Raw genomic sequence first — 55,593 nt, 5'->3', positions numbered from 1 at the left:
CAAGGATGTCCATCACATCTGGATAAAAGCCGGCTTCCAGCATTTGATCCGCTTCATCAATGACAAGGTACTCAACCTGGGTAAGGTCGACGGTTTCCCGGCGCAGATGATCAAGCAGCCGACCAGGAGTCGCTACAATAATATGAACCGTCCCTTCCAGCTTATGCAGCTGTTTGATCGTATCCTGCCCGCCATAAACCGGCAGAACATGAATCCCCTCCGGGGCAAGGCGCTTCGTCTCCTCCGTAATCTGCAGTGCCAATTCCCTTGTCGGTGATATGATGAGCGCCTGCACATGAGGCTTGGATGGATCGATTTTTTCTAATATCGGTACAGCAAAAGCAAACGTTTTTCCCGTGCCTGTCTGTGCCTGTCCCATGACATCCTGTCCGTCCATGATTACAGGGACCGCCTGCTCCTGAATAGGAGTGGGTACGGTAATTCCCTGTTTCTTCAATCGATCAATCATTTCCCGGGACATACCCAGTTGTTCAAAAGTTTTTTTCACTACTTATCCTTCTTCCTTCAATAAGATCTTCCTGTATATATACCTTCCCGTAGTATACCTGAAAATACACCGTTCCACCTCCTTCTTCAAGAAAAACTATAAAAATTCTGTGCTCATTCGACAGGGCAGACTTTTGATTCATTCTTTCCCCAAAAAGATTAAGCGCTCTCATTTGTGGTAAGAGACATACAGAAACGAAATTCCTATCAAGGAGGAGAAATAATGGCTCAGTTTGATACAGAAGTTTCTCAAGTCACAATGCCGAGAATCGGGGACCGTGCTCCTTATTTTGAAGCACCCACCAACCACGGAAATATCAGCCTGAAGGATTACAAAGGAAAATGGCTCGTGTTATTTTCCCATCCTTCCGATTTCACACCGGTCTGTACGACAGAGTTTGTCGGCTTTCAGGAGATTTATCCTGAACTGCATCAGCTTAACACCGAGCTGCTTGGCTTAAGCGTTGATTCCGTAAACTCCCACATTGCCTGGATCCGCAGCATTGAAGAAAATTTCAACACGTCCATCGAATTTCCCGTCATTGCCGATCTGGATAAGGAAGTCTCAATGAAATACGGCATGATTATGCCTGGAGAAAGTCAGGTAGAGACGAGCCGGGCTGTCTTTGTTATTGATGATCAGCAGAAGATTCGCTCGATCATCTATTATCCACTTACGACAGGACGGAATATGCAGGAAATTCTACGTCTCGTCAAAGCTTTACAGACGACCGATGAGCACGGAGTCTCCACCCCTGCGAACTGGCAGGAAGGAGACAAGGCCGTCGTTTCTCCACCAAAATCCCAGGAGGAAGCCGCCAAACGTTCTGAACAGGAGGATATTGACTATATCGACTGGTACATTTCCAAAAAAGACATTACGTAAGGATTAAGCTGCCCACGCCGGGCAGTTTTTTTCTTGAGAGCGTCCTTTTTCATGCCGGACGGGGACAATCCATATACATAAGATAAAGATGTATCGGTAAGGGGGAATTGTGTTGGACGTACAAGTAAGAAAAGGGGATTCGCTCTGGTACTATGCCGGACTTTTCAATCTTCCCCTCCCACTGCTCATGGATTCCAATCCCAGCCTCGCGCCTGAAGCTCTTCAGATTGGTCAGACCATCAAAATTCCCGGCTGGCGTACTTCTACGTATACGATAGCGCAGGGGGACACGTTGTGGAAGCTGGCCGGTGAACACCGTCTCTCATTAGATGCACTGTTTCTTTTAAACCCGGACGCAGATCCCGACGCGCTCCAGATCGGCGGCTCCCTGCTCATCCCGGCACGTGTATCGATCCGGATTGTTAATGGAAACCGCCCCTACACGTCTGCTGTATTATCAGAGGACCTTCGTGCCCTGTTTGACCTTTATCCGTTCATACAACGGTCCGGCATCGGACAGTCGGTCATGGGAAAAGAGCTTCAGGAACTGCGGATCGGCCGAGGGAACGAGTACGTGCACTGGAACGGATCCTTTCATGCCAATGAGTGGATTACAACCGGAGTCATCATGCAGTTTCTGAATGATTATTTACTTGCGCTCACCAACAAAGAACCGATCCGCGGCATGGATGTCCAGCCATTTTACAACCGGATTACCCTGTCTATCGTACCGATGGTGGATCCGGATGGCGTAGATCTTGTCCTGAACGGTCCTCCTGAAGGAGAGTTTGGAGAAGCAGCGCTTGCTATTAATGAAGGAAGCCGGGACTTTTCCGGATGGAAAGCGAATATCCGTGGTGTGGATTTGAATAATCAATTCCCCGCCAAATGGGAAGTTGAAGCAGAGCGTAAACCTGAAGAACCTGCGTTCAGGGATTTTCCAGGCTATCAACCTTTAAGTGAACCGGAGGCTGTGGCAATGGCGGAGCTTGCCAGGCAGAGAAAGTTTTCTAAAATGCTCGCTTTTCATACGCAGGGAGAGGTCATTTACTGGGGATATGAAGGGCTTGAACCTCCTCGGTCCATGTCCATAGTTAAAGAATTCAGCCGGGTGAGCGGCTACGAACCGATTCGTTTCGTGGACAGTTATGCCGGCTACAAAGACTGGTTCATCCAGGATTTCCGCCAGCCGGGATTCACCGTGGAACTCGGTCAGGGGGTCAATCCGCTCCCTCTGGAGCAATTTGATGAAATCTATCAGGAAACCATCGGTATCTTTCTTGCCAGTCTCTATATGTAAAAATCCCGTGCGGGGAAAGCCCCGCACGGGATTTATTGATCATCCAGTTCGTTTCGATCCATATGGCCATCATGATCTTTAATCACCGCAACCGCCCGTTCATACTCTTCTTCCTTCACGGAAAAATGGAGCACATGAGTCAAATGCCTTTTATCGGATAAGGCTTCCTCACGGTCGTGCTTTGGAGTGATGACCTCTGTAAAATTAAATGTCCCGCCGCCCGTATTGGCAGAACCCGCTACAGGAACGACCGGGGTCAAGTCCGCATCTTCCGGGATGGCCTCCACCATTTCCTGTTGAATGGACAACGACTGCAGATCGGCTTTAGCGCTTTCGGCATCATTTTCTGTCTGGAAATAGGCTTGAACAGTTTTAGGCATTGTTTTCTTCCTTTCTCAATAGAGTTGGTATGGGTATAGTATCCTTAAGCAAACCCTTTCAAACCTCCATACAAAAAGAGCACCTGTCATCTCGACAAGCGGCCCTATGTCGTTGTGAAAGGTCACGAGCCGTTTATCGGTGGATGCTTGCCGCGGGCACGGCTTCAGCTAACTTGGTCAAGAAAACCATTGGACCAAGTGGATCTTCAGCCCGTGCTGTTCCCGCAGGCGTCACCACCGAACACTCTTCGTAACCTGATCGAATGATGAACAGAAAACCCTCTATACATCATGCATCATCACAGGAGAAAAAAACTGGAGCCCTGAAGTCCGTCAAAAAAGGCTGCCGAAAAAGTCTTCGACAGCTTTTTTCAATAGGATTCAAAAATGTGCACAAGTACAACACTTTGAAAACAAAAATGTTCTCTACAGGCTGAGCACCTCTTACTCGTAGAGATGCTCTTTTGCTGTTTTAATCTGAACATGAACCTGTTCAAAGCCGGTGCCGCCTTCACTGTTCCTTGCAGCGACCACGTGTTCCGGAGCGAGCTTGTCATAAATATCCGCTTCGAACAACTCGGAAAACTGCTGGTATTCTTCCAGAGAAAGATCAAGCAGATAGCGCCCTTCCTGAATGGCGTACAGCACGATCTTTCCGATCACTTCATGCGCCTGACGGAAAGGCATGCCTTTCACAGCCAGATAGTCGGCAATGTCGGTGGCGTTGGAGTAATCTTCCTTCACCGCTTTTTTCATTTCGCCTGCCTTCACTTCCATGGAATCCAGCATCGGGGCAAGCAGAGCGAGCGCCCCTTCGAGAGTATCCACAGTGTCGAACATGCCTTCCTTATCCTCCTGCATATCCTTGTTGTAGGCGAGCGGCAGCCCTTTCAAGAGGGTCAGCAGTCCCATCAGGTTTCCATAAATACGTCCTGTTTTCCCACGAAGCAGCTCCGGCACATCCGGATTTTTCTTCTGTGGCATGATGCTTGATCCTGTACAGAATTCATCATCAAGCTCAACAAAGTTGAATTCTTCACTGCTCCATAAAATCAATTCCTCAGAAAGGCGGGAAATGTGGGTAATCATAATTGATGCGATCGACAGAAACTCAAGAATAAAGTCACGATCGCTCACCGCATCCAGAGAGTTTGGATATACCTTTTCAAATCCAAGGAGATCCGCACTCATCTGCCGGTCGATCGGGTAAGGCGTTCCGGCAAGCGCTGCAGCTCCAAGCGGAGACCAGTTGATCCGTTTCAAGCTGTCCTGCAGCCGGTCTTTGTCACGTTCAAACATCCAAAAGTAAGCGAGCACATGGTGGGCGAAGGAAATTGGCTGGGCCCTCTGCAGATGGGTATAGCCCGGCAGGATCGTCTCTACGTTCCCTTCCGCCTGCCCAAGCAGAGCCGTCTGGACATTTTCCACAAGCTCAATGATGGCCTCCGTTTTCTCACGGAGGTACAGGTGCATATCGGTGGCGACCTGATCATTCCGGCTTCTTCCGGTGTGGAGCTTTCCCCCGACAGGACCGATTTCTTCTATTAAAAGCTTTTCGATATTCATATGAATGTCTTCATCCGCTACGGAATATTCCACATCATCGTTTTCAATTTTCCCTTGGATGGTGTGGAGCCCGCGGATGATCTGATTTTTCTCTTCATTGGAAAGAATGTCACAGTGGGCGAGCATCTCCACGTGAGCAAGACTTCCTTTGATATCCTGGAGGGCCAGCTTTTGATCAAAGCCGATCGAAGAGGTATACTCTTCGACCAGCTGATTGGTTGGTTTTGTAAAGCGTCCGCCCCACAGCTTACTCATTGACCTTCACCGCTGCCTGATCGATCAACTTCTTTTTATGCACATCCGCGTGGACTTTTGTCGGAAGTCCCCATAGCTTGATGAAACCGACGGCTGCGTTGTGATCAAACGCGTCTTCCTTGGAATACGTAGACAATTCTTCATTGTAAAGGCTGACCGGAGATTTCTTCCCGATGACAATCGCATGGCCTTTAAACAATTTCACCTTCACCGTTCCTGTGACAACCTGCTGGGTTGTTTCCACAAAGGCGGACAAGGCCGGCTGAAGCGGAGAATACCAAAGCCCGTCATAAATCATCTTGGACAACTGCTGATCCACGTTCGTTTTATATTGGGATACTTCACGAGTCAATGTAAGGAATTCCAGTTCTTTATGGGCGTTGATCAAAATCATTGCGGCCGGGTTTTCATACACTTCTCTTGATTTGATCCCGACTAAGCGGTTTTCGGTATGGTCGATTCTTCCGACACCATGCAGACCGCCGAGATCATTCAGCTTTTCAATCAATGGCACAATGTCCATCGCTTCCCCGTTCAAGGCGACCGGCTTCCCTTCTTTGAAATCGATATCAAGGATTTCCGGTGTATCCGGTGTTTTTTCAAGCGGGTTGGTCCAGGCGTAAGCCGCTTCCGGTGCTTCCTGCCAAGGATCCTCCAGGACGCCGGCTTCGCAGGCACGCCCCCAGATGTTGGCATCGATGGAAAACGGATTCTCCAGATTCACAGGAACCGGAATCCCTTTTTCCTCTGCGTAAACGATCTGCTCATCACGGGTCATCCCCCACTCTCTGACAGGAGCAATGACTTCAAGCTCTGGATTCAGAGCCTGGATGGAAACTTCAAAACGAACCTGATCGTTCCCTTTGCCTGTGCAACCGTGAGCGACTGCCACTGCCCCTTCCTGTTCCGCAACCTCTACGAGAAGCTTGGAAATAAGTGGACGGGACAAGGCAGAAGATAACGGATATTTACCTTCATACAAGGCATTGGCTTTCAAGGCAGGCATCAAATATTCTTCTGCAAGGATTTCTTTGGCATTGACCATGATGGCCTTGATTGCTCCGACATCCAGCGCTTTCTGACGAATGGCCTCAAGGTCCTTCCCTTCTCCAACATCCAGCCCAAGTGCAATCACATCATATCCATATTTCTCCTGGATCCATTTCACAGAAATCGAAGTATCCAATCCACCAGAATAAGCTAATACAACCTTTGGTTTTGTCATTATAACGTCCTCCTCCATATTTTTGTCCATAAAAAAACCCGTCTCCTACTAATCGTAAGAGACGGATTTTATCGTTCACATCCGCGGTGCCACTCTCATTGTCTATGAAACATAGACCAGCTCAATACTGATAACGGGGGATCCCGGTTCCGGCTACTCGCGTTCACCAAACTTCTCGGAAGTGCGTTTCCCTATGAATGGCCATCAGGCTTCCACCAACCCCGACTCGCTGTAAGACCAGCATCCATACGTACTTTCTTCGTCTTCGAATGTATTTTTATTATTTATTGTTTATAATTATACAAAATATACAGAGGAAGTCAATAAGCAAATCTTAAAAACTTTACTTTTATTCTTTGAAAACGGCCCGCTTTCCGGCGGACCGTTTTCACAACCACACACGAATTAAAAGAGATAAACAGCGGCCATTCCAAGCATCCCCGCCATTGCTACATAGAGGAGCATCGGAATCATCGTCAGGCGTATAATCGTCCCTTCCTCGCCGACGAGGTTTACGACAGAAGCCGCGGCAACGACATTAAGGATACAAACCATATTCCCCGCATTGGAACCGAGCACTTGAAGAGCTGTCACCTGCTGCGGAGCCACTTGGATCTGATCCGCTACGCTGAATTGGAATAAAGAAAACATCATATTGCTGAATGTCGCACTGCCGGATATGAAGGAACCGAGCGCACCAATTACAGGCGCGGCCAGCGGCCAGGCTTCTCCGACAGAAGCAGAAACAATCTCGGCAAGCTCCATCGGCATACTGGCAAGCCCCGCATCGTTCACGCCGGAATTGATGAAGATCCGCACCATCGGAACAGCTGTGCCCAGTGCTACAGCACTCCCAACCATGGTATGCGCAGACGTTTTCAATGTTTCCAGCACTTCCTGTTTTCTCATCCTGTGATAAAAAATAGTGAACAGGACAGCAGCGGCAAAAATCGTTCCGGGCAGATAGAATGGCTGGAAGGATGTCGTAATGCCTGTCCCTAAAATATCGTTCCACGTAACAGATACAGAGGTCAGCCAGCTTTTCAGAGGAAGAACATTCACACGAGTCAGAACGAGCAGGACAGCAACAACGATATAAGGAACCCATGCTTTGTATAAAGGCATTGTTACAGCGTTGGCGCTGATTTCCTCCACCGCTTCATCTTCCTCTCTTTTTCCGAAATCCCATGGTTCATCCGGGAGAAGAAATCCTTTTTTAGCCGCCGGGACGACGACCGCTAAACCGACAAGGCCGCCGATGATGGACGGAAATTCCGGTCCAAGCAGATGAACGACAAGTAAAGCAGGAAGCGTAAAGCTTACCCCGGCGAAAAGGGCAAACTTCCAAATCTGAAGACCTTCTCTTAAGGAGCGGTTTTCACCGAAAAGCTTCGTAAGAATCAATACGAGCACAAGGGGGATAAAACTCCCGATAAACAAGTCCATCAGAACGGCAGATTGAGCGACCTCATATACAAATTGTGTTAACGTCTGACTCCCAAGGGCCTGCTGGACTGGTTCGGCCACCGCTTCTCCCTGTCTCAACCCTTGATCCACTCCTACAATTAACGGTGTCCCTACGGCTCCAAAGGATACTGCACTGCTGTCCGCAATCAAAGCAAGAGAAACTGCAGCGAGTGCCGGAAATCCGAGTGTCAGAAGCAAAGGCGCAGCAATCGCGGCAGGCGTTCCAAATCCGGCCGCTCCTTCAATGAAGGACCCGAACAGCCAGGCAATGATAATCAGCTGGACCCTGCGGTCACTCGTAATCCCGGAAAAACCGGTACGAATCACTCCGAGAGCGCCGCTGTTTTTCAAAGTATTCAAAAGAAGCACCGCGCCAAATACAATCCATAATATAGACACAGCGATCATAATTCCTTCAAGGGACGCCGCAGCTGCCCTGATCAAAGGCACCTTCCAAATGAAGACGGCGGATAAAGCAACGACAAGGAGACTGACCGGCATGGCACGCACCGCCGGAAAACGGAATAAGACCAATAGAATAAAGACGGCAGCCACCGGCATCAGCGCCGTAAGTAATTGAAGAATTGTCATCATACCCACACCCTTACCTCTTGATACTTTTATTATAAAGGAAAAGACTGGGAAAGAGAGTGACTACTTTGTGAAACATTTCACAATATACATCTTTATGAATCTCAGAAATTTCTGTAACCCTGCTTTCAGATGTGATACAATGGCAGGTAGTTTCATAAAATCTGCTGAATAAGCAGGAGAGGTTCTAGCGACACCCTCTATAAAAAACTAAGGATGGAACTGTACCTTGCCTTAGGTGCGGTTTTTTTATGGTTTTGGGTGTGTAGAATTCTCTTTTTCATGATTGAAAGGAGAATTTTTTTATGGAAAAAAATAAGAAAGCCGTCGTCGTGTTCAGCGGCGGACAGGACAGTACGACCTGCCTTTTCTGGGCTTTAGAACAGTTTGATCACGTGGAAGTGGTCACTTTTGACTATAATCAACGTCATAAACAGGAAATCGAAGTGGCAGAGGAGATTGCTGGAGACCTGGGCGTCCGCCAGCACGTCCTCGACATGTCGCTGTTGAATCAGCTTGCACCAAACGCGCTGACCCGGGACGATATCGAAGTGAAGGACGGAGAAGACGGAGAGCTCCCTTCCACGTTCGTACCAGGAAGAAATCTCTTATTCCTATCCTTCGCTACGATTCTCGCCCGTCAGATTGGTGCCAAGCACATTATTACTGGTGTATGCGAAACGGACTTCAGCGGGTATCCCGACTGCCGCGATGTGTTTGTTAAATCGTTGAACGTTTCCCTTAACCTGTCGATGGACGATGAATTCGTAATCCATACCCCGCTCATGTGGCTGGATAAAGCGCAGACGTGGAAAATGGCCGATGACCTGGACGCCTTTTCCTACGTACGCGAAAAAACACTCACCTGCTATAACGGTGTCCGTGGTGACGGATGCGGAGAGTGCCCGGCCTGCCAGCTGCGCAGACAGGGACTTGAAAATTACCTCGGTGAGCGGAAGGAGGCGTAACGATGTACGGATTTACGATTGTGGAAAACCTGCAGAAAATCGATGAAGATATTAAGCGCCATGAGTTGAAATATCACCAGAAGCGGGTGATGGTCAGCAAGGAATTCACCTTTGATGCCGCCCACCACCTCCACTGTTATGAAGGCAAGTGTAAAAACCTGCATGGGCATACGTACAAAGTCATTTTCGGCATCAGCGGCTATACGGATGAGATCGGCCTTGTGATCGACTTCGGTGATATCAAGAAAATCTGGAAGGACGAAATCGAAGTCCACCTCGACCACAGGTACTTGAACGATACACTTCCGCAGATGAATACAACGGCAGAAAACATGGTCGTCTGGATTTATGAAAAAATGCAGAAGTCGCTTCGTTCCTACCCCAATGATTACCGCGTCGAATTTGTAAAGCTGTATGAAACACCGACAAGCTACGCGGAAGCCCGACGGGAGTGGATGAATGATGCATAAGTTCCCTGTGCTCGAAATCTTCGGACCGACCATCCAGGGCGAAGGGATGGTCGTCGGCCGTAAAACGATGTTTGTCCGGACAGCCGGCTGCGATTACAGCTGCGCCTGGTGCGACTCTGCCTTCACGTGGGATGGCAGTGCCAAAGAGGATATCGAACGCCTGACAGCTGATGACATCATCGACAGACTTGTAGAAGCAGGCGGTGACCGCTTCGATCACGTCACCGTCTCCGGCGGAAACCCTGCCCTTTTGAAAAACCTGCATGAGCTTATTGAGCCGCTCCACGAACGCGGCATTGAAGTGGCCCTTGAAACACAGGGAAGTCGCTGGCAGGACTGGTTTGTGGACATCGATGATTTAACCATTTCACCAAAACCGCCGAGCTCGCTGATGACAACAAATTGGGACATATTGGATGACATCATCCATCGGCTGGAGCAAAACAAACGCTCCTCCCACGTAAGTTTGAAAATCGTCATTTTTAACGACGAGGATCTGACGTATGCGGAAACCGTGCATCAGCGGTACCCGGACGTTCCTTTCTTTTTACAGGTCGGCAATGATGACCTTGTAGAAGAGAAGCCGGGGAACCTTGCCTCCCACCTGCTTGACCAGTATGAATGGCTGATCGACAAAGTGACGGCTTCGAAAAACTTGAATCATGTCCGCGTGCTGCCACAGGTACACGCCCTTGTCTGGGGAAACAAACGAGGCGTATAAAACAAGCGTCCGCTATTGAAGCGGGCGCTTTTTTCCGTATTTCTGATGCCGGATATCGGTCAATCAGATCGATATATCGGTCTTTTCTTGAATATAACGATCCATATTAGTGAGATATCAACTTTTTTCCGGATATATCAGCCAAATCTGCATGATATCGATTAACCGGCCTCTTTTACCCGTACAGCCCGCTTTTCGAAAAATTTCCCGGCAAACGAAGCGAGCACCTGCTGAAACAGCATTCCGACGATGACCGGCACAGCGGCCGCTGCAGGAAAGTATGTAATCGCGATAACGGCTCCTCCACTTATGTTGCGCATACCACTGTTGAACGTAAGCGATAGGACACTCTCGTTTTCCAGCTTCGCAAGCTTTGCCGCCCAGAAACCGAGTGTGTAGGCCGCTACTGCGAGAAGGAAGACGGTCAGCGCTGTCGCTGCCAGCTTGCCGTTCATTTCTTTCAAGTAAGGAGCGACCGCTGAACTGTTGATCATCACGACAGAAGCAATGCCAAGTTTGGTTGTGGGAGCCAGGCTCCTCTCCAAACGCTCTGTCCACTCCCTTTTTCCCCACTGGTTCACACACATCCCGGCTATGGACGGGATCACAATCATCCAGAGCAGCCCCATCATAATCGCCAGAGCATCCATTTCCACCGCATTCCCGACAAGCAGTTTCATGACGATCGGAACGATAAATGGAGCAAGCATCGTGTCGACCAGAATAATCGACAGCGTCAGCACGACATTTCCTTTATAGATCGATACCCAGATCAGCGACGTGATCCCGGTTGGAATGACAAAGGATAAAACAAGCCCGATGGTTGTGTTCACATCCCCGCTGAAAAATAACGTTCCTGTTCCAAGGGCAATGACAGGCATGAGAATATGTAAAACGAAGAGACAGATGATTAACCCTAAAGGGTGACGCAGCACCTTTTTCAAATCTGTAAAATTGGAACCAAGACTGCCGGCAAAGGTCATGACAGCAAAGATCAATGGTACAAGAAAAACAAGCGGTTCAAGCCACCTGGCGAAGATCACACCGAAAACGACAGCTGCAGGTGTGATGTAGGGCATCAGCTTCTGCAGCAGCCGGTTCAACCTTTGAATCATCCCGCTCTCCTCCCCTTATCTATCTATATATGAATCCCATTCTACGCCTCCCTCTAAAAAAAGGAAACCCAGAGGATGAGACCCGGGTTTCCTCTCTATTACGCTGTGCGCGATTCTTCCTTCAGCGCTTGGCGTTTCTGTTTTTCGTCACGCTTCGTTAGGATGGAAACGACGAGGGCGATCACAAACAACCCGGCAAAGTAGATCAAGCTGTTCTCATAACTGCCTGTCGTATCCTTCATCCATGCTGCAAACACAGGACCGGCAAGTCCCGCAGCTGCCCACGCGGTCAAAATATACCCGTGAATGGCGCCAAGCTCCTTCGTTCCGAACAAGTCGCCGATAAAGGCCGGCATCGCTGCAAATCCTCCACCGTAACAGGTGTAAATGACCGAAAACGCCACGACGAACACCCATGTAATGGATGTATAAGGCACAATCAGGAAAAGACCAATCTGCAGAACGAAAAATGCTAAGTACGTATTTCCGCGGCCGATATAGTCCGACGCACTCGCCCAGCCGATCCGACCGAGACCGTTAAAGATCCCCATCACGCCCACAAGTGTCGCTGCTGTCCCAGCCGCTACACCGACACTTTCCTCAAGCAGCGGCTTGGCGGCGGAGATGACGGCGATCCCGCACGTCACATTAATGAAGAGCATCACCCATAAGTAATAAAAACGCTTCGTCTTGACCGCTTCCTTCGCCCGCATATTGGCGAGGTCCTGTTTATCCGAAGACTCCTGTTCCTCCGGGTCGTAGCCTTCCGGAACCCAGTCCTCCGGCGGACGGGACAGATACAGGGAAGAACCAATCATAACGACAAAATAAGAGATACCTAGAATGTAGAAGGTTGCGGCAATGCCTGTTTGATTGATAAAAAAGTTCATCAGCGGACTGGCAATCGCAGCGGCGAAGCCAAAGCCCATAATCGCCATGCCGGTCGCCAGTCCACGACGGTCCGGGAACCATTTAACAAGCGTGGATACCGGTGCGATATAGCCCACTCCAAGACCGATCCCACCAAGAACCCCATAAAAAAAGTACAGCAGCCAGAGCGATCCGGCCTGTACCGCAATCCCTGAACCTGCGACACCGATTCCGAAGAAAATCGCTGCCGTTATACCGGCCACCCGCGGACCGTATTTTTCTACAAACCAGCCAAGAAAAGCAGCAGATAAACCTAAAAATAAGATTGCGACACTGAACGTAAACTGCACCTGGCTGGCCGACCAGCCGAATTCTTCACTCAACGGCCCCGTAAAGTTACTCCACGCATACACCGATCCGATGGAAATATGGATGCCGACGGCACATAAAGCGATGAGCCATCTGTTTTTCACTTTCCTTTTCCCCATGCTGTCACCCCAATTTGTTAGATTAAAGGTCTTTTTCCTAAATTCTACATATTCAAACAAAAAAACCCTTCTTACTACTGTAAGAAGGGTTTTAATCGTACTGTATAAGTGGAGCATAGCGGGCTCGAACCGCTGACCTCTACACTGCCAGTGTAGCGCTCTCCCAGCTGAGCTAATGCCCCGTATTTAATGAAGACAAGTATGATAATAGCATGTCCGTATTTCTTTATCAATACTTTTTGACAAAAAAATTCAAAAAAGACCTTCTGATTAAGATCAGAAGGTCTTTCCGTTCGCATATAGTGTATCGTTGTCACGAGGAGCGTTCGGTGGTGACGCCTGCGGGAACAGCGCGAGCCGAAGATCCACTTGGGCAGGTGATCTTCCTGCCTAAGTTATCTGAGGCCGTGCCCGCGGCAAGCATCCACCGATAAGCGGAACGTGACCACGTGAGCTACGAAAAGCTATACTGGGAGACATGTTCTTTTTCTACAGCATGAAGACCTTCTGATTACAATCAGAAGGTCTTCTAGAATTAGGATGCACGCACGTCTGCGGCAGCCTCTCCTTTATTAGACGTTACAAGGGTAACGATAATGAGGACGAGAACGGCTACAGGGACCGCGATGACAACACTATTGACGTCAAACGGCTTCTGCAGGACGATCTCCCATACAAGCGTTGTGACAACACCAGCAACCATGGAAGATACACCACCTGCTGCGTTTACGCGTTTCCAGAAGAAAACGGCGAGAACGGCCGGCGTCAATCCGGCACCGTACACGGTATAAGCGTACATCTGCACACTCAGCACGGTTGGGAAATAACTGATGATAATATAAGCAAACAATCCAAGGGCTGCGATAAAGATCCGCGTCATCGTGAGCAGCTTTTTATCGGAAGCATCTTTATTTACATACTTGCCATACAAGTCGTAGGTTAAGTTGGTCGCTGCCGACAAAAGATACGAGTTTCCGGTCGTAATGATAAAGGACGCGGCAGCTGCCAGCAGGACTCCGCCGATAGCCATAGGCATAGCTACGGTTGTAGCCATAAGGGCCATTCCAGGATCAATGTCCGGGAATAAGGAACGGGAGGCAAAGGCGATGATAGAAATGGACGGCGAAATGATCAGCATCGCAATCAACCAGCCGATTTGAGCTCGTTTGGCTGACTTGTCCCCTTTGGATGAGGCAAGCCGCTGGTACATGTTCTGGTCACCAAGCAGAAGGAATAACGAAGGCAGCAGATAACCGATCATCTGCACGGTCGTCAATCCGCCTGTCGAGGTCATGTGGCTTTCCGGAACATTGGCGACGATTTCACTCCACCCGCCGGCAACCATGATGATCGTAGGAACGGTCACAATCAGACCACCCACCATCAAGAAACCACTGATGGCATCTGTTTGGGAAACGGAGCGAAGTCCACCGATCATCGCAAGGAAAATGATCATGCCTGCACCGATGATTGTTCCTGCCTGAACGGTCATCCCTGTCGTCAAGTTCAAGATAAAGCCAAAGCCTTTCATCTGATAAGATACAATTCCTACATAAGCTAGAATGATAATGACACTCGCAAGGTTTCGGGACGTTCGTCCGTATTTCGCTTCCAAAATTCCTGACACGGTAAATTTCCCGTAGGCACGGATTTTAGGAGCTACGACATAAAGAATAATAATTCCGACCAACGTTGGGAGCATCATCATCAAGGAAGGCAGAATACCGTAAGAGAACGCCATCGACGTCTCCCCACCGGAAATACTTCCACTTCCTGTCCACGTAGCGAGAAGGGTTCCCATAAGAACAAAAGGTCCCAGACTTTTACCGGCAAGGACAAAGTCCTCACTTCCGGATACTTTCTTCGACATGAATACACCGATGCCGATCATTACAATCCCATAGATAGCAATAAACCATAGTAAAGTTGGATCTTGTTGCAATTCCATACTGACTGAATCATCTCCTGATGTTTTTTTACTGCTGGATTTCCTAGAGCATATGAATACCTATCCACCGGCCGGTGACTGCCCGTCTAACACAACACTTTATAACCTAACACAGTTTCAGCATTTGTGAAAACGCATTACCCCTTGGGAAAAAAGCGTTAATTCCAGGCGTTTCGGCGCTTGTTTCATCTTTCACAATCTTCGATAAGCGGGTTAAGGACACCATCTCAAAAAGTTGTCTTTTTGTTATGAAAGTTCAGTTAAAAAAGAAAAAGAGCGACAGAATTTTGTAGTAAAATTAGTTCTATAGTCCCAAATAAAAAGCCGGTATGAATGGGCATACCGGCTTTCCTCTTTATTATAATAAAGCTTTCATCCGCTGTTCGATGACATTTTTAAGAAGCTGCATGCCATCATTCGTCCCGATGGATTCGGGATGGAACTGCACGCCTTCCACAGGATATTCCAGATGGCGGATCCCCATGATTTCTCCTTCAACGGTGGTGGAGCTGATTTCGAAACAATCAGGAAGGGAATCCAGTTCGACAATCAGGGAGTGATAACGCATCGCTTCCATTGGATTATTCAATCCCTCATAAATGCCCCGCCCGTCGTGAAAGACGCGGGAGGACTTGCCGTGCATCAGGCGTTCCGCCCGGATGACATTTCCACCGAATACCTGGGCAATCGACTGATGGCCCAGGCAGACGCCGAAGATCGGTGTCTTCGCCTTGAAATGGTCGATCACTTCAAGGGTGACCCCCGTCTCATCAGGCGAGCACGGCCCGGGTGACAGGAATATCAACTCTGGATCCAGCTCTTCTATTTCTTCTATCGATGCTTCATCATTTCTGCGGACGACAACCTCTTTGCCGAGCTCCCCCAGGTACTGGACGAGATTGTACGTAAATGAATCATAGTGGTCGATCATATAAATCACTCTGCTCATCTCCTCTCTGCTCAATCTGCATCTCAATCTCTGACGAGTTCCTGAATGCCTTTCGTAAAGCTCTCCAGGGCTTCTTCCTTCTGCCCTTTTTCTATAACATCAAGCTCCGCTTCGATAAGCCGGATAATCTTACTGCCGATAATGACACCGTCGGCATGTTCACGAACAAGCTTCACGTCCTCATTCGTAGAAATTCCAAATCCGACCGCCACAGGGACCTGGCTGTGCTCCTTCACTTTTTTAATGAAGGTTAACGCTTCTGCGGACATTCCGCTGCTTCCGCCGGTCACACCAAGGGAGGACACACAATACAGGAAGCCGCGGGCATGTTCTGCGATCTGCTGGATACGTGTATCTGAATTCGGCGCGACGAGGGAAATGAATTCGACATCCTTCTCAACAGCCATATTCCGCACTTCTTCACTCTCTTCAAAAGGAAGGTCCGGAATCAAAACGCCTTCCACGCTGTTTTCTTCAAGCAGGTTGAAGAAGTCCTGATGGCCGATCTGCAGCACAGGGTTGTAGTACGTGAAGATTACAACAGGAATCTCCACTCCGTGTTTCCGGAGTTCCGGAACAAGCTGGATCGCTTTTCTCAGAGACATGCCGGCGTTCAACGCCCGTTTGGCCGCCCGCTGGATCGTCGGCCCGTCAGCAAGCGGGTCGGAGTAAGGAACACCGAGTTCCAGAACGTCCGCTCCCTGCTCCTGCAGCCTCAGCGCAAATTCAATCGTATATTCCGGAGAAGGGTCTCCTGCTACGACGAACGGGATGAACAAGTTTTCGGTTTTGTTAAGCTTCCCTTGAAACGATGTTTTCGTCAGCATGTTAAACCTCCTCCTGGAAATGTTCCATCAGTGTGGCCATGTCCTTATCCCCGCGTCCGGACAGGTTGATGAGAATCGTCTCATCCGCTTCCATGCTTCCGGCTTCCTTGAAAGCCTGAGCAAGAGCGTGGGCACTTTCAATGGCCGGGATAATGCCTTCTGTCTGCGTGAGAAGCTTCAGAGCGTCCAAAGCCTCCTGATCTGTCACAGCTTCATAGCGGACCTGCTTTGTCTGGAAAAGGTGTGCATGTTCAGGTCCGATACCCGGATAGTCAAGGCCTGCAGAGATGGAATACGGTTCGGTAATCTGTCCGTTATCATCCTGCATCAAGTATGTCAGCGATCCATGAATGACGCCTGGTGTCCCTTTGGAAAGAGTCGCTGCATGTTCCGGTGTATCGATGCCTTTTCCTGCTGCCTCCACCCCGACAAGGGCACTGTCGTCCTGGAGGAATGGGTAGAACATGCCCATTGCATTACTTCCACCGCCGACACAGGCGTAAATGCGGTCCGGAAGATTTTCTTCCACCTCAAGAAACTGCCGTCTTGATTCGTCTCCGATGATGCGTTGGAAATCGCGGACCATCCGAGGATACGGGTGCGGCCCGACGACAGAACCAATCAGGTAGAAGTGATCTTCACAATTGGCTACCCAGTAGCGGATGGCTTCGTTCGTTGCATCCTTCAGTGTTCCGTTCCCACTGGAAACAGATACAACTTCAGCACCGAGAAGCTTCATGCGGAATACGTTCAGCTCCTGCCTGCGGATATCCTCCTCACCCATAAACACGATACATTCCAGACCGAATTTGGCTGCGACAGTGGCAGAAGCGACACCGTGCTGGCCGGCTCCGGTTTCAGCGATGATCTTTTCCTTGCCCATCCGCTTAGCCAGAAGAGCCTGTCCGATTGCATTGTTCAGTTTGTGGGCGCCTGTATGGTTCAAATCCTCACGCTTCAAATAGATCTTCGCTCCGCCGAGATGCTCAGAGATTTTATCGGCATACGTCAGGGAAGTCGGACGCCCTGCGTATTCTTTGAGCACATGATGGTATTCATTTTGGAATTCAGGATCCGCCATAGCTTCGTCCAGAGCTTCTTCAAGCTCCTGGAGCGGGCCCATCAACGTTTCCGGTACGTATTTGCCCCCGAAGTCACCGAATCGGCCTTTAATATCAGGAAATGCTTGCAACATTTGCTTCCACCTCTTTCATAATCGCTTGTATGTTACCAATGTCTTTTTTATTTTCTCGTTCAATCCCGCTGGAAATATCGATGCCTTCCGGCTGATAATTCAACAGTTCTCCAACGTTTTGGGGCTTGATGCCTCCAGCGATCAGACAGGGCACTCCCTGGTCAAAAGCGGCATCCCTGTAGGCAGGGACCGCTTCCCAGTCAAATCGGACACCTGTGCCTCCGGATGCCCCCTCGACTTTACTGTCCACGATAAAACCGTCAGCTACACCTTTAAACACATCCATCTGTTCAAGACCTCCATCCTGATGATGGATGACCTTCCAGACAGGAAGACCAAAAGCCTCTTTGATCTGCAGCAGCTGGGAAACGGTCTCGTTCCCGTGCAGCTGAATGACATCCAGCGGCACGAAATGGAGAATTTCCTCCAATTCATCTATTGTGGGGTCAATGAACACCCCGACGAGCTTCTGTCGCGGACGGATTTTCTGAATCCAGCGACCTACACGCTCAGGGCGCACATAGCGCTTCGTCCGCTTCACAAAAATGAAGCCGAGATGAGAGGCTTTGGAGGAAGCCGTTTTCGCTGTGTCAGAAAGCGACTGGTTGCCGCACAATTTCACAATAGGCTCCCTCACCGGACCTCCACTCCTTCAAGTAGTGTATGCACTGCTTTTTTGATGTCATCCTGCCTCATCAGAGATTCTCCAACAAGGACACCCTTCGCCCCATACCCGGCGGCTTGTTGAACATCTTCGTTTGTGAAAATGCCGCTTTCCGAAACGAGCAGTGATTCCTCCGGCGCCAGAGCCGCCATCCGCTGAGTCTGCTTCAAGGATGTCTCAAACGTATGCAGGTTGCGGTTGTTGATGCCCAGGATTTTCGGTGTGAACTGGTTCAGTACTTTTTCAAGGGTCTCTTCACTGTGCACTTCCACAAGCACTTCCATCCCCAGCTCATAGGCCTGGTTATAAAGCTCGTGAAGCTTCTCCGCTTCCAGCGCCTCGCCGATCAGAAGGATGGCATCGGCACCAATATACGCACTTTCGACGACCTGAGCGGAATCGATGATAAAATCCTTTCTCATGACAGGAATGTCCACGACCTGCTTGATCTGTGTCAAATAATCGCGATGCCCCTGGAAAAAGTGCTGATCAGTCAAAACAGATATGGCATGGGCGCCTGCTTCGGCGTAATCATGCGCAATACGGACAGGATTGAAGTCCTCACGGATGATTCCCTTGGAAGGAGAAGCCTTCTTCACTTCGGCAATCAGTCCGGATGGATCAGCCCCGTTCAACGCTTCATATAAGGAATGCCTTGGGAAGGACTGTTCCTCAGGCAGGTACATTTTTTCAATTTCCTGATGTTTAACGGCTAAGATGGTTTCAAGCATACTGGCGATTCTCCCTTTCTGACGCAATAGATTCATAGTACTCTTTGGTCCTGCCGGATTGAATGGCCTGCCGGACCTGCATAACACCGTCTTCCAGCGTTTCAGCTCTACCAGCCACATAAAGCCCTGCAGCGGCGTTCAACGTCACAATCGATGCGGCTGTCTCTCCTGCCCGGTTATACAGGACATCTTTAATGATGGCGGCACTTTCCTCGGTTTCTGTAATTTGAATGTCTTCAATGTTTCCTCTGGCCATACCGAAGTCTTCCGGTTTGACTGTAAAGCGGCGGATGTTCCCGCTCTTCATTTCCACAAGATCGGTTTCACCGGTAATTGTAATTTCGTCCAGACCGTCACGGCCGGTGGCGAGCAGGACGTGTTCGGAACCCAGCTTATAAAGGGTTTCAGCCATTTTCTCGGCATACGCTGTGTCATAGATTCCGATCAACTGACGTCTCGCATTGGCCGGATTGGACATTGGTCCAAGCAGATTGAACACCGTACGGAACCCAAGCTCCTGACGGGCAGGACCCGCGTGCTTCATAGCCTGATGATAGAGAGGAGCAAACATGAAGGTCATCCCCTTTTCCTCGAGGGCTTTTGCCCCCTGCTCCGGTGTCGTATCAATCGGAACACCGAGAGATTCCAGAACATCGGCGCTTCCACTTTTCGAGGAAACTTTCCGATTGCCATGCTTGGCGACCTTTACGCCCATACTGGCAAGAACGAGCGATACCGCCGTTGAAATGTTAAAGGTGGACGCACCATCGCCGCCGGTCCCGCACGTATCTACGATGGAAGCATCGTCTACGTCCATCTTTGTCATGTTCTCACGCATGGCGCGGACGAACCCTGTCATCTCCTCGACGGTTTCCCCGCGGTAGCTCATGACACTCAGCATACTCATCAACTGTCCGGTTGTGGCTCCTCCATTCATGATTGTGTTCATCGTTTCAAAGGCTTCCTGCTCGCTCATGGACTCTCCGGCTACAACCCGGCTCAACGTTTGTTTCATCTCGTCTCCACTCCTTCTCGGCTCGAAAATACCTGCTCTGCTAACTCGATCGTTCTCTTCAAGGCACTGGCTTTGTTCAGTGTTTCCTGATATTCAGCCTCAGGATCGGAATCGGCAACCACACCGGCTCCGGCCTGAATATATAAATTTTTATTCGTTAAAGTCATTGTACGGATAGTAATGCAGGAATCGATATTCCCATCAAAGCCAAGATAAAGGATGCCGCCGCCGTAAAGATTACGCGGTGTAGGCTCCAGTTCACGAAGGATCTGCATGGCCCTGACCTTCGGTGCTCCGGATAACGTTCCGGCCGGGAAGGAGGAAATAAGGGCATCGATGGGGGAAACCCCTTCCTTCAACTGCCCCGTCACCTTACTGATGATATGCATCACCTTCGAGAAACGCCCGATCGTCATATACTCACGAACTTCCACGCTTCCGAATTCAGCGACACGGCCGATATCGTTTCTGGCAAGATCGACAAGCATCCGGTGCTCGGCCAGTTCTTTTTCATCTGCAAGGAGTTCCTCTGCCAGCTGGTCATCCTCCTCCTGGGTCTGTCCGCGCCTGCGTGTTCCGGCAATGGGATGGATTTCAAGCTGTCCGTTCTGTACTTCCAGCAGCCGCTCCGGCGAACTTCCGATCACTTCGACATCCTCCATATTCAAGTAGAACATATAAGGAGATGGGTTCACTTTTCGAAGCACCCGGTAAAGCTCGAAGCCTGTACGGTCTGTAATGGTGTGGAAACGCTGGGATAAAACAGCCTGGAAAACGTCGCCGGCGCGGATGTACTCTTTGATCGTTTCCACATCCTGCTTGAATTTTTCCGGCTCATAGTTGCTGAAAAGGACGAGTTCCTGCTCCTCTCCCGATTCTTCACCAAGCATCAAATCTTCCAAATCACTGCCTTTTCTCAAACGGCTTGTAATCTCTTTGATGCGTGCCTTCGTCGTATCATAAACTTCCCGGGAGGATGATGGATCGTCGACCCTTCCTAATGAAAGAATCGTCGTTTCTTTCGTTTTATGATGATAAGCGATCAAGGTCTGGCAGAACAGCAGATGGTAGCGGGCAAGATTCAAATCGTCCTGTTCTGCTGGTTCCACCGGCTCAAAATCTGAAATGGCATCATAGCTGATGTAACCGACACCGCCTCCTTTAAATGGAAGATCGATATCCGGCTGCTTCACCTCCAGATCGCGCACTACTTTTTCATAAGCGGCTTTGAAGGTCTCTTCGTATTCTTTTGTCTGAAGACTGTAATCTTCAATAAGAAACCGGCCGCTCTTCTCTTTCACCTGGATCATGGGATCGAGTCCAATGAATGAAAAATTCGACCACGGGGATTCCGGGTCCTGGCTTTCAAGCATAAAGACAGCTTCATCTTTCAATGCATGAAACATATGAATGGGTGTAATCGTATCTGTAAAAAAGGATTGACTGATGGGAATCGTGCGGTACGCTTCCGCATCGGTTTGAAATGTTTCGTAAGTGGTCATTCGCTCACCTCTCCATAAAGGGTTTATGGAGAACGAGACGTTGAGGAATGAAAAAATGAGTGGATGAAATAAAGGGGTTCGGCCAGGCAACCAACCAGCTCCGTACGTCCAGCGGTTCCTCGCTCTTACTCGGCTCTGCTCTGCTCATCCTATTCCTCAACTCAACTCATTCTCTTCTCAACTAACTTTGTATTCATTTATAAAATACTTTCTCACAGTCTATAAAATTCAGATAATAAAGTCAACCGGAGAATTTCCAGCAACTCTATTTCCACCCTAACAAACCGATGATGTTCTTTAAAGCTATCTGTTTATAAAAAAAGAGATACTGAACGGTGCCAGGAAAAGCACACCAAAAAAAAGCCGGGATTTCTTTTGAACGCATCCGCATCCAGAGACGTCTTATATACAGGCGGGAAGAGAGGAATGATTATGGAAGCCAACGATTTGACACGTGCCAGGAATGGAGATGAAGAAAGTCTTGCCCGGCTCCTGAAGGAACACTACTCCTTTGTGATGAAATATGTGTGGAAAATGTGCGGCGACGAACAGCTGGCCTATGATGTCACCCAGGACACGCTCATGAAAGCCGTCCAAAAGATCAATCAATACCGGGGAACGTCCAAATTCTCTACTTGGCTGATCCGAATCGCCACCCATACGTATATCGATACACGACGAAAACAAAAGAGGAACGAAAGACTGGAGCAGCAGGAAAGAGAACGACTAAAGCAGCAGACGACGCATCAGCTTCCTGAAGAATGGTTTGACGTGCAGGAGGCCCTCTGGAACCTTGAGGAAAAGTACCGGATCCCCGTCCTCTTGAAACATTATTATGGGTTTGAATACAGGGAAATCGCTGACATGACGAAATCCAGAACCGGAACGGTGAAATCACGGGTGCATTATGGTATGGAGAAGCTGCGAAAGGAGTTGAATGAACATGGATGACAAGAAGAACCTTCCTTTGGAGGAAAAGCTGAAGCAGGGACTGCAGCAGATGGATCAGCAGATGGGTACGGAGGAACCACCTCTCCTGTACTTCGAAACGCTTGTGAGAGAGGAAAGAAAAGCATGGCATCAGAGGCTGTGGAAGGAATTGATGCTGTTATGGACGGCCGCTCTTTTGATGATCACTGGACTCGCGCTCAGCTTTTATTTCGTACCGGCCTTGTTCATCATCATTCAAGTAACAGCCGCTGCCGTGCTGCTTGGGTATGTGTGGAAGGAGAAAAGAGAAATGGTGATGATCAATAAATGAAGCATTATGGACCTGAAGAAATCCCTGTCTGGGGGTGGGGAATCATTGCCGCCATCCTGATCACCCAGAGCACCCTGTTGTTCATCCAGGCGAAAAAACGCGGGCGGACCCCCTGGCTGTGGGGCCTTGTCGGACTAATTCAATTCCCTGTCCCAACCATCGTGTTCATCATCCTGTGCAAAACAATCTGGAAGGATCCAACAGGATGAAGATGATCCTCACTGCGGCAGGTACAGCCGCTCAACTGGCAGCTTACGCTCTTATCCTGTTTGTGTCCATCTGGACAGGAATCGCTTTTCTACTCATCTCTTATGCAGCTTTCACACTCGTAATCATAAAGCTGTGGAAGGAAGCACAGGAAGAAAAAAAGGAGGAACATTGGAATGATTATCGTGACTACTGAATTTGTACCTGGATATGACGTTCAGGAAGTGAAAGGATTTGTGCGCGGCAGTACAGTCCAGTCGAAAAACGTGGGAAAAGATATTCTGGCGGGATTGAAGAATCTTGTCGGAGGAGAAATTAAAGATTATACAAGCATGATGGACAGTGCCCGTCAGCAGGCAATCGGCCGGTTGATCCAACATGCAGAGGAAAAAGGAGCGGATGCTGTCATCGCTGTCCGCCTGGAAACATCCTCCATCACGAATGCCGCTTCTGAAATTATGGCGTACGGAACAGCTGTCACTCTTTCAGTAAGGAGTTCGTGATGATGTCAGGGGTTGTGCATATGCTCACTGAAAACCTTCCTGTCCTCCTCCCTCTGGTTGTCATTCAAATCATTTTGATGGCGGCAGCACTCATCAGCCTGACAAGGACAAAAGAAACACGCGGGCCGAAGTGGATGTGGGTACTGCTGATTATTTTCGTCAACACGCTCGGACCTGTCGCCTACTTTATTTTCGGAAGGAGTGAGGAAAGATGATGAAGGTGGACAAACTTACGAAATCATTCGGGAAACACCATGTTGTTGACGGCTTGTCTTTTCAATTGGAAACGGGCAGATGCATGGCGCTTCTCGGTCCGAACGGCGCAGGTAAAACGACAACCCTGCGTCTGATGTCCGGGCTGCTTCTTCCTGATTCCGGAACGGTCCACCTGGAGGAATCACCAGGGGATATCCGTGCCCATATCGGCTATCTCCCCCAGCACCCACAATTTCACGGCTGGATGACAGGCAGGGAATTCCTCCTTTATGCCGCAAGACTATCCGGTCTATCCAAACAGGAGGCCGGACGTCGTGCGGACTTGATGATGGACCGGGTCGGTCTGAAAGATTTCCAAAGCAAAAGAGTCAGCCGATACTCCGGAGGGATGAAGCAGCGCCTCGGCATTGCCCAGGCCATCATCCACCAGCCAAAGGTGCTGCTGCTTGATGAACCGGTGTCTGCCTTAGACCCGATCGGCCGCCGGGAAGTCCTCGATTTAATGGAAGAGCTGAAAAAGGAAACCATCCTTCTCTATTCCACCCATATCCTGAATGATGCAGAAGAAGTCAGTGACGAAATCCTGCTCATGCATGAAGGAAAAGTTATCGAGTCAGGAACCATTGATGAGGTGAAGTCTCGTCACCATATGGAGAAGCTCACTTTGAAATTTTCAATCGACCGTGAAAAATGGAGGGACTATCTCAGCACATGGCCGGAGGTCAATCGTGTGGAGACACACAAACAAACCCTTCACGTATATGTCACTGACAGCGGAACAGTCAGGAAGAGAGTGCTCGATGAAGCTTCCCGGAATGAGTGGCCGCTTGTCCACTTCGAAGTCGGACGGCCGACGTTGGAAGATTTATTTATAAAGGCGGTGAAAAATCATGCAGTGGATCACCATCTATAAAAAGGAATGGCTTGAAATGCTCAGGAATTACAAATGGATATGGGTGCCCCTTGTCTTTGTTCTTTTCTGTATCATCGACCCCCTTACCACTTATTATCTTCCGGTTATTATTGAAGCCACCGGAGGTCTTCCGGAAGGGGCAGTTTTTGACATGCCCACACCGCCGCCTTCCGAGGTGTTCATGATGAGCATTTCCCAGCTGAATACGCTTGGCGTCCTCGTGCTTGCGCTCATGACCATGGGGACCATTTCCGGAGAAAAGAAATCAGGGGTAGCGGAGCTGATTCTCGTGAAGCCGGTTTCTTACTTTTCCTATTTGACAGCAAAATGGGCGGCGGCTTCCACCCTGTTGATTCTCTCTGCTGCCATCGGCCTCGCAGCGAGCTGGTATTACGTCCAGCTCCTTTTTGGAGATGTCTCCTTTTCGGCCGCAGTTGGAGTGATCTTCTTCTACAGTTTGTGGATCGCATTTCTTACGAGCATCAGTCTATTTATGAATGCCTGGTCGCGCCTCCCCGGCCTCGTCTTATTTTTCACGCTGGCTTCGCTTTTGATCATGAGCCTTGTTACCAGCTTGTTTTCCAACGACCTTGCCTGGAGTCCGGCACGGCTGTCCTCCTACCTTCGTTCTCTTCTCATTACGGGAGAAGTTCCTGTTGATTTATGGTACACCAGTCTGGTCACAGCCGCTCTTACCATCCTTCTCCTTTATGCAGGAACGAAACGATTGAAGAAAAGCTCCAGGCTCTCCTGAATGTCAAAGGAAGACGAATGACAAGGAAGAAGAGTTGTACTCCTTTCCAATAGGGTATAGACTATTGTCAATAAAACTATTGGATTGTCTAAAGGAGAGATTTGCATGAAGCCGACTGCACTGATTACCGGAGCTTCCGGGGGAATTGGGTATGAACTTTCCCTGCTTTTCGCGAAGGCTGGTTATAACTTGATCGTTGTAGCAAGATCTGAAGATAAACTCGAGGATCTGCGAAATGAATTGGACGGCCACCCCGTTACCATTCTTCCACAGGATCTGTCTGAGCCGGGAGCTGCACTGGTTGTGTATGACAAAGTCAAAGAACTCGGCCTGAATGTGACTGTGCTCGTGAACAATGCAGGGTTCGGCCTGAACGGACTGTTTGAGGAGCTTCCGCTTTTAGACCAGCAGAAAATGCTGCAAGTCAACGTCAATGCACTCACAGAGCTCACCCACCTGTTTCTGCCGGAAATCAAAGCGGCCCGATTCCGCTCTATTCCAAAAGGGGTCCTGAATATCGCCAGCACTGCTGCGTTTCAGCCGGGACCGAAAATGGCCGTATATTATGCATCCAAAGCCTACGTCCTTTCCTTCTCCGAAGCCCTTGTTGAAGAATTGAAGGACACGAACGTCACGATCTCGACGCTGTGCCCGGGCGCAACAGAAACCAACTTCTTCAAAACAGCTCAGGCAGAGCATACGAAGCTGGTCAAACAGACGATGACGCCGGAAGCTGTGGCCAAATCCGGGTTTGTCGGCTTTGTCAAAAGCCGCCGTGTCATCATTCCCGGGCCTGCCAACCAGACGATGGCTTATGCGGCGAAACTGCTTCCTCGTTCCTGGGCTGCAAAAGCCGCTCATTATATGGATCAATAATTCTTATGTCCCAGACCTTTCCTCCTGCCGGCATCTCCTTTATACTTGATATATTGGAAGAAAATTCTTAAACAGGGGGCAGAGGTATGAAGAAATGGATCCTATCCACCGCCCTTCTTCTGCTCGCAGCGGCGGGCACAGGCTGGTATTTGATGAGCACTCAGGCTGAAGCTATGACAGAACAAGAAGTCAAGGAAGCCGTAGAAAAGTCCGCCGAGGAAGCGGATGAAAAGCTTCAGACCTATGAGGAAGAGGGGAAAAATCCGTTCGGCAGTGAAAAAAGACAAAACGAACTGACAGATTCCGATTATCAAAGCTACATCCACTCCATGTCCCACCAGAAAGTGAAAGCCGATAAAAAGTGGGGATTTACAACCATCCACCCGGAACGTATTGACTGGCTGCTTGAGGGACTGGATCAGACCACGCTTACTCATAGACAGACATATGAAGAAATCCTGACGAAATGGCACGCAGGTGATTTCTCAACGGCTGATGAGGACCATAACCGGATCTGGACGCTTCAGAACGGAAACGTCGGCAAAGCTACAGGTCTGCTCTCTCCTCAGGAAGAAGCCCAATTAATGCAGAAACGAAAAAACTGACCCGCTCCGGGGTCAGTTTTTTTTACATTTCTTCTGCTGCTTTACGAAAACCATAGAACGAGCGGTAGCCTGAATGAGAATAGTAGCCTTCCGAGCTTTCTGTAGCCAGCATGTCCACGCGGGCGTTCGGATAGCATTCATGGGCGGTGCTTACAAGCTGTTCGGCAATTCCCTGCTTGCGGCAGGATTCCTTAACGAGGAGTTCACAGATGTACAAAGTGGTCGTCCCGTCGGTCAATCCTCTCAAATAACCGACGAGTTCTCCGGATTCATCCACGGCCACGAGGGCAGGTTCCGAATTGATCCAGGCGCACAGCGTTTCTTCATTATGCTGCACAAGCCCCTCCCATCCTTCTTGTTGATTCAACTGATGAACACTATCAAAGTCTTGTTCGCGAAACGAGCGGATTTGAATGGATTCCATCGTTTCCTCCCTTTCTTTTCCAAGTTTTCTCCTGTTAAGTTTACCAGTCTGTCTATGATGAAGCCTGATCTCTTTACTCTATTATACGATACAATTCCCTATTCGTTTCATTCTATGTGTCTTTTTTTCGTCAATGATGAGAGAAAAGTATGATAAAATAAGAGCGATTGTTTTCTTATCGACACAAGGAGTGGAATGACTATGAAACGTTGGTTGATGCTGACAGGATTATTATTTCTGGCTGCCTGTTCCTCACAAAATTTATCCTACGAAGATTTAACCGCTGCTTATCCCGAGGACTTCGCAGCCCCTGTCCAGAACCTTTCTGAAGCACAGCAGGAAAACCTTGGCCTGCCTTCTGATATGCCTTTTGAAGTGACCCGGGTGGAATCCTCTGTTGGAGAAAGTGAAGCAGAGGTAACCTATACATCCGATACCGAACAAAAAGCCGTTATTACGACCTTATACAGTCCTGGAAACATCCTGCAGGAATCCGAACTGCAGGTACCATTGGATTCCGGAGCGCTGGCAGGCGTACTGGAAAAGGATACACATGTGTTTGTGGAATGGTATGAAGGAGAAGAAGATATCATATATCAGGTGGAATATTACGGCCCTGCTGAAGAGCGTTCGGAAAAAGCTGTGGAAATCGCCAATCATTTATAAAAGCTGCCAGGAAACCTTCCCCGCAGCTTTTTTATGTGGTAACAGACATCCGTATTCATTGAACTTTTTCCAGTTTTTTAAACATCCGGCTGATCGGCCTTGGTGCCTTCAGGTTATCAAAGAAAACAAGGTACGTATTCTTTTTTTCATCAATGGATTGAATGGTCCCGATTCCGAACACGGGATGGTGGACACGTGTTCCTTTTTCAAACCCTTTTTGAGGAGCTTCCTGTTTTAAATGGTGGGAGGCACGAATATAATCCTCCGCCTCTTCTATAAGGGCTGGATCCAGGTCCCCGACACGTTCATATAAATCTTCTTCCACCTCAAAGATAAAGCGGGACGGATATTTCTTCTGTCCTCCATTTTGAAAGCCCTCCGACTCCGTCATATACAATGCCTTTTCAGCACGGGTGACAGCGACATAGGCAAGTCTCCGCTCTTCTTCAAGCCCACGCTCCTTCCGCTGACGGATGGTCCGCACACTCGGCATGATTCCTTCTGTCATGCCGATCACAAAAACATAAGGGAATTCCAGACCTTTGGCAGTATGGATCGTCATTAGTTTGATCGTATCCATACGCTCTTCCCTGTCGTGATCGGTGTACAAAGAAATCATCTGCAGGTACTCATCCAAATCAATATCTTCTCCAAGCGTCTGTTCATACTGGACGATGGAGTGAAGCAGTTCGGCCAGATTATCCAGACGTTCCTGGTCCCCGTCTTCGCGGCGGTAGGCTTCATAACCCGTCTTCTGCATCGCTTCCTGCAGCAGTTCAGACACGTTCGATTCTTTCTTCCTCTCCTTGAGTTCCTCCATTGCGGCAATGAATGCTTTGGCACCTGTCCGCTGAAGCTGGTCATGATCCGCGTATTTTTTCAAGGTCTCATAATAAGAAAGCCCTTCTGCCTCTGCTTTCTGCCGGATAAAGGCCATCCGCTTTTTACCGATCTGCCTTTTCGGCACATTGATAATTCTTGAAAACGACAAGTCATCTCCTGCAGCGATCATTTTCAGATGAGCGAGAGCGTCCTTGATCTCCATCCGGTCAAAAAACTTAAAGCCGCCGAAAATGGTATATTCCAGATTTTCAGCCATAAGCTCCTGTTCTACGTTACGGGATAAATAACCGGCTCTGTACAGGACAGCTACATCACTGAGACGCGCCTGCTTTTCCTCGACAAGACTTTGAATCTGCTGAACAATCCACTTCGCTTCTTCTCTATCATTTTTCCCGTGGTAATGAACCGCTTTGACTCCAGGCGGGTGAACAGGAAGCATATCCTTATCCACACGGAAGTAGTTATTCTTAATCAACGCATTGCCGAGGGAGAGGATTTCAGGGGTGGAACGGTAATTTTCCTTAAGAAAAACCGTCTGCGCTCCCGGGAAAAATTCTTCGAACTCGATCATATATTTCGGATCCGCCCCGCGCCATTCGTAGATCGTCTGATCGGGGTCCCCTACAACGAACAGGTTCTCATGCTCCTGTGCCAGCATTTGGACAAGTTCAAACTGCTTCAGACTGCTGTCCTGGAATTCATCGACCTGAATGTAATACAGACGGTCCTGCCATTTGGCCAGTACGTCCGGATATTGTTCAAAAAGGACAAAGACGAAATTCAGCAGGTCATCGAAATCCAGGCCGTACACCCGCTTTTGTTTTTTCAAATACTGTTGGATGATCTGTCCGTCCAGGTCGCCGGCTTCATCAGCCGCAGGCATGCCGCCACGCATAATCATCTGTTGGACATAATGAGTATTTCCCTTCAATATTCCGATCTTGTCCAGAAGGCGCTTGAAGGTTTTCTCATTCATTTTCAGCTCCATATCTTCAAAAATCTCCCGGAGCAGTGTTTTCTGGTCTTCGACGTCTAAAATGGAGAAATTTTTCGGATAGAAGAGACGATGGATATCCTCTCGGAGCACGCGGACGCAGAAGCCGTGATAAGTCGTAATAAACCCTGTATCCTGTTCGCCCCCGATCAGCCGCTTCACCCTTCTCCTCATCTCATGAGCTGCCTTATTCGTAAAGGTTACAGATAATACATGGGCCGGATCCACGCCCAGTTCATTGACGATAAACGCATAACGGTGCGTAAGCGCCCTGGTTTTCCCTGAACCGGCACCGGCCACGACGCGTATGTATCCTTCCGTAGAAACGACAGCCTCCTGCTGAGCTTCGTTCAATCCTTCCATCAGTTTTTCCATAGTGATTCACCTTCCAAGAACATTTGTTTGTATTATAGCACACTGAATCGGTTTGAAGCCTCAGTGGAACGGATATGGACCTGTGGAAGGAGAGGAAATTATGACCAGCGATATCACCCCTTTATTTGAAGAAAAGATCGTTCAGGACAACCGCTTTAAAAACCGCTATGTGGTCGCACCGATGACAAGAGTCAGCGCGGCCAATAACGGGACAGCCAATGAGCGGATGAAGCAGTATTATGAGCGCTATGCCAAAGGCGGATTCGGAGCTGTCATCAGCGAAGGCATCTACCCGGACCGTACCTACTCCCAGGGATACTCAAACCAGCCGGGGCTTGCCGACGAGCAGCACCGGGACGCCTGGAAGCCAATCGTCCGGGGCGTTCATCAGCACGGTTCCCTGTTCATTGCTCAAATCATGCACGCAGGTGCCCAGTCACAGGGAAACGCCTACACGAACCAAACCATCGCCCCTTCAGCTGTGGCCCCAAAAAATGACCAGCTGCCTTTTTACGGTGGGAAAGGTCCGTTCCCTACCCCAAAAGCAGCCACTCATGAGGAACTGGAAGAAATCAAGCAGTCCTTCGCACGGTCTGCACGACTGGCCAAGGAAGCAGGGTTTGACGGCGTGGAGCTCCACGGAGCCAATGGTTACCTACTGGATCAGTTCATCACCGATTATTTCAACCAGAGAGAAGATCAGTACGGAGGAACAACCACCAACCGGATGCGGTATATTCTTGAAGTCATCAAGGAAGTCAGACGGGAAGTCGGCCACGATTATCTTCTCGGCATTCGGATTTCTCAGGGGAAAGCTTCCGATGGCGAACACCGCTGGGCTCTTGGTGAAACAGATGCCAAAACCATCTTCGGTGAGCTCGGTGATTCTCCGATCGATTTTATCCATGTAACAGATAAAGAAGGAACAGCCTCCAGCTTCGGAGAGGGGTCCCTTTCCATGGCTGCTGCTGCCAAGGCGTTCAGTGGTCTTCCTGTCATTGCCAACGGCGGCCTTCATGAAACAGACAAAGCCACGCAGCTGTTGAGCAGCGATGAGGCTGATTTTATCAGTCTCGGTACAGCAGCGCTCCAGAATCCGGATGCACCGAACCGCATCCGTAACGGTCAGCACCTGGAACCTTTCGATTTCTCATCCATTATGCTGCCACAGGCGGAAATTAAGGATCACGAACTGAAAAAAGAAGTACGGAGATGAAAAAGAGGCGCCAGTCTTATGCGCCTCAGCTTGTAGAGAAACCCCTGTTTCTCTACAAGCTTTTTTCTTTCCGCCAGGATGGGAATGACTGCTCTCACCGCAGCAGGTATCCTCCTATCTGCGGGACGTGATTGTCCACATCAAACAGGATAAGTGCTGGTAGCGTACAAATACTTTCAAGAAACCGAAGAACCCCACTTCCTTACTTCCGCTTATTCAAAAAGTAGTCTGCGGCTTGAGGAAGGTTTTTGAACGTCCGCACACCGGACAGACTGATCCGGTTCTGTGTGAACTGCATCACCACCTGCGGACGCATTCCGGCAAGAACCACTTCAATGCCAAGCAGCTGAAGGCTGACGATCAAATCTCTAAGCAGGTGCACCCATTCATCTTCAACTGACACGATACCAGAAAACTGAACAGCCAGACGGTCGATCCGCTGGTTTTGACAAAGCTCCGGCACACGTGTCAGGAGGACCTCCTTCTGCTCTTCCCTGAGGATCGGCTGCAGGGGAAGCAGGGCAAAGCCATCAGCCACTTTTACGACGTTCGCCGTCATTTCCTCAATGATGTGGATCAGCTGTTTTTCCCTGTAATAGGATTGGGTTCTGTCAAAAATCCTCGTTAGATTGTAGCCCTTCCCTTCATATGTAAATGGTCTGGTATGAACCTTGAATACATACTCTTCCCCCTGCCACTGCATCGGATAATCATCTATAATCAACGGCCTTTGTTCTTTCGTTGAATTTGTCACTACCCGCCTTTCCGGATCGATATCCGGAAAGAGTGTGTGAAGGGACTCCCCCGTTACTTGATTTCCCTGAAGACCAAACAATTCAATAAATGCCGGATTGACATAGGTAATGATATACTGGTCATCAGAAATCAATACCCCTTCATCCAGAAGATCCATGGCCGCCTGTAAAATCATACATAAGCCTCCTCCGTATAATTGGCTGGGATGGACGGTTTTAAAACAAAAAAGTGCGCCATCAGGTTCTGTTTGAACAATGATGACGCACTCTTTTTATGCTTTTTCCATTTTGTCAGGCGTAGATATGATAGCAACATGCTTTAAGTTTCCTATAGTATCAAATTCGATTTCCAGGCAGTCTCCCGGTTTCACAAAACCGATCAGTCGTTCTTTCAACACGTACAATTCATTCTGAAACTCTGAATCCTCTACAAGGATTGCGTATGAACCTTCGTATCGATCGAGTCTGTACTGATTCACCCACTCAAACCCTTTCTACTTGGAATTCTCTATAGAGACATTCCTTTACTGTCTTCTGTCTCTTTTGAAGTATTATTCCCTCTGCACCCTGTGACTAAACATGTCGAAATCACGGTGAACTGGACTGAAGAATCCAAACGTGGTAAACTTAATACTAACGACCGTTAGTTTGTATATGAAAAGGATGATTGGATGACAAAAGAAACAATCAGGCAGGAAAGCTTACGCCTTTTTGCCAGACATGGCTATGAGAATACGTCATTGACGATGATCGCCGATGCTGTCGGGATTAAGAAACCGTCTCTTTATAATCACTTTGACAATAAAGATGCCATTTTCCTCGATGTGCTTTATCACGTCGGAGACTTGGAAAAGGAACGCATCATGCAGCAAGCTCCACAACTGAAGGGAATGACGGTGAAAGAGCAGCTTCACCAGTTTTACCGGTTTTATTTAGAACGCATGGCCCATTCCACAGAAGGGCTTTTTTTTAAGCGTGTCACCTTCTTCCCACCTGAAAAGTTTACGGCTGAAATCAAAGAGGTATTCCTTATGGTGGAAGATCAAATGACCGCTGTTATTCAGCCGATCATGGAAAAAGGAATAGCGGAGAAGAAAATCCGCCCTCTTTCTACAGATACGCTGACTTCTGCTTTTTATACGTTAATTGACGGTCTGTTCTTGGAAGAAAACTACTATGATCAGGATGTATTCGAGCAGCGCCAGCTCAGCAGCTGGGAAATTTTCTGGCTCGGCATCCAGACACAACATCAGGAGGGGTCGTAAAATGCCATGGGTCTATTTGTTTGTCGGCGCCTTGTTTGAGATTGCCTGGGCGGTCGGCTTGAAACTGTCCGAGGGCTTTACCGAGCCTCTATACTCCACCATCACCGTCGTCTGTATCATCATCAGCTTCGCTTTGTTTACGATGGCATTAAAAAGTCTGGATGTAGGCACAGGCTACGCCATTTTCACCGGGGTGGGGGCTGTTGGAACAGCGCTGGTCGGTATGATTTTTCTCGGTGATGCCGGTGGTATCGGGAAGATATTCTTTATCGTTCTGTTGATTACGGGAATTATCGGATTGAAAATGACAGATTCCGCTTCATCAAGTCAGGCACAGGAGGGATAACATGGCTTGGATTTTCTTACTTCTCGCCGGAACAGGGGAAATGACTTCCATGTTCTTTTTAAAATTGTCGGATGGCTTTAAAAAAAAGCTGCCGACACTGGGCGCCGCCATTGCGATGAGCGGCAGTCTCTACTTCCTCTCCTTGTCCTTGAATCACCTGCCGATTGGAACGGCTTATGCGATCTGGACAGGAATCGGATCGGCAGGAACCGTCCTGCTGGGCATCCTCTTTTTTAATGAGAAAGCAACACCGAAACGGATGTTGTTTATTGCCTGTATTCTTACTGGTATCATCGGTTTGAAATTGGTTTCATAATATCCATCAGAACCTTGTGTTCTTTTCAAAGAATGCTTACAATAAAAGGAGCAGGATGCTGCAGTACGTCGAGATTTCTGCAGTGATGGAGGAATAGGAAGATGCGTAGAGTGTTAATGGCGGTATTAGTAATCATTGTGCTTGGTTTCAGTTATGTAGGATACACCAATATAGATCCTGAAGTAGATGCCAATCGTGAGATTCCTCAGGAAACGAAGCAATATTAAAAAGCCTTTCCGCTTCAAAGCGGAAAGGCTTTTATTTTTATTTTGTTGGAAGATCCACGTTCAGATCTTCTCCCCACGTTTCTTCAAGATACTGGTCGCGCCCGGAATTCCCTCGGTAGTAGTCATAGCGGAGCTTGTTTTTCTTGTAATAATCCTGATGATATTCCTCCGCCCGGTAAAACGTCTCTGCTTCAACAATCGGTGTTACGATGTCCTGATCGAAGCGGCCGGACTGTTCGAGTTCTCTGCGTGACTGTTCTGCCGCCTGTCTCTGCTCATCATTAAGATAAAACACCGCTGTCGTATATTGATAGCCACGGTCTACAAACTGACCTTCATCATCCGTCGGGTTGATCTGCCTCCAGAAAACATCAAGGATCTGCGCATAGGAAATCACATCAGGGTCGAAATAAACCTGCACCGCTTCAATGTGGCCGGTCCCCCCGGCAGACACTTCTTCATAAGTCGGATTTTCCACGTCTCCGCCTGTATATCCGGAGACGACACTGTGGACGCCCTTCAATTTTTCAAACGGTGGCTCCATACACCAGAAACATCCTCCAGCCAGCACAGCTGTTTCGTACCCTTCCGGAATTTCTGATGCAGCCACTTCCTCACTCTCATAATTCCGCTCTGTTACATAGGAGTAAATTTCAGGGACAGCAAATGCTGCGCCTATAAGCAGAACGATGATGCCGGCCGTCCATATCCTTTTTTTCTTCACACAGAGGCCTCCCTTGTTGTGTTGAATTTCTTTAAGCATACCACGGAATAAAAATTCCAGACAGAATTCTGCTGTCTTTACTCTTCATCCTCCAGGGTGAGTCCCTCCACATACTTGCGGTTCATCATCTTGTCGATTTTCCTGTACTCCTTCGACTTGAAGATGATATCAAAATCGTAGTCTTCCGGGTAAAGCTCTTCGGCCGGGATATGGAGCTTCAACCGTTTATGATTGTACGTCTTTTTCTCCCCCTTCACTTGAACTACATAATTGCCTCTTGCATCCGGGCCTGTGTAGACGATACCGGCCGCATCTGAATCAGGGACATGCACATTATCACCCATCTTGAAAGAAGGCGGCTGCTTGCTGTCGTTACGCTTCCGGTTCTTCTTATACCGGTTGACGGCCACCTGACTGGCATAAGAGGAATGTTTGCGCTGTTCTTCCTCCAGCTTATAGGATGCCTCTTCCTTGTAGGTGATCCGATGAGCGTGGTTAAGAATATCTGGATGCAGTCCGAGCTTATAAGCGATGTCGAACGCCTGGCTCTCTCCAGCTGTACCCGTCTGCAGCTGATACGTCGGCTTCAACGTTTCCAGATCAAAAGCCATCGCACCGTTGATGAACCCAGCCTTTTCCTTCGCATAAGCTTTCATTTCACTATAATGAGTTGTAGCCAGAATATCCGATCCTTTGGCAGCCAGCTGATCCAGGATGGCTGTTGCAAGCCCCATTCCTTCTCCGGGTTCTGTACCGGATCCTATTTCGTCTAATAACAACAGCGAATGGTCGTTCGCTTTTTGTAAAATGTCAATCAAGTTCGTCAAACGTGAGCTGAACGTACTCAAATTCTCTTCAATGCTCTGACCGTCCCCAATGTCCACATAAATCGACTGGTATAACGGAAGGAGACTTCCCGGCTCTGCGGGAATGTGAAGTCCTGTCTGGGCCATCAGGCAGAACAAGCCGACGGTTTTCAATGTAACCGTCTTCCCGCCGGTATTGGGTCCCGTAATAAGAAGCGCCTGTTCTCCTTCATTCATGTGAAGGGTCAAGGGCACCGCCTTCTCCCCGAGCATCGGATGTCTGCCCTGATTGATTTTTACCTCGTGATCAGTAAATACCGGTGTATGAGCACCCGTCAGACGGCTGTATTTGGCCTTGGCGAATAAAACATCATACTGATGCATCGTCTCGACAGCTATGGAGAGATCCTGCTCATGTTCCAGCACCGCTCCAGTCAACGTATATAAAATCTGTTCGACTTCCTGCTCCTCACTGAACGTCAATAGCTGCCGTTCTTCCTGAAGACGGGTCACTTCTTCCGGTTCAACAAAGAGAGTGGCTCCAGACGCCGATTGATCGAGCACGGTTCCCTTCATTTTTGAGCGCTGCTCCCTTTTCACCGGCAGTGTCCACCGGCCGCCTTTATCCATGGGACGTGCCTCCTGCATGATGGACGCATACTTTTTAGCCAGGCTGTTCATTCGTTCCTTGATTTCCTCTGTTTTCTTCTCTCTTTTCCTCCTGATCTTTGCGAGCTCCTTTGAAGCATGATCGTCGACCCGCGCATGGCGTATCGCTGAAGCAATATCTTCTTCAAGACTGGTCAGCTCTGTCATGGATTCCGCATAAAAAGCAATCCTCGGAGCGATCAGCTGCTGCCCCTTCATAAACCGCTTCAGTTTCGTACAATGATCCAGGAAAGAAAGAAGAACCATCAACTGTCTCGGTTGAAGGTAGAGGCCTTTCTTCCCCTGCTCAAGCATCCCCTGAATGTCAGTGAGCGTATGGAGCGGAACACGGCTCTGGGTGGCAAGGATGGCTTTGGCTTCCTCTACTTCCTCATGCATCCGTTCCAATCGTCTTTGATCTTGAATCGGTCTTGACTCAATAATGGTCTGTTTTCCCAGTTCTGTATGGGCATGCTCAGCTGTACGGTTCAAAATTTCATGATATTCCAATACTTGAAAAGTTTGTTCGTTCAATGTGAATCCTCCTATATTTATCCATATAAAAAAGCCCGCGGCAAGCTGAATAAGCTCATCGCGGACTTTTGTGTGAACGTCGTCTGTTCCACGGGATACAAAAAAGCTGTGACTGAAAAGCAGCCACAGCTTCAAAGACGTATCTGTCCAGGCTATGCTTATGCTTGTTCTTAACTGTTCCTAAAAAGGCGGCACTTAAATAAGCATGCAACCGTGCATACTTTTTACACCTGATTAGAAACGTATCCAGTTCATGGATTAGTTAAGAACAACCACACTCATACATCATTCTCCTCTTTTATAAGGATCGTTCTGCGTGGAACAGACGATTCATCTCCTTCAATATAGGAGATTCACGGTCATTTGTCAACGAAAAAAACATCCTCCAGTTTACGCTCGGATGTCGGGGCGGTTTCTGCTCCCAGCGATCTACGGATGATTTTCATCGCATTTTCGTTACCATCACGCGATTCCGAGGCTGAGAGATTCGAAGGAACCTACAGCTCATAATCCCTCATATACGCATCGTTCGCTGTAAACAGAACACAAATGTCTCCGGCGACTCCTGATAAAATCAACCGGCTCACATCAAGCTGATTTAAAAGAATTTCCAACTGCGTCCCGAAAAAACCAGAATGCTTCGGCTTAATGATGAAGAAATCATCCTCCTCCGGTTGAGTGAGCTCCACCAGCGGCTCTCCCCGGGACTTCCGGCATGTATCAATGATGTCGGAGGCGTTGTCCTGCCATAGTCCGAAGTTGTCATTCACATAGATGACAGGAATCCCCTGCTCCTTCATTTCTTGTTTAAAGCCCTGCAGATCTTCGGCCGCAGGAAGAGCATACTCCAACAGATCCTTTCCTCCGTCAAAATCCAGCGTATTCATCATATCAATAATAAGAAGGGCGGTTGACGATTTCATGTTTAATCTCCCCGGTATTCTTCCGGCCCTGCAGGAATCTGCCGCTTATGGGCCGTCTGTTCATGTCTGTCTTTCAGTTTTTTCTCATCTTCGGGATCGATTTTCTCTCCGCGGAGGTAGGCGTCAATCGTATCGTAGGACATGCCAAGCTCATCTTCGTCCGTCTGCCCTTCCCACAATTCTGCACTAGGTTTTTTCTCAATGATGGAGGAAGGGACATCCAGCGCTCTCCCTTCCTTTTGATAAACCTGCCCTATAAACAAATGGCTTTTCATTTTTAAAAAAGTAGGCAATAATGGAGATTAGTGATCCTCTTCAAGGAGTGAAAGATATGATACAAAATGAACAACACGTACTCGTGATCTTCCCCCACCCGGATGATGAAGCATTCGGTGTGTCCGGAACGATCTCCACTTATATAAATCAGGGCACGCCGTTAACCTACGCCTGCCTCACACTTGGGGAAATGGGAAGAAACCTCGGCCGCCCCACGTTCGCCACGAGGGAATCGCTGCCTGACATCCGGCGCAGAGAGCTTGTCAAAGCTGCCGAAGCTATGGGCATCGAAGATCTCCGTATGATGGGGCTCCGGGATAAAACTCTGGAATTCGAAGACGATACAGAAATGAAAAACATGGTAAGCCAGCTCATCGACGAGTTGAACCCATCCCTTGTCATCAGTTTTTATCCAGGCTATGCCGTCCATCCCGACCATGAAGCGACAGCGCGCGCCGTCGTCCGGGCGCTGCGTGACATCGATGAAGACAAACGCCCGAAGTTCCATGCTGTTGCCTTTGCCAATGATACAGAGGAAAACCTGGGGAGTCCGGACGTGATTAACGACATCCGCGGTGTCCAGGAACAGAAAATGAATGCCATGCGCGCCCATATCTCCCAGACAGCTGCTATGCTGGAAATGCTTGAAGAAGGCATCAAGGTCAACGATCCGGAAGCTCTTAAATGGGTGACCGAAGAGAAATTTTATACGTATGACTGGTCCAGCGATCAGGTCACCTAAAACACAACAGTCCTGCTCCATTGAGCAGGACTTTTTTTGTAGTTCCAACGATCCAAATCATTCTTGCCCTGGCAAATTTTCACCGGTCTGTCTAAATTCAGGACTCCATGACCATGATGGAAATGATATTCTATAAAAAGGGTCAACATAAAGGAGATGATTTTTTGAAGAACGCAGCCATTTTAGTGACAGCCCTTATACTTACGATTTTTATAACTGCCTGTGCTGATTCCGAAAACAGCGGAAGTGAAGACCAGGCCCCTCCCATACCTGAAGTTGAAGTGCTGCTCGAACAGCAGCCCTATCCAGTCAATGAACCCGTCGACATCCGCGCAGAAGTGACGCAGGGAGAGGAACCTGTCACTGATGCTTCTTATGTTAAGTTTGAAATCTGGAATACAGAGAAAGGACAGGATAACTCGGTAACGAAAGAAGCCGAACATACAGAAGACGGCATTTACGAGCTGTCCTATACGTTTGAACAGGATGGCTCCTACCAGGTGATCGCACACACGCAAGTCGATGATCTGCATACGATGCCGCAAAAAGAAGTACAAGTAGGACAGGGACAAGAGGGACAGGCCATGGATATGGAATCCAGCAAGTTTATGGTTCATTTGATGACAGAAGAAACATTCGCTGCCGGAAGTGAATCCATGCTTACGGCCCATATTAATCATATGGAGGAACCTTTCACAGAAGGTAAGGTGAAATACCTCATTACACCTGAAGCAGGTGGTGAGGAAACCGAAGTCACGGCTGAAGAAAAACAGCCGGGGGAATACCAAGGATCCTACACGTTCGAGGAAGCAGGGAACTATACAGTTACCGTCGTTTATGAACAGGAAGAGAAAGACCTTCAAGGTGAAAAACAGCAGACCATAGAAGTGATCGAATAAAAAAAGGACCACCGGGCTGCCCGGTGGTCCTTTCACTATTATACGTCCGTATTTTGAAGCTTTTTCTTCTTCGCCATTTTTTCGCGCTCGTTCTTGTTCAAGAATTTCTTACGAAGACGAACGTTCTCTGGAGTAACCTCACAGTATTCGTCATCATCAAGATACTCAATCGCTTCTTCGAGCGTCATTTGACGGGTTTTCTTGATTGTATTCGTCGTGTCTTTGTTCGCAGAACGAATGTTGGTCAAGTGTTTTTCTTTCGTGATGTTGACAGTCAAGTCGTTCTCACGGTTGTGCTCTCCGACAATCATACCTTCGTACACTTCTGTACCCGGTTCCACGAAGATGGTACCGCGGTCCTCAAGGTTCATGATGCCGTACGTGGAAGCTTTCCCTTTATCAAGAGACACAAGGACACCTTCGCGACGTCCGCCAACCTGGCCTTTTACAAGGGGCGCATAGCCATCAAAAGTATGGTTCAAAATTCCATATCCGCGTGTCTGCGTCATGAATTCTGTCGCATAACCAATAAGACCACGAGATGGTACAAGGAACTCAAGACGGACTTGTCCATTACCATCATTGACCATGTCCTGCATTTCACCTTTACGGTAACCAATGGATTCCATAACGGCACCCTGGTACTCTTCCGGTGTATCGATTTGAACGCGCTCAACAGGCTCACAAGTCTGACCGTCGATTTCCTTCAGAATTACCTTAGGTTTGGAAAGCTGAAGCTCATAGCCTTCCCGACGCATATTTTCCACCAGGATGGAAAGGTGAAGTTCACCACGTCCAGATACTGTAAAGGCATCTGGGGAATCTGTAGGGTCGACACGCAGGCTGACATCTGTTTCCAGCTGTGTCATCAAACGTTCTTCAATTTGACGGGATGTTACATATTTACCTTCACGACCGGCAAAAGGACTATTGTTGACAAGGAATGTCATCTGCAGAGTCGGTTCATCGATACGAGGGATTTCCATCGCATCCTGATGTTCCGGCAGACAGACCGTTTCTCCGACGTTAATATCTTCAAGGCCGGAAAGGGCGATGATGTCACCCGCTTTGGCTTCTTCGATTTCGACACGCTTCAAGCCTATGAAACCGAATAGTTTGGAAATACGGAAGTTTTTCACTGAACCGTCCTTCTTCATCAAGGAAACCTGCTGACCGACTTTAATTTGACCATTGAAGACACGTCCGACACCAATACGGCCGAGGTAGTCGTTATAGTCAAGCAGAGTCACCTGGAATTGAAGCGGATCTTCTTTCGTATCGTGCGGAGCAGGGATGTTGTTCATGATCAGCTTAAAGATCGGATCCATCGTTTCCTGCTGGTCTTCAGGCTCATCGCCGGATGTACCATTAAGAGCAGACGCATAAACGACAGGGAATTCAAGCTGTTCGTCATCCGCTCCAAGCTCGATGAACAGATCCAGTACTTCATCGACGACTTCGTCAGGGCGGGCGTTCGGACGGTCGATTTTGTTAAGAACAACAACTGGTGTCAGTTTCTGTTCCAGCGCCTTTTTCAAAACAAATCGGGTTTGCGGCATACAGCCTTCGTACGCATCGACAACAAGAAGAACGCCGTCTACCATTTTAAGGATACGTTCTACTTCTCCACCAAAGTCGGCGTGACCTGGTGTATCTAAAATATTAATACGGGCATCGTTATAATTGATCGCGGTGTTCTTAGCAAGAATCGTAATGCCGCGTTCTTTTTCCAAATCGTTAGAGTCCATAGCGCGCTCATCGACATGCTCGTTATCGCGGAAAGTTCCGGAATAGTGAAGCATCTGGTCAACCAGCGTTGTTTTACCGTGGTCAACGTGTGCGATGATGGCTATATTACGAATATCATCTCTGTGTTGCATGAAGCACACACCTCTTTCGTATCGCAAATATTATTCAACCGTTCTATTATAACACAACTGCTTTAGGATCGATACCAGATTTACTTAGAGTTAACGATAGACAGCTGTCTGGTTTTGCACCTTCCCGGCAGAATCACTTCTATTCCCCATTGCACCACAGATATGGAAACAAGTAAAATAAAATCAATTGGTCCAGGTTCCTTCGAAAAAGAACCGGATACACAGCAGTCAGAAATTAGGTGTCCATCATGAAAACAAGCCGGGACGGGGAATGGCTCAACGTCATCATCCCCTTTAAATGGGACGGTTTAACAATCGAAAAAATCCTGACAAAACAGTGGCATGTGCCGAGGAAACTGATGCATCGTTTCCGTTCCCAGAATGAGGTGATGCTGAACAACACCTTTCCTCATTACAAAACAACGAACGTCCACTCCGGGGATCACCTCCGCCTCCGGCTTTTCGGACCGGAGCCCTTAGAGGTAACTCCATCGTTCATGTCCATCGACCCCGTTTTTGAGGATGATCATCTGCTTGTCATCAATAAACCGGCCGGTGTGTTCACGCACCCGAACCGGCCGGATGAACACGATACCCTTGTCAACGGAGCCGCCGGATATTTCCAGAGGCAAGGTATACCCTCTACTCCGAAGTATGTCCACCGGCTCGACCGGGATACATCCGGAGCCATATTATTTGCCAAGCATGCACTGGCTACAGCGATGCTCGGAAAAGAAATCCAGGAAAGGAAGATCAAACGCTCCTACCTGGCCTGGGTTCACGGCAGACTTCTTCCGGAGCAGGGGACGATCATTAAACCGATCGGCAAAGATCCGGAACATACCGTAAAACGAATGGTCTCTGAGGACGGCCGGTATGCAGAGACGCATTACACCGTGTTAAGCTATGATGCCGTCCATGACAGCTCTCTTATCATGCTGCAGCTAGAAACGGGGCGCACCCATCAAATCCGTGTGCACTTGAGCTCGATCGGATATCCATTGATCGGGGATACGCTGTACGGGGGAAAAGGAAATATCCATTATAAACAGGCTCTTCATGCGGCCAGACTGACGTTCGTTCATCCTTTTACTGAAGAAATGATTCATTGTTATGCACCGCCCGCCCCATCGTCAACGTTATTTACCGATGCTCATATCGATTTACTGAAACAGATAAAAAACCGCTCCTGATCCCAGGAGCGGTTTCATCTTGTAGAGTACAAGCTTTTTTCTTTCTTACCGCCAGCAGCGAAAGCCCCTTCCCTTTCCGCGGACGAGCGCCCGAGCTTCCTCGCAAAACCCACGCTCGGTGATCTCGGCCCACTCGTTCTTCCGCAGGAGTGGAAGGGGCACCGCTCCTTGGGCATTCTTTAAAATTGAAAAAGACTCTCCTTCACTTAGCTCACCCTTGCTGGATGGAGGACAATCTTTTTCATATTCCGGCAGGCAGCCGTCATCAGCGCCTGTTCTTCCCTTTTTGTTTTCCACGCAAGCGGCCATAGCGCAGCTCATGCCGTTCTTTTGAATCCGCGAACCTGCTTAGTGCACAATCTCTCTCCTCTATATTCTAACGTCGGCATGAGGAGCGTTCGGTGGTGATGCCTGCGGGAACAGCACGGACCGAAGATCCACTTGGGCAGGCGATCTTCCTGACCAAGTCAGCTGAGGGCGTGCCCGCGGCATTCATCCACCGATAAGCGGAATGTGACCCTTCACACGACAAATGGAAAACTCTAACTGGTTACCACAGACTTTTTCTATAGCCAAAAACCGCTCCTGATTTTAGGAGCGGTTTTTTCCTCAACAAAGTTCCCGATGATTCCTTCTTCCGTGGATGAACATCCAGTCATTCATTCTTTCATCCCCCTCGGGTAGAGGCGGAGGCACGAGAAGCTTATCGGTGGTAATGGCTGACCGGTAAGCGAAACGTGACCCCCTGTGAAATTAAGATAGTTCCTGTTATAACCGTTTGTTTGCCTTAAAGTACGTTCGGCGCCTTATCATTTCTGTTGAATAGACTGATAAATACTGTCGTACTTCCGGGCGCACTCCAGATCAAGTTCTGTCAGGCCCCCGGCATTCCAGGAGGTCAGTTTCAACGTCACCATCTTATAATCAATGCTGATGAACGGATGGTGCTGGATTTCTTCGGCATACTCCGCAATCAAATTGACAAAACGGACGCCTGTTAAAAAATCCTGGAATCGATAGCGTTTCGTAATGAATTTCTCATCGGCCAGCTTCCATCCATCCAGTTCCGTGACTCTCTGCTGCTTGACTTCTTCCGGAATACGCGTTTCATCCATCCTTATCCCTCCATTGATGCTTCACTGTATTTCATAAATGCATCCAAATCGGCTGTGCACAATTCCACCGCATGTTCCCAGAACTCTCTTTCCTCCAGATTGACACCGAGGTGTTTCCAGGCCAATTCTTCCACAGTCATCTTCCCTGTATCCCTCAACAGGGCTGTGTAACGCTCTTCAAATTCAGGTCCGGTCTCCAGTGCCTTCGCATAGATTCCCGCACTGAACAGGTATCCGAAAGTGTAGGGGAAGTTGTAAAACGGAACATCGGTGATGTGGAAGTGAAGTTTAGATGCCCAGAACGTCGGATCATACTCTTCCAGCGTTTCCATGTAGGCTTCCTTCTGTGCTTCCAGCATTAATTCATTAAGACGGTCCTGAGATACAATTCCCTTTCTCCGTTCTTCGTAAAACCGTGTTTCAAAAAGGAAGCGGGCGTGGATATTCATAAAGAAAGCCACACTGCTCTGCACTTTTTCCTCGAGAAGCGTCATCTTCTCTTCCTTCGTGGACGCTTCTTTCACGGCTGCATCGGCAACAATCATTTCCGCAAACGTAGAAGCTGTTTCAGCTACGTTCATCGCATAGCCCTGGTTCAATACGGGAAGATCATTCATGACATGCTGATGATAGGCATGACCGAGTTCATGCGCCAGTGTGGCGACACTGGCCGGGCTGCCGGAGTAGGTCATGAAAATTCTTGTTTCTTCACTATCCGGAAAGCTGGTGCAGAATCCGCCCGGCTGCTTCCCTGGGCGGTCCTCAGCCTCTATCCAGCCTTTCTCAAATGCCATCTCAGCAAAATCGGCCATTTTAGGGCTGAACTTCCTGAACTGCTCGATAATAAAGGATGCCCCCTCCTGAAAGCTTTTTGTACTATCCGTCTTTCCGACAGGAGCTTCCACATCATAAAAACGAAGCTGGTCCACACCCAGAAGTTCTGCTTTTCTTCTCATATATGGAATGTAGGCTTGCTTATAATCGGTGATGACGTTCCACATGGTCTCAAGCGTCGCGGCACTCATCCGGTTGTAGTCGAGTGGCTCCTTGAGGACATTCTCCCATCCTCTATGTTTATAAGTTTGAAGGCGGAACCCGGATAAATGATTCAATGTTTCACTGAATACGTCCGCTTCGTTCTGCCACGCCTTCTGCAATTGATCAAAAGCTTCCTTGCGGACAGAACGGTCGGGGGAATCCAATTTATTAGAGGCTTGTCCAACCGATAAGGACCTGCCTTCCACTTCGACAGACAATTTAGCGACAAGCCGGTCATACATGAGCTCCCATGCGTCGTAGCCATCAACACTAAGGTCATTGATTAACGATTCCCGTGACGCATCCAGCTTATCTGCAGCCTTTTGTCTCCGCTCTTCAAGCACGAAGGACAGTTCCTTCAACGATGGCTGCTGTAGAAGCGAAGTCCAGATTTCATCATCAATGGTGATGAACGTCTCATCGAGCCGAACCAGCACATTATTCAGACGGGCTCCCAGTTCACTCCTCTTCGCCAGCCATTGACCAGCTCCTGTATCGTTCACATCCTGAGCCTGCAGGCAGCTCGTAAAGGCACTGAATTCTTCAAGCTCTTTCACAGCCACCTGAAGAGCCTCTATCATGTGATGTAATGGTTCCGTTTCATCTGTACTGGACGGCGGCATAAAGGATGAAATAAGCGATTCAAGCTCATCCAGATGAACCTCCAGCTGCTGGACATAGTTTTTTAATTCACTGGAATGGCTGCCGCCTTGAAAAAGGCTGTCCAGGTTCCACGTCATTGCATAGGTAGACATATACGTTTCCTCTCCCATCTATTATTGATTGCTTCTTCCATTATATCAGAGGTGAAAACTCCCCTGCGTGATGGCACATGAAAATCTCCGACATAAAAAAGTTACATTTTTGTAATATAAATGAAACCTTTCTGACTATTCAATCGTCATATAGAGTAGAATAAAAAATACATAGGAAGATTACATTTATACCTTTAAGGAGCGATGACATGAAAAAACGTATTGAGTACGACCGAACAGAAATCGTGAGTGTAGCCGGAGGTTCCGCTTTTCTCACTCTCGTCCTCTACCTGGTCATCTATGTCATTTGATTTCTAACGAGCGCCTATCCCCTGTGGAGATGGTGCTTTTTTAGTTCCTTTGATTAGAAGTCCAGCCTCCACCTCATTATAATGATAGGGAGAAAGAAACATGGAGGAGGAAGTATTTTGTTTGAAAACCATCCCGGATGGCAGAATATGCTCCAAAAAGACCACATATCTTTTGGACTTACGATCCCGATTGAAAATTACGATAAAGAGACACCGCTCATGGACGATCAAGTGCAGAAAGCGCAGTTGGCGGAAGAACTTGGCTTTCACTGCTTATGGCTTCAGGACGTCCTTCTTGAAGATCCAACGTTTGAGGACCCGGCAACCGGGCAGATCTTTGACAGCCTGATCTACTTGACCTACCTGGCGTCCCGGACCCGGTCCATCAATCTGGGGACTGCGGCATTAGTCATGCCGCTCCGCCACCCTTTACGCACAGCGAAGGAGCTGGCAAGCATTGAACGATTATTTCCCGGTCGTCTCATGGCCGGCATATCCTCCGGAGACCGGAGGAAGGACTTTGAAGGATTGAACATCCCTATCATGGAGCGTGGGAAATGGTTCAGAGAAGCCTATGATTTCTTTACGAAGGCCTTATATGAAGAGTACCCGGAAGCCGTCTCCTCTTTCGGCAAGCTTGATAAATCCAACCTCGTTCCTAAGCCGCCCAACCGGATTCCCGTATTTATGACGGGTTATTGTCAGCAGACGATCGACTGGATTGCTGAACACGGAGATGGGTGGATGTTTTATCCTCAGCGTCCAGAACAGCAGAAACAGACGATCGACATGTACAGGGAAAAAGTGAGAGGCTTCCATGGCGATGTTTTCCGTCCCTTTTTCATGCCGCTTCCTGTCATTCTTTCTGAAAACCCTGAGGCCCCTGTCAAGAAAATCCCTGCCGGCTATCAAACCGGACGCGAAGGTTTAAAGGATATTATCGAACAGTACCGTTCCGTTGGTGTGAACCATATGATGTTCGGCCTTTCCAAAAACCAACGACCGACAGCTGAGGTGATGCAGGAAATCGGTGAAGATATCCTGCCCTATTTCAAATGACCCGGAAAGGAATGATGATATGAAACCGGATATTATGCTTCTCGGCACTTTTCATATGGCTGTGGAGCCGGAAATGATCCATAAACATAAAGAGGAACTTTCCTCCCTGACCGCTTCCTTGAAAGAATGGAAGCCGACAAAGATTGCGGTGGAAAAGTCATTCTTCCTTGAGGAAGAACTCAATAAAAGGCTGGAGCAGTTCCTAAAGGGAGAGCAGGCACCTGCGTTCGATGAAGTGGAACAGATTGCTTTCCCGCTTGCTGCCTCCCTTGAACAGAACCACCTTTATCCTGTTGATGAGATTGTGGACATGTCCACCCCTTCCCTTGAGCAGGTATTCTCCTGGGCGGGGGAGCATCAGCCGGAGCTTCTCAACGATATTCTTTCCATACAGCAGGATGTAAAGCAGATGGAAGATAAACAAACCCTGGCCGGCTACTTCCGTTACATTAATCACGAGGATTACAAAGAACAACTGCAGCGTGTCTATATGAAGTTGACCCGTGTCGGGGACCGCCAGCACCAAATCGGTGTCCACTGGCTCAAACAGTGGCACCACCGCGACTTAGCCATGGCCGCCAACATCCTCCGTACAGCCGGCCCCGGCGACCGTGTCCTTGTTCTCGTCGGTGCCGACCACCTGCATCTGGTGGAGCAGTTTCTCCAGGAAAGCGGAGATGTGGTCATTCAGGACGTCGTCCCCTACCTTCCAGAAAAAAAGAACGTTTGACCCCCTTTCTTCTGCGGGAAAGAAAAAACCCTGAACCTCCAATGGAGGTTCAGGGTTTCCTTATCTTCAATCCGTATCTTTATCTTCAAGGGCCTCGAGGGCGGAACGCTTTTTCTTTTTCTTTCGGTTTTTCCAGCGCTTAATGTGAATGGTGGATGGCTCATAGTCGTCAGATTCGCGAATGTCCGTGTTGGAGGCCTTCATAAACGACCATGCAAGCAGGAACATAATGGCAATAAGCGGGAAGCCACCGACGATACTGGCCGTCTGGAGTGTATCCAGTCCACCGAGGAACATGAGAGCGAGCGGCATGATACATAATGCGAACGCCCAGAACAACCGGTTCCAGCGAAGCGGTTCACCCTCTACATTTCTCTGTGTCACAGACGCAAGAATGTAGGAAGAAGAATCAAAGGTCGTGGCAAGGAAAATGATAGCCAGGACCGTAAAGATCAAGACGATGAAATCAGACAGCGGCAGCTGGTTCATAATTTCAATAATGGTCGCCGGTGCCCCATTATCGTTCATGAAGGCAATGGCATCAAATTGTCCCGAAATCTGCAGATAAAGCCCGAAGTTCCCCATGATTCCGAAGAAAAGGACACATCCGATCGTACCATAGACCATCGTCCCGAGGATCATTTGACGGATGGTGCGTCCTCTCGAAATACGGGCTACAAACAAACCGACAAATGGAGCGTACACGAGCCACCATGCCCAGTAGAACACAGTCCAGTATTCAGGAAAGCTCGTCTTCTCAAACTGTCCGAGGTTTCCGAACGGCTCCATCCATGTAGCCATGCGGAAGAAGTTATCAGCAAGAACCCCGAGAGACGTAAACGTCGTTTCACTCATAAAACGGGTCGGTCCGAAAATGAAAATAAACGCAAGCAGGAAAATGGACAGCCATAAGTTCACATCACTAAGGATTTTAATCCCGCGTTTCAATCCTGAATAGGCACTGATCGCGAAAATCAATGTACAGAGCAGCATAATCCCACTTTTCAACCCGAGCGTGACCGGTATGCCTGTTAAATCGTTGACCCCCTGGGCAATCATCGGTGTTCCGAGCGCGAGCGTCGTTCCCGCACCGCCTAGAAGTCCGAACATAAACAGGACATCAATAATGGTACCGACTGGACCGTCCACCGTATCTCCGAGGACCGGACGTACGGCTTCAGATACTTTCAACACCGGCTTTTTCCGTACATAATAGAAGTAGGCAATCGGCAGTGCCGGCAGTGTGTAAATTGCCCAGGCAATCGGACCCCAGTGGAACATGCCGTAAGTAGAAGCCCACTTGATGGCTTCCTTCGACTCCGGCTCTACGCCGAAAGGAGGTCCCTGATAATAATACGCCCATTCAATGACAGCCCAGTAAAGAATACTGGAACCGATCCCGGCAGCGAAAAGCATCGCAGCCCAGGAGAATGTACTGAATTCAGGTTTTTCTCCTTCATCTCCGAGTTTGATGGCTCCATTTTTACTGAATGCAACATAGATTAAAAAAGCAAAAATGACAAATCCAAGAACCATATAAAGAACGCCGAAATTCTCTGTCATAAATGTATTGGCTTGAGACACAACTTCCTTCCCTGCCTCAGGGAAAATAATTAACGGAACGGTAACTCCGAGCAGTAAAATTAAGGCCCCAATAAACGTAGGCCAGTCAATAAGCTTCATTTTCAAGTGACATACATCCTTTCCTATACCTTTGTTAAGTAGTTTGAACTGCAAGGGTTAAAACATGCAATGCGGGGGATAAATCAGAGGATTAAGTAAATCGTACAGAATAAATTGTACCAATTGTATAGACAGAAGGCAAATCTTGATGTAAATCTAATACCCCATCCCAGGTAGAATATTCCTATTCAACAGATTTTTCGTCGGATTTCGACCAGAATGGACGTTTGACTGAATAAGGAAAGGAGGATGAACATGGACGGATTGAAGAAGGCAGTAGAGAAATGGTTCGGCCCCTTACTTTTACCGCTGTGGACAGCCATTCCTGTTGAAGTATGGCTGCTATTAAAAAAACCCCCGTTTTCGGGGGTTGAAGTGACGATGGTGATCATGGGCATTCTTTTTTTGGTTTTCGCAGGGACTGTAGAAACCGCCGCTGAAGAACCCGGATCCCGCGTCTTCGGTTTTCTTTACCTGCTGGCGGCCGTCTTCTTTGCTGCGGCAGGTCTTTACCGCTGGCTCTTCTAAATTATATAAAAAACAACCACGGGAGAATCATCGGGATCATGATGATGATCGTTACAATCAGCCATGCACTGGGATTATCGCTTGTGACCTGTTTACGGTAGGACATGGCCCATGCTGTCAGGAGCAGGACCGTCATAATCATACTGCGCAGATGAAGGTCTCCGTCTTTGTTATTCATAAATATGTACACGCCGCCCTCGACAACGATTAATATTCCGACTAAGATGTTAAAAATATGGGTGAACCAGCTATTCATCCGTCTGACTCCTTCCACTTATGGCTGTCTGTATCCTTTCCAAGTATAGTACAACCTGATTCTTTTAGGAAGAACGCCCTTGAAGGCAGACGAAGAAGCGCCGCCTTCCCCCCTTTACAATTGATCGATCAGTCCCTCCAGCTGCGGAGTGATTTCAAACCGCTCATGATCATTCTGCAGCACGTGCCAGAAATCTTTGTAAAAGTACGCTTCCAGTACAACGTCATGGGCACTGGATATGCGGAGAGCCCCCAGCACCTGCGCCCCTTTTTTCTCCCTTGCACTTGAAGGGCACTGTTTCATTGCCTTGAAAAACGACCGTATGTCTTCATCCGTGTCCATTCGGTAGGATGTCCGTTCTCCATCCAAGTCATAATAAGTAAGCGTCATCGGACGTTGGTAATCGCTCCATGAGTGGTGGGTAATGTCATCCTGTTCAAAGGATAATGGGCTGAAAAAAAACGTGTGGTGTATGTACCAGGTCGACAACACAAGAAAGGCAGTCAGAACTGCTGACGTCATTAATTTTTTCTTCACATATGCCATCCTTCCTGATTATTTCTTTGTATAGGCAGGACCTGTTACTTTTTCCGCCAGGATTTCTTTCTCTACCTCTCTATACGATAAGGAAAAGAAAAACGTTTCATAAATCTCAACGTTCCCTGTCACTATGTTTCATCTCATAATTGTCAAATCAAAAAGGTATAGATCGAATTTTGCGAAAACACGGTTTGCTTCAGGATTTATTTCCTCTACAATATAAAGAAACAACGAAAGGGGACCAGACATGACGTCTACCAACCAGCACATCCAGCACCACACAGAAAAAAACCAAAACAAAGCGCGGCTTCTCATCAGCTGTACAGATAAACCGGGAATAGTGGCTGCCATTTCCACATTCCTTCATGAACACGGAGCGAATATCGTGGAGTCCAATCAATACACAACACATCCGGATGAGGGGACGTTTTTCATACGCATCGAATTTGCCGCTTCGGATATGAAAGAAAAGGAAGAAACGTTTCAGGAAGGGTTCAAGGAAATAGCTGCCCAGTTCCATATGAAATGGCGCCTGACATTTTTATATAAACTCAAGAATATGGCCATCTTCGTTTCCAAAGAACTCCATTGTCTTCGAGAACTCCTTTACGAATGGGAAAGTGGCGGTCTTATGGCGGATATCCCTCTCGTCATCAGCAACCACAAGGAAGGAAAGGAGCTTGTCGAATCCTTCGGTATCCCTTTCTACCATATTCCCGCAAGTAAAGAGATCCGGCACGAAGTGGAAGAGGAACAACTGAAGCTTCTGAAGGAATACGACATCGATGTCATCGTACTTGCCCGATATATGCAGATTCTTACTCCACATTTCGTGTCGACCCACCCATCGAAGATCATTAACATTCACCATTCGTTCCTACCGGCCTTTATCGGGGCGAATCCACATAAACGGGCGCATAAACGGGGCGTTAAGCTGATAGGAGCCACCTGCCACTATGTAACAGATGACCTTGATGAAGGGCCCATCATCGAACAGGATGTCATCCGTGTCGATCACCGCAATCACATCGACGATTTAAAAAAGAAAGGGCGGTTGATTGAACGTACTGTTCTAAACCGAGGGGTCAAATGGGACCTGGAGGACCGCGTCATCGTTCACGAAAACAAAACCATCGTATTATAAATCGAAAAAACCAGACCTCCTTCTGACAACAACAAAGGGTCTGGTTTATTTTTTGTCTCACCTATGCATACAATGAGGTATAACTTCTGGGGAGATGATGGAATGCTCCATACGGTAAAACCGGGAGAAACCCTCTATCAAATATCAAGAGATTACCGGATGCCGCTGACAACCATTTTAGCCGTCAACTCCATTCCTAATCCGGATCTGATCAGGATCGGACAGAGAATTACAATCCCGGGGTACCCACCTGTAGAAACACAGCCGTACCAGCTGGATGTTTCCATCAATGAACGCCTGCTGAGGCTCTATAAAAACGGGCAGTTCGTAAAAGAATATCCAGTGGCCGTCGGGCGGATGCTTTATGAAACACCGATAGGGGATTTTATTATCCTGAATAAAGCCCCGGACCCCGGAGGACCATTCGGAACGATGTGGATGAGCTTATCAAAAGAACACTACGGCATCCACGGTACGAACAATCCGTCCTCTATTGGAAAAGCTGTATCCCGCGGATGTGTACGGATGTACAATGAAGACGTGGAAGAACTGGCGCTCACGATTCCGAACGGCACCCCCGTCACCATCCATTTATAAACCTATCCCTGTACTTCAGACGTACTCTCCACTTCTGTTCCCTGCAGGGCCTGAGTGGCAAGTCGGTCGCATTCACGGTTGTCTTTCCTTGATATGAGATGATAGGACGCCTCTACGGCCATGGCACCAAGCTTCTCATCGATCCGGTCCGCCCATTCATGAAGGGATTGTTCCATCGTCGGCCATTCTTCCTTCATTTGATTGATGACAACCTGGGAATCACCGATAAAACTTACAGGGATATGCTGAACCCCCATCGCCTCCAGTTCCTGTACAGCAAAATAAAGAGCAGCGTACTCCGCCTCATTGTTCGTTTCCATTTCCTCGACTGCAGCATTTTTCCTTAGACGCATAAACCGGCCGTCCTGCTCATAATAAATCGCGCATCCCAGACCAGCCTTCCTGTCATTCCTGTCGAACCCTCCGTCAAAATACACTCGTATGTTATGGGGCTCGGCGTCCACTTTTGCCATATACTTCTTCAGATCCTTCAGCTTCCATGAAGTATCATAATCATCAATAAATGCGATATCCTTCAACCGTCCTGTTTTTTCAAGGTCCTCCGCTATAAGAAGCGCTTCTCCCGGCGAAACAGGTTCAGACTTGAAAAAGACTTCCGTTTTGTTTTTTGCACGGTATGTAATCTCCACATGTATGTTCATAAGACTCCACCTTTCCACTTCGATGTAGGTTCCTGTTCTTTTAATCTGCCTATTTCCCGTCTATCTTATCACTTCAAACAAAAGAGAACGAAAAAACCGGAGACTGAATGCCTCCGGTTTTCCCTCTTAACTATGGAAGGATTTTTCCTTTTCCCTCAGTTCGATCCTTCGTATTTTTCCCGAGGTTGTTTTGGGAAGTTCATCGATAAACTCGATTTTTCTTGGATATTTATAAGGGGCCGTAAGCTCCTTCACATGAATCTGAAGATCCTCTACAATTTGACTGCCTTTTTCATACCCGGACTGCAGCACAACGAACGCTTTTACAATGTTGCCCCGGACTTCATCCGGACTTGCAACTACGGCACATTCCTGGACAGCCGGATGTTTGACGAGCGCATCCTCTACTTCAAATGGCCCGATCGTATACCCCGAGCTGATAATGATGTCATCACTGCGCCCTTCAAACCAGAAGTATCCATCCTCATCTTTTTTGGCTTGATCTCCTGTAATATAGTAATTGCCTCTTCTTGACATTTTCGTCCTCTCTGGATCTTTATAATACTCTTTAAAGAGCGCCGGGGTATCCAAGTGTACAGCAATATCCCCCACTTCATCCGCCCCGACAGGCACCCCCATTTCATCTACGATTTCAACTTGGTTGCCTGGTGTCGGCCGTCCCATCGATCCCGGCCGCACTTCCATATCCTTCATAATCCCGACGAGAAGTGTATTTTCCGTCTGACCGTAGCCGTCCCTGACAGTCACTTGAAAATGCCTCTGGAAGGTGTCGATAACTTCTCTGTTTAAAGGCTCCCCGGCCGAAACCGCGCTATGAAGATGTTGCAGGCTGTAATCGTTCAAGTTATCCACTTTCGCCATCAAACGGTATTCCGTCGGTGTGCAGCAGAGAACGTTCACGCCGTGCTTGTCCATAATGTCCAAATAGACATTCGGATTGAATTTCCCTTGATACACTAGTCCCCTCGCTCCTGTTCCCAGTACAGATAAAAACGGACTCCAAATCCATTTCTGCCATCCTGGTCCAGCTGTTGCCCACACCGTATCTTTATCTTCAATAGCCAGCCATTGATAAGCCGCTGTCTTTAAATGGGCATACCCCCATCCGTGCGTGTGAACGACCCCTTTTGGATTTCCGGTCGTTCCTGAAGTATAGGAGAGGAATGCCATATCTTCACGATCCGTGTCAGCAGCCGTCATCGTTCCGCTGTAATCTTCCATCAGACTGTCCAGGTGATGCCACCCTTCCCTTTGTTCACCGACGGAAAACCTCACAAGCTGATTGTATTCGCGGACCCCTTGAAACTGATCTGTATAAGGAGAATAACTGACAACGCCCCGGACTTCACCGTGACTGATCCGGTACTGAAGATCTTTCGTCCTCAGCATTTCAGAACTTGGAATAACGACAAGCCCGGCCTTCAGCGCCGCCGTGTAAACCTGATACGCTTCAATAAGACGTGGGATCATAACCAGGATTTTATCTCCCTGCTTTAATCCACAGTCAAGGAAAGCGTTCCCAATTTTATTTGCACGCTGCATCAGGCTCTGATATGTAACTTCTTTCGTTTCCCCCTGATCGTTTAACCATAAGAGAGCTTTACGCTCGGCATCGCCTGCATACTTTTCCATTTCAGAAACGACGTTGTACCGCTCCGGGGCAATCAACTCTTCTCGATTCATATGTCATCCTCCTCCATAATAACGTGCTGCATTTTCAACATCCCCATTATACCAATTTATCTAAATCTTTCAAATATTGTTCCTTTTATTCGGAACAATTGACAGATAATTAAAACTTTTCATATACTGATACTAACTGTAGAGAGGAGTGCGGCAGATGGAGTTTCGTCCAATGAGAAAGCAGCGTGTCATTCCAGGGTTCCCTCTCCTGTTCATTTCAGGAGTGATGTTGGCTTTATTTCTGTCCCTCTCCGTCGTCACAAACAATTACAATTACACCGCAGCTTCCGTTGTAAGTGTGATCATTATGAACGTGGCTCTCGCTTCCCCATCCATCCGAAAAAGCAGAAAAAAGAGCCTCCGGTAATGAACTATAACCCGAATAATGGACACTTATAAAAAAGTGCCCCGTTATTCGGGTTATTTCTATCTCTAGAAATTTAA

61 protein-coding genes, 1 tRNA gene and 1 other annotated feature (1 of these 63 only partly in view) are annotated in these 55,593 nt (G+C 48.3%); of the genes, 30 read left to right on the top strand and 32 right to left on the bottom strand.

Annotated features, from left to right (window positions below; translation table 11 throughout):
* Nucleotides 1-508 carry the beginning of a DEAD/DEAH box helicase gene (locus QMA39_RS18640; protein ID WP_348646634.1) on the bottom strand. It extends 632 nt beyond the left edge of the window, so only the first 508 of its 1,140 coding nucleotides appear in the window; its start codon is at nt 506-508; its stop codon lies beyond the left edge, outside the window.
* A gap of 222 nt (nt 509-730) precedes the next feature.
* Here QMA39_RS18640 and QMA39_RS18635 point away from each other — a divergent pair, with 222 nt between their 5' ends.
* Together QMA39_RS18635 and QMA39_RS18630 are read left to right on the top strand one after the other, a co-directional pair.
* Nucleotides 731-1,393, top strand: coding sequence for a peroxiredoxin (locus QMA39_RS18635; protein WP_027956088.1), 663 nt, complete (start codon nt 731-733; stop codon nt 1,391-1,393).
* Between the two features lie 112 nt (nt 1,394-1,505).
* Nucleotides 1,506-2,693 (top strand): M14 family metallopeptidase, encoded by a 1,188-nt coding sequence (locus QMA39_RS18630; RefSeq protein WP_281659537.1) that lies wholly within the window; start codon nt 1,506-1,508, stop codon nt 2,691-2,693.
* Between the two features lie 32 nt (nt 2,694-2,725).
* Here the strand turns inward: QMA39_RS18630 and QMA39_RS18625 are convergent, their stop codons facing one another.
* The 4 genes from QMA39_RS18625 to QMA39_RS18610 form a co-directional block, all read right to left on the bottom strand.
* Nucleotides 2,726-3,073, bottom strand: coding sequence for a hypothetical protein (locus QMA39_RS18625; RefSeq protein ID WP_027956090.1), 348 nt, complete (start codon nt 3,071-3,073; stop codon nt 2,726-2,728).
* Nucleotides 3,074-3,517: 444 nt separating this feature from the next.
* A complete protein-coding gene (gene argH, locus QMA39_RS18620) occupies nt 3,518-4,894 on the bottom strand; it encodes an argininosuccinate lyase (RefSeq protein ID WP_281659536.1) in 1,377 nt (458 codons plus the stop codon).
* Entirely contained in the window at nt 4,887-6,119 is a 1,233-nt protein-coding gene (locus tag QMA39_RS18615; protein ID WP_206934261.1) for an argininosuccinate synthase, read from the bottom strand. The genes argH and QMA39_RS18615 overlap by 8 nt, the downstream gene beginning before the upstream one ends.
* A gap of 54 nt (nt 6,120-6,173) precedes the next feature.
* Nucleotides 6,174-6,394: a binding site (T-box leader), on the bottom strand.
* A 130-nt stretch (nt 6,395-6,524) separates the two neighbouring features.
* Nucleotides 6,525-8,180: an L-lactate permease gene (locus QMA39_RS18610; RefSeq protein ID WP_348646635.1), complete on the bottom strand. Its 1,656-nt coding sequence runs from the start codon at nt 8,178-8,180 to the stop codon at nt 6,525-6,527.
* A 302-nt stretch (nt 8,181-8,482) separates the two neighbouring features.
* Between QMA39_RS18610 and queC the strand changes: the two genes are divergently transcribed.
* From queC to queE, 3 genes are read left to right on the top strand one after another with little or no spacing between them, the layout of a single operon-like run.
* Entirely contained in the window at nt 8,483-9,145 is a 663-nt protein-coding gene (gene queC, locus QMA39_RS18605; protein WP_281659535.1) for a 7-cyano-7-deazaguanine synthase QueC, read from the top strand.
* 2 nt (nt 9,146-9,147) lie between these two features.
* Nucleotides 9,148-9,615 (top strand): 6-carboxytetrahydropterin synthase QueD, encoded by a 468-nt coding sequence (gene queD, locus QMA39_RS18600; protein ID WP_281659534.1) that lies wholly within the window; start codon nt 9,148-9,150, stop codon nt 9,613-9,615.
* A complete protein-coding gene (queE, locus tag QMA39_RS18595; RefSeq protein ID WP_281659541.1) occupies nt 9,608-10,336 on the top strand; it encodes a 7-carboxy-7-deazaguanine synthase QueE in 729 nt (242 codons plus the stop codon). Before queD ends, queE begins: the two co-directional genes overlap by 8 nt.
* A 161-nt stretch (nt 10,337-10,497) precedes the next feature.
* On the opposite strand, the gene QMA39_RS18590 is transcribed toward queE, so the two are convergent.
* The 11 genes from QMA39_RS18590 to trpE all read right to left on the bottom strand — a co-directional run bounded on the left by QMA39_RS18590 (nt 10,498) and on the right by trpE (nt 21,640).
* Nucleotides 10,498-11,451 carry a bile acid:sodium symporter family protein gene (locus QMA39_RS18590; protein WP_281659533.1) on the bottom strand — a complete coding sequence of 318 codons (954 nt, stop codon included), beginning with the start codon at nt 11,449-11,451 and terminating at the stop codon, nt 10,498-10,500.
* 98 nt (nt 11,452-11,549) lie between these two features.
* Nucleotides 11,550-12,809: an OFA family MFS transporter gene (locus QMA39_RS18585; protein WP_242520374.1), complete on the bottom strand. Its 1,260-nt coding sequence runs from the start codon at nt 12,807-12,809 to the stop codon at nt 11,550-11,552.
* 109 nt (nt 12,810-12,918) lie between these two features.
* Nucleotides 12,919-12,991, bottom strand: a tRNA-Ala gene (locus QMA39_RS18580).
* Between the two features lie 353 nt (nt 12,992-13,344).
* Complete coding sequence (locus tag QMA39_RS18575) at nt 13,345-14,757, bottom strand: sodium:solute symporter family protein (protein WP_160841476.1); 1,413 nt, start codon at nt 14,755-14,757, stop codon at nt 13,345-13,347.
* A gap of 358 nt (nt 14,758-15,115) precedes the next feature.
* Nucleotides 15,116-15,697, bottom strand: coding sequence for an aminodeoxychorismate/anthranilate synthase component II (locus QMA39_RS18570; RefSeq protein ID WP_281659540.1), 582 nt, complete (start codon nt 15,695-15,697; stop codon nt 15,116-15,118).
* Between the two features lie 32 nt (nt 15,698-15,729).
* Complete coding sequence (trpA, locus tag QMA39_RS18565; protein ID WP_281659532.1) at nt 15,730-16,533, bottom strand: tryptophan synthase subunit alpha; 804 nt, start codon at nt 16,531-16,533, stop codon at nt 15,730-15,732.
* Between the two features lies 1 nt (nt 16,534).
* A complete protein-coding gene (gene trpB / locus QMA39_RS18560) occupies nt 16,535-17,728 on the bottom strand; it encodes a tryptophan synthase subunit beta (RefSeq protein ID WP_027956101.1) in 1,194 nt (397 codons plus the stop codon).
* Nucleotides 17,709-18,365, bottom strand: a complete 657-nt coding sequence (locus QMA39_RS18555; RefSeq protein WP_027956102.1) for a phosphoribosylanthranilate isomerase — start codon at nt 18,363-18,365, stop codon at nt 17,709-17,711. Before QMA39_RS18555 ends, trpB begins: the two co-directional genes overlap by 20 nt.
* The gene (gene trpC / locus QMA39_RS18550; protein ID WP_281659531.1) at nt 18,362-19,123 is read right to left on the bottom strand and encodes an indole-3-glycerol phosphate synthase TrpC; all 762 of its coding nucleotides are present in this window, start codon (nt 19,121-19,123) and stop codon (nt 18,362-18,364) included. The genes QMA39_RS18555 and trpC overlap by 4 nt, the downstream gene beginning before the upstream one ends.
* Nucleotides 19,116-20,138, bottom strand: a complete 1,023-nt coding sequence (trpD, locus tag QMA39_RS18545; RefSeq protein ID WP_027956104.1) for an anthranilate phosphoribosyltransferase — start codon at nt 20,136-20,138, stop codon at nt 19,116-19,118. The genes trpC and trpD overlap by 8 nt, the downstream gene beginning before the upstream one ends.
* Nucleotides 20,135-21,640, bottom strand: a complete 1,506-nt coding sequence (gene trpE, locus QMA39_RS18540; protein WP_281659530.1) for an anthranilate synthase component I — start codon at nt 21,638-21,640, stop codon at nt 20,135-20,137. Before trpE ends, trpD begins: the two co-directional genes overlap by 4 nt.
* 432 nt (nt 21,641-22,072) lie before the next feature.
* On the opposite strand from trpE, the gene sigY reads away from it, so the two are divergent.
* From sigY to QMA39_RS18490, 10 genes are all read left to right on the top strand, one after another.
* The gene (sigY, locus tag QMA39_RS18535) at nt 22,073-22,591 is read left to right on the top strand and encodes an RNA polymerase sigma factor SigY (protein WP_281659529.1); all 519 of its coding nucleotides are present in this window, start codon (nt 22,073-22,075) and stop codon (nt 22,589-22,591) included.
* On the top strand, nt 22,584-22,901 hold the full coding sequence (locus tag QMA39_RS18530) for a YxlC family protein (RefSeq protein WP_281659528.1): 318 nt from the start codon (nt 22,584-22,586) through the stop codon (nt 22,899-22,901). The genes sigY and QMA39_RS18530 overlap by 8 nt, the downstream gene beginning before the upstream one ends.
* A complete protein-coding gene (locus QMA39_RS18525; RefSeq protein ID WP_027956108.1) occupies nt 22,898-23,110 on the top strand; it encodes a hypothetical protein in 213 nt (70 codons plus the stop codon). Before QMA39_RS18530 ends, QMA39_RS18525 begins: the two co-directional genes overlap by 4 nt.
* On the top strand, nt 23,107-23,304 hold the full coding sequence (locus tag QMA39_RS18520; protein WP_281659527.1) for a hypothetical protein: 198 nt from the start codon (nt 23,107-23,109) through the stop codon (nt 23,302-23,304). Before QMA39_RS18525 ends, QMA39_RS18520 begins: the two co-directional genes overlap by 4 nt.
* On the top strand, nt 23,285-23,611 hold the full coding sequence (locus QMA39_RS18515; protein ID WP_027956110.1) for a YbjQ family protein: 327 nt from the start codon (nt 23,285-23,287) through the stop codon (nt 23,609-23,611). The genes QMA39_RS18520 and QMA39_RS18515 overlap by 20 nt, the downstream gene beginning before the upstream one ends.
* A gap of 2 nt (nt 23,612-23,613) precedes the next feature.
* Nucleotides 23,614-23,826 carry a PLD nuclease N-terminal domain-containing protein gene (locus tag QMA39_RS18510; protein WP_156896510.1) on the top strand — a complete coding sequence of 71 codons (213 nt, stop codon included), beginning with the start codon at nt 23,614-23,616 and terminating at the stop codon, nt 23,824-23,826.
* A complete protein-coding gene (locus QMA39_RS18505) occupies nt 23,823-24,740 on the top strand; it encodes an ABC transporter ATP-binding protein (protein ID WP_281659526.1) in 918 nt (305 codons plus the stop codon). Before QMA39_RS18510 ends, QMA39_RS18505 begins: the two co-directional genes overlap by 4 nt.
* The gene (locus QMA39_RS18500; RefSeq protein ID WP_281659525.1) at nt 24,718-25,494 is read left to right on the top strand and encodes an ABC transporter permease subunit; all 777 of its coding nucleotides are present in this window, start codon (nt 24,718-24,720) and stop codon (nt 25,492-25,494) included. The genes QMA39_RS18505 and QMA39_RS18500 overlap by 23 nt, the downstream gene beginning before the upstream one ends.
* Before the next feature lie 105 nt (nt 25,495-25,599).
* Complete coding sequence (locus tag QMA39_RS18495; RefSeq protein ID WP_281659524.1) at nt 25,600-26,370, top strand: SDR family oxidoreductase; 771 nt, start codon at nt 25,600-25,602, stop codon at nt 26,368-26,370.
* 86 nt (nt 26,371-26,456) lie between these two features.
* Nucleotides 26,457-26,975 carry a DUF6241 domain-containing protein gene (locus QMA39_RS18490; RefSeq protein ID WP_281659523.1) on the top strand — a complete coding sequence of 173 codons (519 nt, stop codon included), beginning with the start codon at nt 26,457-26,459 and terminating at the stop codon, nt 26,973-26,975.
* Between the two features lie 22 nt (nt 26,976-26,997).
* On the opposite strand, the gene QMA39_RS18485 is transcribed toward QMA39_RS18490, so the two are convergent.
* Nucleotides 26,998-27,399 (bottom strand): GNAT family N-acetyltransferase, encoded by a 402-nt coding sequence (locus tag QMA39_RS18485; RefSeq protein WP_027956114.1) that lies wholly within the window; start codon nt 27,397-27,399, stop codon nt 26,998-27,000.
* 201 nt (nt 27,400-27,600) lie between these two features.
* On the opposite strand from QMA39_RS18485, the gene QMA39_RS18480 reads away from it, so the two are divergent.
* Complete coding sequence (locus QMA39_RS18480) at nt 27,601-28,065, top strand: hypothetical protein (RefSeq protein ID WP_281659522.1); 465 nt, start codon at nt 27,601-27,603, stop codon at nt 28,063-28,065.
* Between the two features lie 55 nt (nt 28,066-28,120).
* Here QMA39_RS18480 and QMA39_RS18475 read toward each other — a convergent pair whose 3' ends face one another.
* Entirely contained in the window at nt 28,121-30,277 is a 2,157-nt protein-coding gene (locus QMA39_RS18475) for a UvrD-helicase domain-containing protein (protein ID WP_281659521.1), read from the bottom strand.
* 100 nt (nt 30,278-30,377) lie between these two features.
* Here QMA39_RS18475 and QMA39_RS18470 point away from each other — a divergent pair, with 100 nt between their 5' ends.
* Nucleotides 30,378-31,493, top strand: a complete 1,116-nt coding sequence (locus QMA39_RS18470; protein ID WP_281659520.1) for an NADH:flavin oxidoreductase — start codon at nt 30,378-30,380, stop codon at nt 31,491-31,493.
* 202 nt (nt 31,494-31,695) lie between these two features.
* On the opposite strand, the gene QMA39_RS18465 is transcribed toward QMA39_RS18470, so the two are convergent.
* On the bottom strand, nt 31,696-32,424 hold the full coding sequence (locus QMA39_RS18465; protein ID WP_206934224.1) for a PAS domain-containing protein: 729 nt from the start codon (nt 32,422-32,424) through the stop codon (nt 31,696-31,698).
* A 96-nt stretch (nt 32,425-32,520) separates the two neighbouring features.
* Nucleotides 32,521-32,727 (bottom strand): hypothetical protein, encoded by a 207-nt coding sequence (locus tag QMA39_RS18460; protein WP_027956119.1) that lies wholly within the window; start codon nt 32,725-32,727, stop codon nt 32,521-32,523.
* A gap of 192 nt (nt 32,728-32,919) precedes the next feature.
* Between QMA39_RS18460 and QMA39_RS18455 the strand changes: the two genes are divergently transcribed.
* The 4 genes from QMA39_RS18455 (at nt 32,920) to QMA39_RS18440 (ending at nt 34,402) form a co-directional block, all read left to right on the top strand.
* Nucleotides 32,920-33,513, top strand: a complete 594-nt coding sequence (locus QMA39_RS18455; protein ID WP_206934222.1) for a TetR/AcrR family transcriptional regulator — start codon at nt 32,920-32,922, stop codon at nt 33,511-33,513.
* 1 nt (nt 33,514) lies between these two features.
* On the top strand, nt 33,515-33,859 hold the full coding sequence (locus QMA39_RS18450; protein WP_027956121.1) for a multidrug efflux SMR transporter: 345 nt from the start codon (nt 33,515-33,517) through the stop codon (nt 33,857-33,859).
* 1 nt (nt 33,860) lies between these two features.
* On the top strand, nt 33,861-34,175 hold the full coding sequence (locus tag QMA39_RS18445; RefSeq protein WP_027956122.1) for a multidrug efflux SMR transporter: 315 nt from the start codon (nt 33,861-33,863) through the stop codon (nt 34,173-34,175).
* 101 nt (nt 34,176-34,276) lie between these two features.
* A complete protein-coding gene (locus QMA39_RS18440) occupies nt 34,277-34,402 on the top strand; it encodes a hypothetical protein (RefSeq protein WP_277988108.1) in 126 nt (41 codons plus the stop codon).
* A 37-nt stretch (nt 34,403-34,439) separates the two neighbouring features.
* Here QMA39_RS18440 and msrA read toward each other — a convergent pair whose 3' ends face one another.
* From msrA to nadE, 4 genes are all read right to left on the bottom strand, one after another.
* On the bottom strand, nt 34,440-35,126 hold the full coding sequence (gene msrA / locus QMA39_RS18435) for a peptide-methionine (S)-S-oxide reductase MsrA (RefSeq protein ID WP_281659519.1): 687 nt from the start codon (nt 35,124-35,126) through the stop codon (nt 34,440-34,442).
* Between the two features lie 77 nt (nt 35,127-35,203).
* On the bottom strand, nt 35,204-37,114 hold the full coding sequence (locus QMA39_RS18430) for an endonuclease MutS2 (RefSeq protein ID WP_281659518.1): 1,911 nt from the start codon (nt 37,112-37,114) through the stop codon (nt 35,204-35,206).
* A gap of 497 nt (nt 37,115-37,611) precedes the next feature.
* Nucleotides 37,612-38,037 carry an isochorismatase family cysteine hydrolase gene (locus QMA39_RS18425; protein ID WP_281659517.1) on the bottom strand — a complete coding sequence of 142 codons (426 nt, stop codon included), beginning with the start codon at nt 38,035-38,037 and terminating at the stop codon, nt 37,612-37,614.
* Nucleotides 38,038-38,039: 2 nt separating this feature from the next.
* Nucleotides 38,040-38,300 (bottom strand): NAD(+) synthase, encoded by a 261-nt coding sequence (nadE, locus tag QMA39_RS18420; protein ID WP_281659516.1) that lies wholly within the window; start codon nt 38,298-38,300, stop codon nt 38,040-38,042.
* Between the two features lie 68 nt (nt 38,301-38,368).
* Here nadE and bshB2 point away from each other — a divergent pair, with 68 nt between their 5' ends.
* Nucleotides 38,369-39,055 (top strand): bacillithiol biosynthesis deacetylase BshB2, encoded by a 687-nt coding sequence (bshB2, locus tag QMA39_RS18415; protein WP_211225375.1) that lies wholly within the window; start codon nt 38,369-38,371, stop codon nt 39,053-39,055.
* Nucleotides 39,056-39,219: 164 nt separating this feature from the next.
* Complete coding sequence (locus QMA39_RS18410) at nt 39,220-39,954, top strand: FixH family protein (protein WP_281659515.1); 735 nt, start codon at nt 39,220-39,222, stop codon at nt 39,952-39,954.
* 38 nt (nt 39,955-39,992) lie between these two features.
* On the opposite strand, the gene typA is transcribed toward QMA39_RS18410, so the two are convergent.
* A complete protein-coding gene (gene typA, locus QMA39_RS18405) occupies nt 39,993-41,834 on the bottom strand; it encodes a translational GTPase TypA (RefSeq protein ID WP_206934208.1) in 1,842 nt (613 codons plus the stop codon).
* Nucleotides 41,835-42,082: 248 nt separating this feature from the next.
* Between typA and QMA39_RS18400 the strand changes: the two genes are divergently transcribed.
* Nucleotides 42,083-43,027 carry an RluA family pseudouridine synthase gene (locus tag QMA39_RS18400; protein WP_281659514.1) on the top strand — a complete coding sequence of 315 codons (945 nt, stop codon included), beginning with the start codon at nt 42,083-42,085 and terminating at the stop codon, nt 43,025-43,027.
* Nucleotides 43,028-43,836: 809 nt separating this feature from the next.
* On the opposite strand, the gene QMA39_RS18395 is transcribed toward QMA39_RS18400, so the two are convergent.
* Together QMA39_RS18395 and QMA39_RS18390 are read right to left on the bottom strand one after the other, a co-directional pair.
* Complete coding sequence (locus tag QMA39_RS18395) at nt 43,837-44,142, bottom strand: 4a-hydroxytetrahydrobiopterin dehydratase (RefSeq protein WP_027956131.1); 306 nt, start codon at nt 44,140-44,142, stop codon at nt 43,837-43,839.
* A gap of 2 nt (nt 44,143-44,144) precedes the next feature.
* Entirely contained in the window at nt 44,145-45,935 is a 1,791-nt protein-coding gene (locus tag QMA39_RS18390) for a M3 family oligoendopeptidase (RefSeq protein ID WP_281659513.1), read from the bottom strand.
* Between the two features lie 458 nt (nt 45,936-46,393).
* On the opposite strand from QMA39_RS18390, the gene QMA39_RS18385 reads away from it, so the two are divergent.
* Together QMA39_RS18385 and QMA39_RS18380 are read left to right on the top strand one after the other, a co-directional pair.
* Nucleotides 46,394-47,305, top strand: coding sequence for a TIGR03571 family LLM class oxidoreductase (locus QMA39_RS18385; RefSeq protein WP_281659539.1), 912 nt, complete (start codon nt 46,394-46,396; stop codon nt 47,303-47,305).
* A 19-nt stretch (nt 47,306-47,324) separates the two neighbouring features.
* On the top strand, nt 47,325-48,035 hold the full coding sequence (locus QMA39_RS18380) for a DUF5694 domain-containing protein (protein ID WP_281659512.1): 711 nt from the start codon (nt 47,325-47,327) through the stop codon (nt 48,033-48,035).
* 66 nt (nt 48,036-48,101) lie between these two features.
* Here QMA39_RS18380 and QMA39_RS18375 read toward each other — a convergent pair whose 3' ends face one another.
* Nucleotides 48,102-49,724 (bottom strand): BCCT family transporter, encoded by a 1,623-nt coding sequence (locus tag QMA39_RS18375; RefSeq protein WP_027956135.1) that lies wholly within the window; start codon nt 49,722-49,724, stop codon nt 48,102-48,104.
* A 249-nt stretch (nt 49,725-49,973) separates the two neighbouring features.
* On the opposite strand from QMA39_RS18375, the gene QMA39_RS18370 reads away from it, so the two are divergent.
* The gene (locus QMA39_RS18370; protein WP_027956136.1) at nt 49,974-50,246 is read left to right on the top strand and encodes a hypothetical protein; all 273 of its coding nucleotides are present in this window, start codon (nt 49,974-49,976) and stop codon (nt 50,244-50,246) included.
* Between the two features lies 1 nt (nt 50,247).
* Here QMA39_RS18370 and QMA39_RS18365 read toward each other — a convergent pair whose 3' ends face one another.
* Both QMA39_RS18365 and QMA39_RS18360 read right to left on the bottom strand, forming a co-directional pair.
* Nucleotides 50,248-50,502 carry a hypothetical protein gene (locus QMA39_RS18365; protein WP_027956137.1) on the bottom strand — a complete coding sequence of 85 codons (255 nt, stop codon included), beginning with the start codon at nt 50,500-50,502 and terminating at the stop codon, nt 50,248-50,250.
* A 114-nt stretch (nt 50,503-50,616) separates the two neighbouring features.
* A complete protein-coding gene (locus QMA39_RS18360; RefSeq protein WP_206934198.1) occupies nt 50,617-51,039 on the bottom strand; it encodes a hypothetical protein in 423 nt (140 codons plus the stop codon).
* Nucleotides 51,040-51,289: 250 nt separating this feature from the next.
* On the opposite strand from QMA39_RS18360, the gene purU reads away from it, so the two are divergent.
* The gene (gene purU / locus QMA39_RS18355) at nt 51,290-52,186 is read left to right on the top strand and encodes a formyltetrahydrofolate deformylase (protein ID WP_027956139.1); all 897 of its coding nucleotides are present in this window, start codon (nt 51,290-51,292) and stop codon (nt 52,184-52,186) included.
* Between the two features lie 102 nt (nt 52,187-52,288).
* A complete protein-coding gene (locus tag QMA39_RS18350; RefSeq protein ID WP_281659511.1) occupies nt 52,289-52,783 on the top strand; it encodes a L,D-transpeptidase family protein in 495 nt (164 codons plus the stop codon).
* Nucleotides 52,784-52,785: 2 nt separating this feature from the next.
* Here QMA39_RS18350 and QMA39_RS18345 read toward each other — a convergent pair whose 3' ends face one another.
* Together QMA39_RS18345 and QMA39_RS18340 are read right to left on the bottom strand one after the other, a co-directional pair.
* A complete protein-coding gene (locus QMA39_RS18345; protein WP_027956141.1) occupies nt 52,786-53,445 on the bottom strand; it encodes a reverse transcriptase-like protein in 660 nt (219 codons plus the stop codon).
* Between the two features lie 126 nt (nt 53,446-53,571).
* Nucleotides 53,572-55,149, bottom strand: coding sequence for an acyl--CoA ligase (locus QMA39_RS18340; RefSeq protein WP_281659510.1), 1,578 nt, complete (start codon nt 55,147-55,149; stop codon nt 53,572-53,574).
* A 157-nt stretch (nt 55,150-55,306) separates the two neighbouring features.
* Here QMA39_RS18340 and QMA39_RS18335 point away from each other — a divergent pair, with 157 nt between their 5' ends.
* Complete coding sequence (locus QMA39_RS18335) at nt 55,307-55,516, top strand: hypothetical protein (RefSeq protein WP_027956143.1); 210 nt, start codon at nt 55,307-55,309, stop codon at nt 55,514-55,516.
* Nucleotides 55,517-55,593 lie beyond the last annotated feature (77 nt).

The sequence above is a fragment of the Halobacillus sp. Cin3 genome, from assembly GCF_947311855.1.
Taxonomy (GTDB): Bacteria; Bacillota; Bacilli; order Bacillales; family Halobacillaceae; genus Halobacillus; species Halobacillus kuroshimensis.
The sequence above is the reverse complement of the archived record's forward strand: the minus strand, read 5'-3'. Positions and strand labels throughout refer to the sequence as shown.

What these genes read in the sequence shown, in the direction of transcription:
- QMA39_RS18635 (WP_027956088.1), top strand. Translation starts at nt 731, where the DNA reads ATGGCTCAGTTTGATACAGAAGTTTCTCAAGTCACAATGCCGAGAATC.
- QMA39_RS18390 (WP_281659513.1), bottom strand. Translation starts at nt 45,935, where the DNA reads ATGTCTACCTATGCAATGACGTGGAACCTGGACAGCCTTTTTCAAGGC.
- sigY (WP_281659529.1), top strand. Translation starts at nt 22,073, where the DNA reads ATGGAAGCCAACGATTTGACACGTGCCAGGAATGGAGATGAAGAAAGT.
- QMA39_RS18490 (WP_281659523.1), top strand. Translation starts at nt 26,457, where the DNA reads ATGAAGAAATGGATCCTATCCACCGCCCTTCTTCTGCTCGCAGCGGCG.
- QMA39_RS18625 (WP_027956090.1), bottom strand. Translation starts at nt 3,073, where the DNA reads ATGCCTAAAACTGTTCAAGCCTATTTCCAGACAGAAAATGATGCCGAA.
- QMA39_RS18610 (WP_348646635.1), bottom strand. Translation starts at nt 8,180, where the DNA reads ATGATGACAATTCTTCAATTACTTACGGCGCTGATGCCGGTGGCTGCC.
- QMA39_RS18500 (WP_281659525.1), top strand. Translation starts at nt 24,718, where the DNA reads ATGCAGTGGATCACCATCTATAAAAAGGAATGGCTTGAAATGCTCAGG.
- QMA39_RS18370 (WP_027956136.1), top strand. Translation starts at nt 49,974, where the DNA reads ATGGACGGATTGAAGAAGGCAGTAGAGAAATGGTTCGGCCCCTTACTT.
- QMA39_RS18615 (WP_206934261.1), bottom strand. Translation starts at nt 6,119, where the DNA reads ATGACAAAACCAAAGGTTGTATTAGCTTATTCTGGTGGATTGGATACT.
- QMA39_RS18495 (WP_281659524.1), top strand. Translation starts at nt 25,600, where the DNA reads ATGAAGCCGACTGCACTGATTACCGGAGCTTCCGGGGGAATTGGGTAT.
- QMA39_RS18465 (WP_206934224.1), bottom strand. Translation starts at nt 32,424, where the DNA reads ATGATTTTACAGGCGGCCATGGATCTTCTGGATGAAGGGGTATTGATT.
- QMA39_RS18440 (WP_277988108.1), top strand. Translation starts at nt 34,277, where the DNA reads ATGCGTAGAGTGTTAATGGCGGTATTAGTAATCATTGTGCTTGGTTTC.
- QMA39_RS18365 (WP_027956137.1), bottom strand. Translation starts at nt 50,502, where the DNA reads ATGAATAGCTGGTTCACCCATATTTTTAACATCTTAGTCGGAATATTA.
- QMA39_RS18485 (WP_027956114.1), bottom strand. Translation starts at nt 27,399, where the DNA reads ATGGAATCCATTCAAATCCGCTCGTTTCGCGAACAAGACTTTGATAGT.
- QMA39_RS18590 (WP_281659533.1), bottom strand. Translation starts at nt 11,451, where the DNA reads ATGATTCAAAGGTTGAACCGGCTGCTGCAGAAGCTGATGCCCTACATC.
- QMA39_RS18530 (WP_281659528.1), top strand. Translation starts at nt 22,584, where the DNA reads ATGGATGACAAGAAGAACCTTCCTTTGGAGGAAAAGCTGAAGCAGGGA.
- QMA39_RS18445 (WP_027956122.1), top strand. Translation starts at nt 33,861, where the DNA reads ATGGCTTGGATTTTCTTACTTCTCGCCGGAACAGGGGAAATGACTTCC.
- purU (WP_027956139.1), top strand. Translation starts at nt 51,290, where the DNA reads ATGACGTCTACCAACCAGCACATCCAGCACCACACAGAAAAAAACCAA.
- typA (WP_206934208.1), bottom strand. Translation starts at nt 41,834, where the DNA reads ATGCAACACAGAGATGATATTCGTAATATAGCCATCATCGCACACGTT.
- QMA39_RS18510 (WP_156896510.1), top strand. Translation starts at nt 23,614, where the DNA reads ATGTCAGGGGTTGTGCATATGCTCACTGAAAACCTTCCTGTCCTCCTC.
- trpB (WP_027956101.1), bottom strand. Translation starts at nt 17,728, where the DNA reads ATGTTGCAAGCATTTCCTGATATTAAAGGCCGATTCGGTGACTTCGGG.
- queD (WP_281659534.1), top strand. Translation starts at nt 9,148, where the DNA reads ATGTACGGATTTACGATTGTGGAAAACCTGCAGAAAATCGATGAAGAT.
- QMA39_RS18385 (WP_281659539.1), top strand. Translation starts at nt 46,394, where the DNA reads ATGCTCCAAAAAGACCACATATCTTTTGGACTTACGATCCCGATTGAA.
- QMA39_RS18395 (WP_027956131.1), bottom strand. Translation starts at nt 44,142, where the DNA reads ATGGATGAAACGCGTATTCCGGAAGAAGTCAAGCAGCAGAGAGTCACG.
- QMA39_RS18340 (WP_281659510.1), bottom strand. Translation starts at nt 55,149, where the DNA reads ATGAATCGAGAAGAGTTGATTGCCCCGGAGCGGTACAACGTCGTTTCT.
- QMA39_RS18525 (WP_027956108.1), top strand. Translation starts at nt 22,898, where the DNA reads ATGAAGCATTATGGACCTGAAGAAATCCCTGTCTGGGGGTGGGGAATC.
- QMA39_RS18470 (WP_281659520.1), top strand. Translation starts at nt 30,378, where the DNA reads ATGACCAGCGATATCACCCCTTTATTTGAAGAAAAGATCGTTCAGGAC.
- queE (WP_281659541.1), top strand. Translation starts at nt 9,608, where the DNA reads ATGCATAAGTTCCCTGTGCTCGAAATCTTCGGACCGACCATCCAGGGC.
- QMA39_RS18575 (WP_160841476.1), bottom strand. Translation starts at nt 14,757, where the DNA reads ATGGAATTGCAACAAGATCCAACTTTACTATGGTTTATTGCTATCTAT.
- trpA (WP_281659532.1), bottom strand. Translation starts at nt 16,533, where the DNA reads ATGCTGACGAAAACATCGTTTCAAGGGAAGCTTAACAAAACCGAAAAC.
- bshB2 (WP_211225375.1), top strand. Translation starts at nt 38,369, where the DNA reads ATGATACAAAATGAACAACACGTACTCGTGATCTTCCCCCACCCGGAT.
- QMA39_RS18345 (WP_027956141.1), bottom strand. Translation starts at nt 53,445, where the DNA reads ATGAACATACATGTGGAGATTACATACCGTGCAAAAAACAAAACGGAA.
- QMA39_RS18380 (WP_281659512.1), top strand. Translation starts at nt 47,325, where the DNA reads ATGAAACCGGATATTATGCTTCTCGGCACTTTTCATATGGCTGTGGAG.
- QMA39_RS18400 (WP_281659514.1), top strand. Translation starts at nt 42,083, where the DNA reads ATGAAAACAAGCCGGGACGGGGAATGGCTCAACGTCATCATCCCCTTT.
- QMA39_RS18425 (WP_281659517.1), bottom strand. Translation starts at nt 38,037, where the DNA reads ATGAAATCGTCAACCGCCCTTCTTATTATTGATATGATGAATACGCTG.
- queC (WP_281659535.1), top strand. Translation starts at nt 8,483, where the DNA reads ATGGAAAAAAATAAGAAAGCCGTCGTCGTGTTCAGCGGCGGACAGGAC.
- QMA39_RS18455 (WP_206934222.1), top strand. Translation starts at nt 32,920, where the DNA reads ATGACAAAAGAAACAATCAGGCAGGAAAGCTTACGCCTTTTTGCCAGA.
- trpE (WP_281659530.1), bottom strand. Translation starts at nt 21,640, where the DNA reads ATGACCACTTACGAAACATTTCAAACCGATGCGGAAGCGTACCGCACG.
- QMA39_RS18585 (WP_242520374.1), bottom strand. Translation starts at nt 12,809, where the DNA reads ATGGGGAAAAGGAAAGTGAAAAACAGATGGCTCATCGCTTTATGTGCC.
- QMA39_RS18520 (WP_281659527.1), top strand. Translation starts at nt 23,107, where the DNA reads ATGAAGATGATCCTCACTGCGGCAGGTACAGCCGCTCAACTGGCAGCT.
- argH (WP_281659536.1), bottom strand. Translation starts at nt 4,894, where the DNA reads ATGAGTAAGCTGTGGGGCGGACGCTTTACAAAACCAACCAATCAGCTG.
- QMA39_RS18450 (WP_027956121.1), top strand. Translation starts at nt 33,515, where the DNA reads ATGCCATGGGTCTATTTGTTTGTCGGCGCCTTGTTTGAGATTGCCTGG.
- trpD (WP_027956104.1), bottom strand. Translation starts at nt 20,138, where the DNA reads ATGAAACAAACGTTGAGCCGGGTTGTAGCCGGAGAGTCCATGAGCGAG.
- QMA39_RS18335 (WP_027956143.1), top strand. Translation starts at nt 55,307, where the DNA reads ATGGAGTTTCGTCCAATGAGAAAGCAGCGTGTCATTCCAGGGTTCCCT.
- QMA39_RS18475 (WP_281659521.1), bottom strand. Translation starts at nt 30,277, where the DNA reads ATGGAAAAACTGATGGAAGGATTGAACGAAGCTCAGCAGGAGGCTGTC.
- QMA39_RS18505 (WP_281659526.1), top strand. Translation starts at nt 23,823, where the DNA reads ATGATGAAGGTGGACAAACTTACGAAATCATTCGGGAAACACCATGTT.
- trpC (WP_281659531.1), bottom strand. Translation starts at nt 19,123, where the DNA reads ATGCTTGAAACCATCTTAGCCGTTAAACATCAGGAAATTGAAAAAATG.
- QMA39_RS18515 (WP_027956110.1), top strand. Translation starts at nt 23,285, where the DNA reads ATGATTATCGTGACTACTGAATTTGTACCTGGATATGACGTTCAGGAA.
- QMA39_RS18350 (WP_281659511.1), top strand. Translation starts at nt 52,289, where the DNA reads ATGCTCCATACGGTAAAACCGGGAGAAACCCTCTATCAAATATCAAGA.
- QMA39_RS18480 (WP_281659522.1), top strand. Translation starts at nt 27,601, where the DNA reads ATGAAACGTTGGTTGATGCTGACAGGATTATTATTTCTGGCTGCCTGT.